Annotated in this window: 45 protein-coding genes and 2 pseudogenes; 11 read left to right on the forward strand and 36 right to left on the reverse strand. The window is 70.2% G+C overall.

Annotation, left to right across the window (positions count from 1 at the left end; genetic code table 11):
- A partial coding sequence (locus ACRX5W_RS10630) for a hypothetical protein (protein WP_436787774.1) occupies positions 1-787 on the reverse strand: 787 nt, incomplete at its 3' end.
- 203 nt (positions 788-990) lie between these two features.
- On the opposite strand from ACRX5W_RS10630, the gene ACRX5W_RS10635 reads away from it, so the two are divergent.
- The gene (locus tag ACRX5W_RS10635; protein ID WP_436787775.1) at positions 991-1,881 is read left to right on the forward strand and encodes an A/G-specific adenine glycosylase; all 891 of its coding nucleotides are present in this window, start codon (positions 991-993) and stop codon (positions 1,879-1,881) included.
- A gap of 55 nt (positions 1,882-1,936) precedes the next feature.
- Here ACRX5W_RS10635 and ACRX5W_RS10640 read toward each other — a convergent pair whose 3' ends face one another.
- Positions 1,937-2,317, reverse strand: coding sequence for a tetratricopeptide repeat protein (locus ACRX5W_RS10640; protein WP_436787776.1), 381 nt, complete (start codon positions 2,315-2,317; stop codon positions 1,937-1,939).
- Positions 2,318-2,403: 86 nt separating this feature from the next.
- A complete protein-coding gene (locus tag ACRX5W_RS10645; protein ID WP_436787777.1) occupies positions 2,404-3,120 on the reverse strand; it encodes a TetR/AcrR family transcriptional regulator in 717 nt (238 codons plus the stop codon).
- A 111-nt stretch (positions 3,121-3,231) separates the two neighbouring features.
- Here ACRX5W_RS10645 and ACRX5W_RS10650 point away from each other — a divergent pair, with 111 nt between their 5' ends.
- Positions 3,232-5,391 carry an MMPL family transporter gene (locus tag ACRX5W_RS10650; protein WP_436787778.1) on the forward strand — a complete coding sequence of 720 codons (2,160 nt, stop codon included), beginning with the start codon at positions 3,232-3,234 and terminating at the stop codon, positions 5,389-5,391.
- 78 nt (positions 5,392-5,469) lie between these two features.
- Here ACRX5W_RS10650 and ACRX5W_RS10655 read toward each other — a convergent pair whose 3' ends face one another.
- Positions 5,470-5,649, reverse strand: coding sequence for a DUF397 domain-containing protein (locus tag ACRX5W_RS10655; RefSeq protein WP_436787779.1), 180 nt, complete (start codon positions 5,647-5,649; stop codon positions 5,470-5,472).
- Between the two features lie 10 nt (positions 5,650-5,659).
- Positions 5,660-5,998, reverse strand: a pseudogene (locus tag ACRX5W_RS10660) (Scr1 family TA system antitoxin-like transcriptional regulator); the annotation flags it as partial.
- 769 nt (positions 5,999-6,767) lie between these two features.
- Here ACRX5W_RS10660 and ACRX5W_RS10665 point away from each other — a divergent pair.
- Complete coding sequence (locus ACRX5W_RS10665) at positions 6,768-7,178, forward strand: ATP-binding protein (RefSeq protein ID WP_436787780.1); 411 nt, start codon at positions 6,768-6,770, stop codon at positions 7,176-7,178.
- A 95-nt stretch (positions 7,179-7,273) separates the two neighbouring features.
- On the opposite strand, the gene ACRX5W_RS10670 is transcribed toward ACRX5W_RS10665, so the two are convergent.
- A complete protein-coding gene (locus ACRX5W_RS10670; RefSeq protein WP_436787781.1) occupies positions 7,274-9,802 on the reverse strand; it encodes an ATP-dependent Clp protease ATP-binding subunit in 2,529 nt (842 codons plus the stop codon).
- A 503-nt stretch (positions 9,803-10,305) separates the two neighbouring features.
- On the opposite strand from ACRX5W_RS10670, the gene ACRX5W_RS10675 reads away from it, so the two are divergent.
- A complete protein-coding gene (locus ACRX5W_RS10675) occupies positions 10,306-11,316 on the forward strand; it encodes a bifunctional DNA primase/polymerase (protein ID WP_436787782.1) in 1,011 nt (336 codons plus the stop codon).
- A gap of 69 nt (positions 11,317-11,385) precedes the next feature.
- Here ACRX5W_RS10675 and ACRX5W_RS10680 read toward each other — a convergent pair whose 3' ends face one another.
- From ACRX5W_RS10680 to ACRX5W_RS10690, 3 genes are all read right to left on the reverse strand, one after another.
- Positions 11,386-11,727, reverse strand: a complete 342-nt coding sequence (locus ACRX5W_RS10680; RefSeq protein ID WP_436787783.1) for a histone-like nucleoid-structuring protein Lsr2 — start codon at positions 11,725-11,727, stop codon at positions 11,386-11,388.
- Between the two features lie 213 nt (positions 11,728-11,940).
- Entirely contained in the window at positions 11,941-12,444 is a 504-nt protein-coding gene (locus ACRX5W_RS10685; RefSeq protein WP_436787784.1) for an amino-acid N-acetyltransferase, read from the reverse strand.
- Positions 12,445-12,816: 372 nt separating this feature from the next.
- On the reverse strand, positions 12,817-13,191 hold the full coding sequence (locus ACRX5W_RS10690; protein WP_436787785.1) for a BlaI/MecI/CopY family transcriptional regulator: 375 nt from the start codon (positions 13,189-13,191) through the stop codon (positions 12,817-12,819).
- A 536-nt stretch (positions 13,192-13,727) separates the two neighbouring features.
- Here ACRX5W_RS10690 and ACRX5W_RS10695 point away from each other — a divergent pair.
- Positions 13,728-14,711 (forward strand): M23 family metallopeptidase, encoded by a 984-nt coding sequence (locus tag ACRX5W_RS10695; protein WP_436787786.1) that lies wholly within the window; start codon positions 13,728-13,730, stop codon positions 14,709-14,711.
- A 118-nt stretch (positions 14,712-14,829) separates the two neighbouring features.
- On the opposite strand, the gene ACRX5W_RS10700 is transcribed toward ACRX5W_RS10695, so the two are convergent.
- From ACRX5W_RS10700 to ACRX5W_RS10710, 3 genes are all read right to left on the reverse strand, one after another.
- Positions 14,830-14,961 (reverse strand): hypothetical protein, encoded by a 132-nt coding sequence (locus ACRX5W_RS10700; RefSeq protein WP_436787787.1) that lies wholly within the window; start codon positions 14,959-14,961, stop codon positions 14,830-14,832.
- 5 nt (positions 14,962-14,966) lie between these two features.
- Complete coding sequence (lysX, locus tag ACRX5W_RS10705) at positions 14,967-16,484, reverse strand: bifunctional lysylphosphatidylglycerol synthetase/lysine--tRNA ligase LysX (RefSeq protein ID WP_436787788.1); 1,518 nt, start codon at positions 16,482-16,484, stop codon at positions 14,967-14,969.
- Positions 16,485-17,146: 662 nt separating this feature from the next.
- Complete coding sequence (locus ACRX5W_RS10710; protein ID WP_436787789.1) at positions 17,147-17,647, reverse strand: hypothetical protein; 501 nt, start codon at positions 17,645-17,647, stop codon at positions 17,147-17,149.
- A gap of 314 nt (positions 17,648-17,961) precedes the next feature.
- Between ACRX5W_RS10710 and ACRX5W_RS10715 the strand changes: the two genes are divergently transcribed.
- From ACRX5W_RS10715 to ACRX5W_RS10725, 3 genes are all read left to right on the forward strand, one after another.
- On the forward strand, positions 17,962-18,267 hold the full coding sequence (locus ACRX5W_RS10715) for a hypothetical protein (RefSeq protein WP_436787790.1): 306 nt from the start codon (positions 17,962-17,964) through the stop codon (positions 18,265-18,267).
- Between the two features lie 11 nt (positions 18,268-18,278).
- The gene (locus ACRX5W_RS10720) at positions 18,279-19,892 is read left to right on the forward strand and encodes an alpha/beta hydrolase (RefSeq protein WP_436787791.1); all 1,614 of its coding nucleotides are present in this window, start codon (positions 18,279-18,281) and stop codon (positions 19,890-19,892) included.
- Positions 19,893-19,969: 77 nt separating this feature from the next.
- Positions 19,970-20,461 carry a hypothetical protein gene (locus tag ACRX5W_RS10725; protein WP_436787792.1) on the forward strand — a complete coding sequence of 164 codons (492 nt, stop codon included), beginning with the start codon at positions 19,970-19,972 and terminating at the stop codon, positions 20,459-20,461.
- Here ACRX5W_RS10725 and ACRX5W_RS10730 read toward each other — a convergent pair.
- The 8 genes and pseudogenes from ACRX5W_RS10730 to ACRX5W_RS10765 form a co-directional block, all read right to left on the reverse strand.
- The gene (locus ACRX5W_RS10730) at positions 20,437-21,222 is read right to left on the reverse strand and encodes a type III pantothenate kinase (protein WP_436787793.1); all 786 of its coding nucleotides are present in this window, start codon (positions 21,220-21,222) and stop codon (positions 20,437-20,439) included. The two genes, ACRX5W_RS10725 and ACRX5W_RS10730, sit on opposite strands and share 25 nt — an antisense overlap.
- A 95-nt stretch (positions 21,223-21,317) precedes the next feature.
- A complete protein-coding gene (nadC, locus tag ACRX5W_RS10735; protein ID WP_436787794.1) occupies positions 21,318-22,196 on the reverse strand; it encodes a carboxylating nicotinate-nucleotide diphosphorylase in 879 nt (292 codons plus the stop codon).
- 2 nt (positions 22,197-22,198) lie between these two features.
- Positions 22,199-23,881, reverse strand: a complete 1,683-nt coding sequence (locus ACRX5W_RS10740; protein ID WP_436787795.1) for an L-aspartate oxidase — start codon at positions 23,879-23,881, stop codon at positions 22,199-22,201.
- A gap of 245 nt (positions 23,882-24,126) precedes the next feature.
- Positions 24,127-24,507: pseudogene (gene panD / locus ACRX5W_RS10745) on the reverse strand (aspartate 1-decarboxylase); the annotation flags it as partial.
- Positions 24,504-25,415, reverse strand: a complete 912-nt coding sequence (gene panC / locus ACRX5W_RS10750; protein ID WP_436787796.1) for a pantoate--beta-alanine ligase — start codon at positions 25,413-25,415, stop codon at positions 24,504-24,506. The gene panC and the pseudogene panD, both read right to left, overlap by 4 nt.
- Positions 25,415-26,353 (reverse strand): Rossmann-like and DUF2520 domain-containing protein, encoded by a 939-nt coding sequence (locus ACRX5W_RS10755; RefSeq protein WP_436787797.1) that lies wholly within the window; start codon positions 26,351-26,353, stop codon positions 25,415-25,417. Before ACRX5W_RS10755 ends, panC begins: the two co-directional genes overlap by 1 nt.
- Before the next feature lie 60 nt (positions 26,354-26,413).
- A complete protein-coding gene (locus tag ACRX5W_RS10760; protein ID WP_436787798.1) occupies positions 26,414-26,842 on the reverse strand; it encodes a hypothetical protein in 429 nt (142 codons plus the stop codon).
- 156 nt (positions 26,843-26,998) lie between these two features.
- Entirely contained in the window at positions 26,999-28,234 is a 1,236-nt protein-coding gene (locus tag ACRX5W_RS10765) for a cytochrome P450 (RefSeq protein WP_436787799.1), read from the reverse strand.
- 173 nt (positions 28,235-28,407) lie between these two features.
- Between ACRX5W_RS10765 and ACRX5W_RS10770 the strand changes: the two genes are divergently transcribed.
- Positions 28,408-29,253: an SDR family NAD(P)-dependent oxidoreductase gene (locus ACRX5W_RS10770; protein ID WP_436787800.1), complete on the forward strand. Its 846-nt coding sequence runs from the start codon at positions 28,408-28,410 to the stop codon at positions 29,251-29,253.
- 19 nt (positions 29,254-29,272) lie between these two features.
- Here ACRX5W_RS10770 and ACRX5W_RS10775 read toward each other — a convergent pair whose 3' ends face one another.
- The 3 genes from ACRX5W_RS10775 to ACRX5W_RS10785 all read right to left on the reverse strand — a co-directional run bounded on the left by ACRX5W_RS10775 (position 29,273) and on the right by ACRX5W_RS10785 (position 31,697).
- Complete coding sequence (locus tag ACRX5W_RS10775) at positions 29,273-29,968, reverse strand: response regulator (RefSeq protein WP_436787801.1); 696 nt, start codon at positions 29,966-29,968, stop codon at positions 29,273-29,275.
- Positions 29,965-31,284, reverse strand: a complete 1,320-nt coding sequence (locus tag ACRX5W_RS10780) for a sensor histidine kinase (RefSeq protein WP_436787802.1) — start codon at positions 31,282-31,284, stop codon at positions 29,965-29,967. Before ACRX5W_RS10780 ends, ACRX5W_RS10775 begins: the two co-directional genes overlap by 4 nt.
- 134 nt (positions 31,285-31,418) lie before the next feature.
- Positions 31,419-31,697 (reverse strand): acyl carrier protein, encoded by a 279-nt coding sequence (locus tag ACRX5W_RS10785; RefSeq protein ID WP_436787803.1) that lies wholly within the window; start codon positions 31,695-31,697, stop codon positions 31,419-31,421.
- 229 nt (positions 31,698-31,926) lie between these two features.
- Between ACRX5W_RS10785 and ACRX5W_RS10790 the strand changes: the two genes are divergently transcribed.
- Positions 31,927-32,937 carry an SAM-dependent methyltransferase gene (locus tag ACRX5W_RS10790; protein WP_436787804.1) on the forward strand — a complete coding sequence of 337 codons (1,011 nt, stop codon included), beginning with the start codon at positions 31,927-31,929 and terminating at the stop codon, positions 32,935-32,937.
- A gap of 57 nt (positions 32,938-32,994) precedes the next feature.
- Here the strand turns inward: ACRX5W_RS10790 and ACRX5W_RS10795 are convergent, their stop codons facing one another.
- The 3 genes from ACRX5W_RS10795 to ACRX5W_RS10805 are packed head-to-tail and all read right to left on the reverse strand — an operon-like array spanning position 32,995 to position 36,331.
- Positions 32,995-34,233, reverse strand: a complete 1,239-nt coding sequence (locus tag ACRX5W_RS10795) for a CaiB/BaiF CoA transferase family protein (RefSeq protein WP_436787805.1) — start codon at positions 34,231-34,233, stop codon at positions 32,995-32,997.
- 36 nt (positions 34,234-34,269) lie between these two features.
- Entirely contained in the window at positions 34,270-35,832 is a 1,563-nt protein-coding gene (locus ACRX5W_RS10800) for a PH domain-containing protein (RefSeq protein WP_436787806.1), read from the reverse strand.
- 10 nt (positions 35,833-35,842) lie between these two features.
- Positions 35,843-36,331 (reverse strand): PH domain-containing protein, encoded by a 489-nt coding sequence (locus ACRX5W_RS10805; RefSeq protein ID WP_436787807.1) that lies wholly within the window; start codon positions 36,329-36,331, stop codon positions 35,843-35,845.
- Positions 36,332-36,412: 81 nt separating this feature from the next.
- Between ACRX5W_RS10805 and ACRX5W_RS10810 the strand changes: the two genes are divergently transcribed.
- Positions 36,413-37,564 carry an NADH-quinone oxidoreductase subunit D gene (locus ACRX5W_RS10810; protein WP_436787808.1) on the forward strand — a complete coding sequence of 384 codons (1,152 nt, stop codon included), beginning with the start codon at positions 36,413-36,415 and terminating at the stop codon, positions 37,562-37,564.
- A gap of 65 nt (positions 37,565-37,629) precedes the next feature.
- Here ACRX5W_RS10810 and ACRX5W_RS10815 read toward each other — a convergent pair whose 3' ends face one another.
- From ACRX5W_RS10815 to tilS, 10 genes are all read right to left on the reverse strand, one after another.
- On the reverse strand, positions 37,630-39,132 hold the full coding sequence (locus ACRX5W_RS10815; RefSeq protein ID WP_436787809.1) for a hypothetical protein: 1,503 nt from the start codon (positions 39,130-39,132) through the stop codon (positions 37,630-37,632).
- Positions 39,133-39,386: 254 nt separating this feature from the next.
- Positions 39,387-39,884, reverse strand: coding sequence for a DUF3180 domain-containing protein (locus ACRX5W_RS10820; protein ID WP_436787810.1), 498 nt, complete (start codon positions 39,882-39,884; stop codon positions 39,387-39,389).
- The gene (gene folK, locus ACRX5W_RS10825; RefSeq protein WP_436787811.1) at positions 39,881-40,411 is read right to left on the reverse strand and encodes a 2-amino-4-hydroxy-6-hydroxymethyldihydropteridine diphosphokinase; all 531 of its coding nucleotides are present in this window, start codon (positions 40,409-40,411) and stop codon (positions 39,881-39,883) included. The genes ACRX5W_RS10820 and folK overlap by 4 nt, the downstream gene beginning before the upstream one ends.
- A gap of 23 nt (positions 40,412-40,434) precedes the next feature.
- A complete protein-coding gene (gene folB / locus ACRX5W_RS10830) occupies positions 40,435-40,794 on the reverse strand; it encodes a dihydroneopterin aldolase (RefSeq protein WP_436788036.1) in 360 nt (119 codons plus the stop codon).
- Between the two features lie 300 nt (positions 40,795-41,094).
- The gene (locus ACRX5W_RS10835; RefSeq protein ID WP_436787812.1) at positions 41,095-41,562 is read right to left on the reverse strand and encodes a nuclear transport factor 2 family protein; all 468 of its coding nucleotides are present in this window, start codon (positions 41,560-41,562) and stop codon (positions 41,095-41,097) included.
- An 8-nt stretch (positions 41,563-41,570) separates the two neighbouring features.
- Positions 41,571-42,365: a dihydropteroate synthase gene (gene folP, locus ACRX5W_RS10840; protein ID WP_436788037.1), complete on the reverse strand. Its 795-nt coding sequence runs from the start codon at positions 42,363-42,365 to the stop codon at positions 41,571-41,573.
- Positions 42,366-43,123: 758 nt separating this feature from the next.
- Positions 43,124-43,726 carry a GTP cyclohydrolase I FolE gene (folE, locus tag ACRX5W_RS10845; protein ID WP_436788038.1) on the reverse strand — a complete coding sequence of 201 codons (603 nt, stop codon included), beginning with the start codon at positions 43,724-43,726 and terminating at the stop codon, positions 43,124-43,126.
- An 8-nt stretch (positions 43,727-43,734) separates the two neighbouring features.
- The gene (gene ftsH / locus ACRX5W_RS10850; RefSeq protein WP_436787813.1) at positions 43,735-45,786 is read right to left on the reverse strand and encodes an ATP-dependent zinc metalloprotease FtsH; all 2,052 of its coding nucleotides are present in this window, start codon (positions 45,784-45,786) and stop codon (positions 43,735-43,737) included.
- Between the two features lie 294 nt (positions 45,787-46,080).
- The gene (gene hpt, locus ACRX5W_RS10855) at positions 46,081-46,647 is read right to left on the reverse strand and encodes a hypoxanthine phosphoribosyltransferase (RefSeq protein WP_436787814.1); all 567 of its coding nucleotides are present in this window, start codon (positions 46,645-46,647) and stop codon (positions 46,081-46,083) included.
- Between the two features lie 52 nt (positions 46,648-46,699).
- Positions 46,700-47,387 (reverse strand): tRNA lysidine(34) synthetase TilS (tilS, locus tag ACRX5W_RS10860; RefSeq protein ID WP_436787815.1); only part of this gene is annotated, 688 nt, incomplete at its 5' end.

Genomic DNA, 47,387 nt, shown 5'->3' on the forward strand with positions numbered 1-47,387 from the left:
CCGGGTCGCTGCGCGACCAGTTCCACGTCCAGGTGTGCGTCACGGACTTGCCGGGCTGGATCTGGGTCAGCACCTGGGCGCTCGACGCGCAGTGGGCGGGCGACCAGATGAGGTCGTTGCCCGACCTGATCTCCACGGTCGCGGACGTCTGCGCCATGTCGACGGCACACGTCTCGGTGCCCGTGTTGCGGATCTCCAGGGTCAGGTTGACCTGCTCGCCGACCCGGTACCTGGTGTTCTCCGGACGGTCGCCGGTGAGGACCAGGGTCGCGTTGCCCGGGTACAGGCACGGCAGCAGTTGCGGCGCCCCGCCTTCCTTGCCGGCCTGGCCGCCGACCGCGCCGCCGTTGGCCGCACCCGGCTGCTGCGGAGCCTGGCCCTGGCCGGTCGTGCCGGTCGCGCCGCCGTTGGCCGCGCCCGCAGTCGCTGCACCGGCCGCGTTGCCGGCTGTTCCGCTGCCCGCGGTTCCCCCGGCCGTGCCGGGCACAACGGGGGCACCGTTGCCGCCCGAGTTCGCTCCCGACGCGGCACCGGGCTGTGCCGGGTTGGTGCCGGCGTTCGCTCCGGTCGCGGCGCCGGGGCCGATGACGCCGGGGCTGGCCGGCGCGCTCGGCGGCGGCGAACTGCCTTCCGACGATGCGTTCTTCTTGTCATCACCACCACCGCCGGCGGTGCACGCCCACGCGACAAGCGCGATCAGCACGGCAAGGCCGACCAGCACGATTGCCCGGCGGCGCCAATACACGGACGGGGGCAGATGGCCGACAGGGCGCGTCACAGAGTCCACCGGGAAACTCTATGGCCGCCGACTACGCCGTCTGGGTCAGCCGCGCCGCATCCGACGTGGGATTTTGGATGTTGAGACGCCCTTGTGGAGGGTGGTTTCCGGCAAACCACCGCAAGCGTCGCGAGTGATCGTGGCGTACCTCATCCGGGTGACTTTCGGGGGATGCCCGGCGGCCCGTCCCGGCGTGGGAGGATCGGGGGGTCATGCCGCACGCACTCAACGACCTCGTGATCGACTGGTACGCGGAAAACGCCCGCGACCTTCCGTGGCGCACAGCCGACGCCACGCCGTGGGCCGTCATGGTCAGCGAATTCATGCTCCAGCAAACGCCGGTGAACCGCGTCCTGCCCATGTACCAGACGTGGCTTGCCCGTTGGCCCACGCCCACCGACCTCGCCGACGCGGAGCCAGGCGAGGCGGTCCGCGCGTGGGGCCGCCTCGGCTACCCGCGCCGCGCCCTGCGCCTGCACGCCGCCGCGACCGCGATCCGCGACCGGCACCGAGGCCAAGTCCCGCGCGACCACGACAAGTTGCTGGCACTCCCGGGAGTCGGCGAGTACACCGCGGCGGCCGTCGCGTCGTTCGCGTTCCGGCAGCGGCACGCGGTCCTCGACACCAATGTCCGGCGCGTGTTCGCCCGCACGATCAGCGGGGTCGAGTACCCACCGCAGTCCACGACGGCCGCCGAACGCCGCACCGCGACGGACGCCATGCCGCTCGACGCCGCCACCGCCGCCACATGGGCGGTAGCCGTGATGGAGCTCGGTGCGCTGGTCTGCACCGCACGCACGCCGCGCTGCGGCGACTGCCCGGTGTCCGCGTTGTGTGCGTGGCGACTGGCCGGGAAACCGGCGTACGACGGTCCGCCCCGGCGCGGCCAGACGTACGCCGGGACGGACCGCCAGTGCCGCGGGCGCCTGCTCGCCGTGCTGCGCGAGAGCGAAAACCCGGTCGGGCAGGCGGCGTTGGACAAGGTCTGGGAGGACCCGGTGCAGCGCGCCCGGGCGCTGGACGGCCTGGTCGCCGACGGACTCGTGGAACCGCTCGCCGACGGCGTCTACCGCCTGCCCTCCGGGTCGCCGGTCTCCGCGTGACCCACCGCGGTCGCGGACGCGGCGGCGTGCCGCCGCCGCACCCGCCCGCCTGCGGTCAGCCCTCCTCGGGCGCCGGCATGTAGCGCCACGCGGCCGTCACGTACTCCGGCTCCGGACACATCGCCGCCGCGAGCCGGAAGTACGGCGCCGCCTCCACCGCCCGCCCGGCCCGCTCCAGCGTGCGGCCGAGGGCGTGCAGAGCCCACGCGTCGCGGGGGTCGAGTTCGATCACCCGGCGCAGCGTGCCCTCCGCACGGCTGAGCTGCGCGGACCCGAAGTAGGCGCGCGCGGCGAGGAGTTGCACGGACAGGTTGTCGCGCTCGGCGTCCAGCGCGGGCTCGATGAGCTTGAGCGCGCCCAGCGGGTCGCGGGCGTCGATCAGTTCCTGGGCCCGGCGGTAGCTCTCCACGGTCATGCCGGACATCTGTGTCGTCACGTCGGCTCCCTTCGCGCGTCCGGGCGATCAGGACACCGGCGTCAACCGGCACGGGCCGCATTGTGTTCCCACCGCCCGGGCAGACGTCACGGACTGTCGCTTCGCGCTTCCGGTGCGTCGCGGAAGCCTTCGAGGCCCTTGAACGCGAGGGCGAAGGTCCGGTCGATCATTCCCGCGCGGGCTGGCTGCGGGAGAAATGCCAGGCTCGTGTCGAGCAGCAGCGTCGCGATGCCGTGGACCGCGGCCCAAAGTGCGACGTCGGTGAAGGGCCGCAGTTCCGGTGCCAGGGCTCCGGTCGCCACGAGCTCGTCGAGGGCGTCGGACATGACCGCGTAGGACTCGTCGTTCACCGCCGGGGGCATGTCGATCTCGCCGGTCGGCGCGTTCGGCGCGTCCGAGGGCTCGCCGCGGTGGCCGTTGCGGAAGATCAGCCGGAACAGCCCGGGCTCGGCAAGGGCGAAGTCGACGTAGCCCTGTCCGCTGGCACGGATGCGCCGCAGCGCCTCGTCGGTGCGGTCGGCGCAGGGCGTCCCGGCGTCGAGGTTGGCGCGCACGCGGGCGGTCATCATGCCGAGCGCGTGGTGCTTGACCTCCTCAAGGAGATCGCGGTGGTTCTCGAAGTGCCGGTACGCGGCCGTCGAGGACACGCCCGTGGCGCGGGCGACCTCGCGCAGCACGAGAGCCTCGGGCCCGCCGGCGCGCACCAGCTCGGTGGCGGCCTCGACCAGGGCGTTCCGCAGGTCGCCGTGGTGGTACGCGCGACGCGGCGCCGCCCCGCCTCCGGTCGTTTTCCGTGGACTCATCACGCGCCTCCCAGTTGATCTCGCTCCCCATGTTGACAGCGACAACATTGGATGCCAAGTTATCAGTGCAAACAATGTTGACGCCATAAACATCCAGGTTGGGCAGCCACCATGCTTGAACGCATCGGAAGAATCGCCGCATACCGCGCACGCACTGTCCTCATCACCTCCGTCGTCCTGCTCGTGGCCGCCGCCATCGCCGGCTTCGGAGCGTTCGGCGTCCTCAAAGGCGAGGGGTTCGACGACCCCGCCTCGGACTCCTACAAGGCGAGTGAGCGACTGGAGGACGTCTTCGGCCAGGTCCCCGAGTTGATCGTCGAAGTGCACGCCCGCGGCGGGTCCGTCGACGCGCCCGAAGCCGCCGACGCCGGGCGGCGCCTGACCTCCGCACTCGCCGGCGAGGAGGACATCGAGGGCGCGATCTCCTACTGGACCACCGGCGTCCCCGCGCTCAAGGCGGAGGACGGCACCAAAGCGCTCGTCATAGCGCACACCGACGAGGACTTCGACGCATTGCCGGACGGTGTGCGCTCCGCCCTCGCCGCGGACCTCGCGCCGGACGGCCCCATCACAGTCAAGATCGGCGGCGGCGCCGCCCTCGGCCCCGAGGTCAACGGCCAGGTCGGCAAGAGCCTCGCGATCGCCGAGGCCATCGCGGTGCCGATCACGCTCATCCTGCTCGTGCTGGCGTTCGGCAGCGTGGTCGCGGCACTCGTCCCGCTCGCCATCGGCTTCGTCGCCATCATGGGGACCTTCGGCGAGCTGTTCGTCCTCGGTTCGCTCACCGACGTGTCGGTCTTCTCCATCAACCTGACCACCGCGCTCGGCCTGGGGCTGGCAATCGACTACGGCCTGCTGATCGTCGCGCGGCACCGCGAACTCGTGCACGGCGGCGCGACCGTGCCGGAAGCGGTGGTCCGCACGGTGCAGACCGCGGGCCGGACGATCGTCTTCTCGGCCGCCACGGTCGCCGCCGCGCTCGCGGTACTGCTGGTGTTCCCGATGTACTTCCTGCGGTCGTTCGCCTACGCGGGCATCGGCGTGGTGGTGATCTCCGCTCTGGCGGCGCTGTTCATCGCACCCGCGCTGCTCTCGGTGCTCGGCCCGCGCGTCGAGTACGGGCGCATCAAGGGCGTCAAAGGCGTCCAGGGCGCCGAGACGCCCTTCTGGAGCAAACTCGCCGGCACCGTCGCCAAACGCCCGCTGCTGACCGCAGCACCTGTGCTGGTGATCCTGCTGGTCGCCGCGTCGCCGCTGCTCGGCGTCAAGTTCGGCACCCCCGACGAGCGCGTGCTGCCGGACAGCAGCGCGATCCACCAGGTCGGGGACTCACTGCGCGAGGACTACCCGAGCGACGAGACGCACACGATCGACGTGGTCGTGACCGGGTCCGGCGCCGAGAACGACCTCGGCGCGTACGCGACGCAGATCTCGGCACTGCCCGGCGTCGCACGCGTCGACACCGCGAACGGCGTCTTCGCCTCCGGCAACCCCGCCGGCGGTGCGCCGAACTCCGAACTGGCCCGCCCCGAGGCGCAACTCCTGTCCGTGGTCACGTCGTTCGCCCCGAAGTCGGACGAAGTGCAAGACCTGGTGCGCGACATCCGCGCGGTGCCCGAAGCCCCCGACACCGACACCCTCGTCGGCGGCGACGACGCGCAACTGGTCGACACCAAGCAGGCCATCGCGGACCGCATCCCGCTCGCCGCGGCCCTCATCGCCCTGACGACGTTCCTGGTGCTGTTCCTGTTCACCGGCAGCATCGTGCAGCCGCTCCGCGCCCTCGTCCTCAACGGCCTCAGCATCGCGGCGGCCATGGGCGTCACCGTGTGGGTGTTCCAGGACGGCCACTTCGCCGACTTCCTCGGCTTCACACCGCTGCCCATGGACACCTCCATGACGGTGCTGCTCTTCTGCATCGCCTTCGGACTGTCCATGGACTACGAGGTGTTCGTCATCAGCCGCATCAAGGAGCTGCACGACGCCGGCCACTCCGGCACCGACGCGGTCACGCAAGGTCTGGCCCGTACCGGACGCATCGTGAGCACGGCCGCCGTGCTGCTCGCGGTCACTTTCGTCGCCTTCCTCACCAGCTCCGTCAGCTTCCTGCAACTGTTCGGGCTGGGCGCCGCGCTGGCGATCCTGATCGACGCGACGCTGGTGCGCGGCATCCTCGTACCGGCCACGATGCGGCTGCTGGGGCCGGCCGCGTGGTACGCGCCGAAGGGGCTGCGGAAGGCGTACGAGAAGGTCGGCGTCAGCGAGGCCTGAAACGACCGGAACGACGTCACCCGACGGCGAGGGCCGCGCGATCCGTCGCGCGGCCCTCGCCTGCCCACAGCTCACAGCTCACAGGAACCGGTCGAACTCCCCCGCCTTGACACCGGCGACGAACGCGGCGAGCTCGTCACGGGTGTAGCAAAGGGCGGGACGCGACGTGTCCTTGGAGTCGCGCAGGGCCACCCCGCCGGCGATCGGGGCGAGTTCGACGCACGAGGTGTTCTGCTCGGGAACGACGACTTCGTCCATCCCGCGTGCGTCAGATCCGCCTGGTAGAGCTCGTTCTTGTCCATGAACCGCTTTCTGCTCGCTCAAGGAGCAGCGCCACCGAGTCTTCCGGCGACAAGGCCGCCGATTGGATCTGGCCAAACAAGCGGTCACAGCGCCGGATATCGCGCTGCGTATCACGGGGGATAATACCGCCGATACTGTCCATGAATGCCACGGGCGGATCAACGGGATCAGCGAACTTAAGTACGACAAATCCCGCGCCCTGCACGGCACTTCGCCCCGCGTTGAACGGCACGATCTGCACTGTCACATTCGGCAGCCGGGCCATCTCCGCCATGTGCAGAAACTGCTCCCGCATCACCTGCGGACCCCCAACTCGAAGTTGAGCGCGGCCTCGGTGGTGATCCCGTGGAAACGCAGCACAGGTTCCTCGACAAGCCTGCGCTGGCGGGCGATCTGCCTCCGGGCGGACTACCTGCCCGCAGCGTGTAGAACTGCTGCGCCGGTTCGGGCGACAACCAAGTCTCGACCGGCCTACCGCCGGGCTGGCGGAAAGTCAGGTCTGTGGAGCTGATATAAGACCGATGGGCGGTACACCGTCCCTTGCTGGTAACCCGGGTCGGCGATCGGCCGCGAAGCAGAAAAACCAACTCGTGAGGGAAGGGGTCTCCCTGCTTCGGCTGGGAGAAGAAGCCAAGCTTTCGATCTGGTCGAACGCGCGTGAAAGCTCCTTCGCATGATCGTCTCGGTGTAATGCCGGCGTCTGCGACAGACCCCGGCATTACACCATCGGGAACACGAGCGCGCGCCGCCTCGCGCTGCTGATCTTTGACGCGCCGCCGGCCCCCGTCCGCAGCGGCGTCGCGCGTGACCTTGCGTGTGCGCGGAGTCTGCACAGTTTCTGGCCGAGGCGCTTGTTTCCCGATCTGGTGAGTGTTGTTCCCAGTTTCCTGCCGTGACTCCGTGGACGTGCCGGCTCCCTCACCGCCTTTCATTCAGGATTCTTCCGGAGTTACTTGCACAGGCAGTTTCGTGGGTGCTTCACTCATCCTGAACACGCTGTGCTCTTTCCATGACACGCAGAGCAATCATCGCGATGCACACGACGTCGCACCGCGCGGCCCCCAGGGAGAGCTGTGCACGCAACCGCTGCGTCTTCCGAGCCCGTCCACATCGTCCGGTTGCCGTCCGACCCCGGCTCGGTCGCCGCCGCCCGGGAACACGTCGAAGTGCTGTGCCGCAAATTCGGCTTCGACGCGTTCGCTCCCGTGCAAGTGGTGTCCGAACTTGCCGGGAACGCCGTCGAACACGCCGGAATGCGCGGCGGCATCGAAGTATGGGTCTCGGTCGAACCCGGCTACCTGTGGATCGAAGTCGTCGATTTCGCCCCCGAATACGTTCCGGCCCTCGACCACATCGCCGAACCCGACGACGAGCAGGAGCGCGGTCGCGGCCTGTTGATCGCCCTGATGCTGGCGGAACGCGTCGAAGCCCAGGTCCTGGGCGACCGCAAAGCGCTGTGCGCATGCTTTCCGACAGCCGGCTGACGGCCGCCGCCGTCCCCGGGGCGCGGAAACGCGAAGGGCCGCCCCCGGTTTCCCGGGGGCGGCCCTTGCTCAGCCGTTTCCTGGCGCGCTCGGCGTCAGGACGCGTCGCCCTTCGACAGGTCCGGGCCGGAGCCCGCGGCCTCGACCGGCGGCACGTCCGGCAGCGCGGCCTTCTCCTCGCCGACGAACGTGAACTTCTCGTCCTCGCCGTCGCCTTCGGTGCCGACCACCACGATCGTGCCGGGGCGCAGCTCCGCGTACAGGATCTTCTCGGACAGCGAGTCCTCGATCTCCCGCTGGATCGTGCGCCGCAACGGACGCGCGCCCAGGAGCGGGTCGTAGCCCTTCTTCGCGAGCAGCTTCTTGGCGGCCGGGGTGAGCTCGATGCCCATGTCCCGGTCCTTCAGCCGCTCGTCCACCTTGGCGATCATGAGGTCGACGATCTGGATGATGTCGTCCTCGGAGAGCTGGTGGAACACGATCGTGTCGTCGACACGGTTGAGGAACTCGGGGCGGAAGTGCTGCTTCAGCTCCTCGTTGACCTTCGCCTTCATGCGGTCGTAGCCGGTCTTGACGTCCGACGAACCGCTGAAGCCGAGGCCGAAGCCCTTCGAGATGTCCCGCGTTCCCAGGTTGGTCGTCATGATGATGACGGTGTTCTTGAAGTCGACGACCCGGCCCTGCGAGTCGGTCAGGCGACCGTCCTCCAGGATCTGCAACAGCGAGTTGAAGATGTCCGGGTGCGCCTTCTCGACCTCGTCGAACAGCACCACCGAGAACGGCTTGCGGCGCACCTTCTCGGTGAGCTGGCCGCCCTCTTCGTAACCGACGTAGCCCGGAGGCGAACCGAACAGCCGCGACACGGTGTGCTTCTCGGAGAACTCCGACATGTCGAGCTGGATCAGCGCGTCCTCGTCGCCGAACAGGAACTCGGCGAGCGTCTTGGACAGCTCGGTCTTACCGACACCCGACGGGCCCGCGAAGATGAACGAGCCACCGGGGCGCTTCGGGTCCTTCAGGCCGGCGCGGGTACGCCGGATCGCCTGGGACAGCGCCTTGATGGCGTCCTTCTGGCCGATGACGCGCTTGTGCAGCTCGTCTTCCATGCGCAGCAGGCGCGCCGACTCCTCCTCGGTGAGCTTGAACACCGGGATGCCGGTCGCGGTCGAGAGAACCTCGGCGATGAGCTCCTCGTCGACCTCGGCGACGACGTCCATGTCGCCGGCCTTCCACTCCTTCTCGCGCTTCGCCTTGTCGGCAAGGAGGGTCTTCTCCTTGTCGCGCAGCGACGCCGCCTTCTCGAAGTCCTGCGCGTCGATCGCGGACTCCTTCTCGCGGCGGACGTTCGCGATCTTCTCGTCGAACTCGCGCAGGTCCGGCGGCGCGGTCATGCGGCGGATGCGCATGCGCGAGCCGGCCTCGTCGATCAGGTCGATCGCCTTGTCGGGCAGGAACCGGTCCGAGATGTACCGGTCCGCCAGCGTCGCGGCGGCGACCAGCGCGGCGTCGGTGATCGAGACGCGGTGGTGCGCCTCGTACCGGTCGCGCAGGCCCTTGAGGATCTCGATCGTGTGCGGCAGCGACGGCTCCGCGACCTGGATCGGCTGGAAGCGGCGCTCCAGCGCGGCGTCCTTCTCCAGGTGCTTGCGGTACTCGTCGAGCGTCGTCGCACCGATCGTCTGCAGCTCACCGCGGGCCAGCATCGGCTTGAGGATGCTGGCGGCGTCGATCGCGCCCTCGGCGGCACCCGCACCCACGAGGGTGTGGAGCTCGTCGATGAACAGGATGATGTCGCCGCGGGTGCGGATCTCCTTGAGCACCTTCTTCAGGCGCTCCTCGAAGTCACCGCGGTAGCGGGAGCCGGCGACCAGGGCACCGAGGTCAAGCGTGTAGAGCTGCTTGTCCTTCAGCGTCTCGGGGACCTCGCCCTTCACGATCGCCTGGGCCAGGCCCTCGACGACCGCGGTCTTGCCGACGCCGGGCTCGCCGATGAGCACCGGGTTGTTCTTGGTACGGCGGGACAGCACCTGCATGACCCGCTCGATTTCCTTCTCACGCCCGATGACCGGGTCGAGCTTGCCCTCCCGGGCGGCCTGCGTGAGGTTGCGCCCGAACTGGTCGAGCACGAGCGACGTCGACGGAGTGCCCTCCTGACCGGCGCCGCCCGGCGAGGCGGTCTTCTCGCCCGAGTAGCCGGAGAGCAGCTGGATGACCTGCTGCCGCACCCGGTTCAGATCCGCGCCGAGCTTGACCAGGACCTGGGCGGCGACGCCCTCGCCCTCACGGATCAGGCCCAGCAGGATGTGCTCGGTGCCGATGTAGTTGTGACCCAGCTGGAGCGCCTCGCGCAGCGAGAGCTCCAGAACCTTCTTGGCACGGGGCGTGAAGGGGATGTGCCCGGACGGGGCCTGCTGGCCCTGGCCGATGATCTCCTCCACCTGCTGACGGACCGCCTCAAGCGAAATCCCGAGGCTCTCGAGCGCCTTTGCGGCCACGCCCTCACCCTCGTGGATGAGGCCGAGGAGGATGTGCTCAGTCCCGATGTAGTTGTGGTTGAGCATCCTGGCCTCCTCCTGAGCCAGGACGACAACCCGCCGCGCGCGGTCGGTGAACCTCTCGAACATCGTTATCGCTCCTCAGAGCGGTCGTGCAGTTCGGGGACGGTCCCCTCCCTGTCCTTCCGCATGCTAGTCCCGCACGCGGGACCGCTCACTTCGTCCACATGGACGTGCGACCCACGTGTTGCAGGCCGCGCCGGACACCTAGTCAAACCTGATAGTGCGGGGCAGTGTTCCCCCGAACCAAGCAGAGTGACCGATTGCGAGTACGCCAGAAGCGAACGCGGCCGTCCGGTGCCGCCGACGACCGCCCGGCCCGCGGGCCTCCCACCGCCGTACCACCCCGCCCCGCGTCGCATCGGCGTCCCCTCCCACGCGCTCCTGACCGGCTCATACCCAGGGCCGCAGCGCCCATACGCCCGCCCGTCGCGGTCCGCGGCAAGGGGCGTCGCGAGACGTGCGGCACCTCGCCCGCGGTGTTCCGCCGGGGCCGGCGTCGACACGGAAACCCAACGCAATCGGTCAATCACCTTTCGTAACCGGAGCCGTTTTCCGGAGTTGAACACGCTATGGCAGCGACTCTCCTCTTCGCCCGCCGCTCGGCACCGGTGGTCCCCGGCCCGCTGGACGAAGCGCTTTGGTACGCCCGCGCCCTGGACTGGGCGGTGCTGCCGGACCAAGGCGGGCCGGCCGCCGTTGCCGCGCCCTCGCCCACCGGACCTGTCGTGCCGTCCGGCACCCGTCTCGGGGCTCACGCCGGGCCCGCCCCCGGATCGCACACACGCGCGGTGCGTCCGGTGCGGCCGGTCGGCGACGAGGCCGAAGGCGCCATGGTCCAGCCTACGGATTCAACGCGCCCGACGACGAATGACGCAGGACAGAGGGCTGCCGCGGGCGGGCAGGGGCGGTCGATCCACGCACTCGCGTCGGCGTATCTGACGTATCCGGCGTACCGGACGCCGGCCGGAGGCACACGCGTTCGCGGGTGCGGAGGGCGCCCCGGGCAGGGGATCGGCGGCGCCCCCGGTGCGACGGGCCGCGGCGCCTCGTCGGCGACCACGGATCCCGAGGTCATCCTGCGCTGGTGGCGTGCGCATCCGCGACGGGCGGTGCGGTTGGCCACCGGGGTGCGCTTCGACGTCCTGGACGTGCCGGGCGCGGCCGGGACACGCGTGCTGCGCCGGGCCGAACGCCTCGGGCTGCCGCTCGGGCCGGTGGCCGCGACCACGTCGGGGCGCGTGCAGTTCTTCGTCGCACCCGGCGTCGCGGAGGACCTGCCGGCGATGCTCGACTGGCTGGACTGGTCCGGCGTCGAGCTGGACCTGCGGGCCCACGGAGCGGCTGCATCCGTCCCGGCTCCGTCGCCGTGGCCCACGACGTGGCTGGCGCCGTGGCCGCGGGCGTGGGAGTCGTCCCGGTGGCTGCGGGCACCGGCGGGCTCTCGGCTGCGCTGTGCGGGCGACGCGGGACCGGAGAGTCTGCTGAGGTGCGACGTCCGGTTCGCGGACGTCACCCGCCTCCTGAGCGGCCTGGCGGACGCATGCCAGCACGTGCGGCTGCTGCCCGCACAGCGCGGCTGACGGTCGGCCCGGCGCCGGACAAGGCGAAGGGCGGTCCGCCCGGAGGGAGACCGCCCTTCGCGTCGTCCGTCAGGCGTGAGCCTTTTCGTACGCCTCTTTGATGTTCGCGGGCACGCGACCGCGCTCGCTCACCTCGTATCCGTTCGCCTTGGCCCACTTGCGCACGTCGGACGTGTCCGGGCCGGTGCCGGCAGACTTCGCCGTGCCTCGCGCGGCCCGACGGCCCGCGGCGCGGCCCCCGGTCTTGCGCGCCACCTGTACGTACGCGGCCAGCGCACTGCGGAGTTCACCCGCATTCGCTTCGCTGAGGTCGATCTCGTACGAGACACCGTCGAGGGCGAACGTCACCGTTTCGTCGGCCTTCCCGCCGTCGAGGTCGTCCACGAGAAGAATCTGGACCTTCTGTGCCACCGGTTTCCCTTTCATCGGGAGGGATCGCCACCAACCATGAAAAGGAAACCGCTTTTCCGGGAAAAATTCAAACCCGCGGAAGCGGAACCGAACGCACCGGCAATGCGTTTGACGAGATAGGAGAAGCCACCCGGAACCCGCCGACACTTCCGCTGCGTTGCCGACGCACGCGGCGATCCCTTGCGCGCAAACGCGAGTTCGCCGTCGTGGCGGCTACAGATGAAGCAGCATCCGCGTGTTGCCGAGTGTGTTGGGCTTCACGCGTTCCAGGTCGAGAAACTCCGCCACACCTTCGTCATACGAACGAAGCAGTTCCCGGTAGACCTCCGGATCCACCGGGGTCGCGTCGATCTCGACGAAGCCGTGGCGCGCGAAGAAGTCGACCTCGAAGGTCAGACAGAATATCCGGCGCACGCCGAGACGGCGGGCGGTCTCCAGCAACTTCGCGAGGACGAGGTGTCCGAGACCGTGGCCCCGGCATGTTGTGTCGACCGCAAGTGTGCGGACCTCGGCCAGGTCCTCCCACATGACGTGCAACGCACCACACGCGACCACCGCCTGGTCGGCGTCGCGTTCCGCGACCCAGAACTCCTGGACGTCCTCGAACAGTGTCACAGTCGGTTTGTCGAGGAGGATGCGCTTGCCCGCGTAGTCGTCCACCAAGCGCCGAATGGCCGCGACATCCGCGGTTCTGGCCCGTCGGATCGTGACTTCCATGCCGTGAAGGTATCGCGATCACGGGCATCGGCGACGCGGACCCCGGTGATCGCACACTGCATGCCCGGAATGCGGACACCCGCGGCTATCGGCGATTGGCCCGGGTTACCCGACAACCGACGAGCGACAGACTGTCGCGGATTTGCATACTCCTCGGAACCGGCTCCGGAATCGCCCCATTCGGGCCGTCGGAGGGGTCGACGGGGAGCCGACGACTCGGTGTGACTCCTTGCGCGCCCGCGCCGACAACGCGGCGCCGGGCAGCCGTCAGCAGCGGGATCATAACCATCAAAGCAGACATTTCACCCAAGGAAATTGAGGCCTGCTTTCCGGAACTCCTCGGCCCATGTGCGATTCGGCCCGATTCCCGGCTCACCGATCTTCGTCGTCTTCCGGCAGGGCCACCCGCAGGGCATCGCGCAGCGCGTCGACCTGATCCGGGGTCATGCCTTCCAGGAAATGGACCAACGCCCCCGCTCGACCGCCCCCGGAAAGCCAGTCCTCCCGCATCAACGCGGCGGTATGCGCCTCGCGGGAAAGCACCGGCTCGTAGTGATACGCGCGTCCGACCCGATGCCGGCGCAGCACGCCCTTCCGGTGGAGCTTGTCGAGGACGGTCATCACGGTCGTATACGCGAGTTCCCGCTCGGGCCGGAGAGCGTCGCGGACGTCGCGGACCGCAAGGGGCTCGGCCGCGGCCCACAGGCGCAGCATCACCTGCTCTTCGAGCTCCCCGAAGCGGGGCATGAAAGGTGCCTCCCGGCGGGAAAAATGCGTCGCGGTTGCCAGGTTTGGAGGTCGGCCAAACCTGGCTTTCCTGTGACGTGCCGCACAGCGATTTTTCGGTCTCCTATCGGCCATAGTAGCTCGATAACCCATCAAAACCGGCATATCGTCCAGACGTCGCCTGCTGCTACGACGGAGCGTCGTAGTGACGGCCCGCTCACCGGTTGGCTTCGGCGTCCTGCGGTCTGTTACCACTGATGAGCCGACACCGGACGCCGGGTCGCCCGCGCAGCGGACGACCGCGAGGCAACGTGCCGGGTCGGCGGATTCGTTCAAGGACGTTCGAGTCCGTCCCGCTCCGCCGCAAGGCCGCGCCGCGAAGACGCCGCGCTGCCGCGGCTGCCCGTGAGAGCCGTCCCAAGACGGCGACGGCACCGGCAGGAACCACCTGCCCGGTGGCGATGCCGTACGGCCGAAAACGGGCGCGCCCCGATATGACCCCGGCGGCTGTGCCGCAGGGGGGCGCGAGCATGCCGTCGAACCCCCTGAGGTATCCCGTGCAGAACCCTTTTGACCGCTCGCGTACACCCGACTCCCGCACCGACCGCCTCCCCGCCCTGCGCCGCCCCAGCCGACCCGTCGTCATGGTCGCGGGGATCGCCGCACTCGCCTCGGCGACCGGCGTCGGCATCGCGTCGGGCAGCCCATCGGGCGGCGACACCGCGAACTTGGCGGCGGCGTCGACCGTGGCGAGCGGCGACGTGAGCGGCAACGCGGCGGCGCGGCAGTCGCTCGCCGACCGCGTGCAGGAGGTCGCCGCCCGAGGTGCCGTCCGCGAGTCGCTGCCGGGCAGCTCGCTCGCCGCGCGCCAGGCCGCCGAGGCCGCCGAGATCCGGAGCGCCGCAGATGTCCGGCGGCAGGCCGCCGCCGAAGCAGCCGCGGCCGCGGAGGCCACCCGGGCCGCGGAGGCCGCCCGGGCCGCGGAAGCCGCTGCCGCTGCCGCCGCGCAGTCCGCGGCAGCCGCCGAGGCCGCCCGCATGCAGGCCGAGCAGAAGGCCGCAGCCGACCGTGCAGCGGCGGGTCAGGCCGCAGCCGCAGCCGCCGCGCGGAAGGCCGCAGCCGCCTCCACGGTGTCCGCCTCCGGTTACGTCCGTCCGGTTACCGGCACGCCGCACGGCAGCTACGGACGGTCCGGTTCGCACTGGTCGCACGGCCACACCGGCGAGGACTTCACCGCGTCGTCCGGCACGTCGGTCAAGGCCGTCGCCGCCGGAACGGTCGTCAAGGCCGGCTGGGGAGGGGCGTACGGCAACGAGATCGTCATCAAGCACGCCGACGGCAAGTACACGCAGTACGGCCACCTGTCGAAGTTCTCGGTCAAGGCGGGCGCGAAGGTGAACGCCGCGCAGCAGATCGGCCTGGCCGGCTCGACCGGCAACTCCACCGGTCCGCACCTGCACTTCGAGGTCCGCACCGGGCCCGCGTACGGTTCGGACGTCGACCCCATCGCGTATCTGCGCGCCAAGGGCGTCCGTATCTGAGCCGACCATATCTGATGCACCGTCAATTGGCAGGTGCGTCAAAGAAGCAGCCGCAGGGCGGGGTTTCGTGTGAAACCCCGCCCTGCGGCTTTATGCGTGGCCGAGACCGGGCCGACGACTACTCGCCGCGCCCCCGGGACGCGTCGTCGCGGGAACGCCGCGGGTCGGTGCCCCGGAAGATCGTCACCATGACCCCGATGAACATCGCGGCGACAACGGCCGACGGGATGAGTGCGGCAAGTGCGTCCATGTCGATTACTCCGGCTTCACGAGCGGGAAGAGAATGGTGTCGCGAATACCCCGGCCGGTAAACGCCATGAGCATCCTGTCGATGCCCATCCCCATACCGCCCGAAGGCGGCATCGCGTACTCCAGGGCACGCAGGAAGTCTTCGTCCAACTGCATCGCCTCCGCGTCACCGCCCGCCGCGAGCAATGACTGCTCGGTCAGGCGCTTGCGCTGCTCGACGGGGTCGACCAACTCCGAATACGCGGTGCCCAGCTCCATGCCGAAACCGATCAGGTCCCACTTCTCGGCGAGTCCGGGCGTCTCCCGGTGCTGCCGGGTGAGCGGAGACGTCTCGATCGGGTAGTCGCGCACGAACGTCGGTTGGACCAAGGTGTGTTCGACCAGGGCCTCGAAAATCTCCTGGACGAGCTTGCCCTGCCCCCACGTCGGCTCCCACGCAATGTCGCGGGCATCGGCGAACTTGCGGACCTGCTCGATAGCGGTGGCGGGAGTGATCTCCTCGCCCAGCGCTTCCGAGACCGATCCGTACACGGTGATCTGCGGCCACTCCCCCGCGATGTCGACCTCTTGGCCGTGCCACTCGAACACCGAAGAGCCGAAGACGCGTTCGGCGGTGTACTGGTACACCTCGCGCACCACGGTCGCCATGGTGTTGTAGTCGCCGTACGCCTCGTATGCCTCCAGCATCGTGAACTCGGGGTTGTGCGTCGAGTCGGCGCCCTCGTTGCGGAAGTTGCGGTTGATCTCGTAGACCTTCTCCGCGCCGCCGACCACGAGCCGCTTGAGATACAGCTCGGGGGCGATGCGAAGAAAGAGGTCCATGTCGTACGCGTTGATGTGCGTCACGAACGGCCTCGCCGTCGCCCCGCCGTGGACCGGCTGAAGCATCGGCGTCTCGACCTCCAGGAAGTCGCGGCCGTTGAACCAGTCGCGGATCGCGCGCACGACCTCGCTGCGGGTGCGGAGCATCCGGCGGGACTCGTCGTTGACGATGAGGTCGACGTACCGCATTCGGACCCGCGCCTCCGGGTCCGTCATGCCCTTGTGCTTGTCAGGCAGCGGCCGCAGGCACTTCGCGGTGATCGCCCAACTGTCGACCATGACCGACAGCTCACCGCGCCGCGACGTGATGACCTCGCCCTCGACGCCGACGTGGTCGCCCAGGTCGACGTCCGACTTCCACGCCGCGAGCGATTCGGCCCCGACGCTGTCGAGCGACACCATCACCTGGAGATCACCGCTGCCGTCACGCAGCGTCGCGAAGCAGAGCTTCCCGCCGATCCGCGACAACACCACCCGCCCGGTCAGCCCGACCCGCTTGCCCGTCTTGACGTCCGCCTCAAGCGCGGGGAACTCGGCACGCAGCTCGCCGACCGTCGTCGTGCGCGGAAACCCCACCGGATACGGATCGACACCCTCCCCCCGCAAACGCTCAAGCTTCTCGCGTCGCACGCGCATCTGCTCGGGAAGGTCGTCAACCTGCTCGGTGGTCGGCACAACGTCAGCCTGGGCGTTCTCGGTCACCAGGCAAGGCTACCTGCGGCACTCGACGGGCCAGTACCGGATTACCTTCACGGCGGTCAAGGGCGGCCACGGCAACGGGACCGACACACTCCGCACCGGCCCACATCCCAATCCACCACCCGTCAGACGGCCGCGGCGGCCTTGCTACGCCGCACGACATCCGACACCGCACACGCCCCGACGGGCAGCACCCACCGATCACCGCGCCCCCCGGTCGCCGAAAACCCACCCGTTTCCGCAAGCTCCGCCCCGCCGCCCGCAACCGTCTGCACCCCACCGACGGCTCGGGGCGCCCGAGATCCGGTCGCGAACCCACGGCTCACGTGGACCACGGTGTCGTTCGCCGGATTGCCGTTCAGGTCTCGTGGACGATGTCCGAGTCCATTGCAGTCACGTTGTCGGCGGTGCCGATATCGGCCGCAATCGCCGTACGCAGCCCGGGCTTCTCCTTCCACGTAAGCCGCTGGCGGGGAGGGGCCCTCAAACCGAGATACACGTCGTGAACCTGCCCCCGGAAAACTCAGACCGGTCCACCTCGGCGATGCCGGGCGAGCACGGAATCGGGTTCCGCTGCGTCGGCTGGAGCAACCTGTGGCAAAGACGGAAGCCGCCGTCGGCGCCATGGGCTATCCGACAACGGCTCGGTCGAACTTGGCGATTCGTCAGGAAAATGGCCCGGTAGATCGTTTTCGTGCCCGTGCCCGCTCTGCGAGACGGCATTCCATGGCGCGCTCGGCAAGGTAACTGCAACGCTCCAGGAGAACCCGGCGACGAGTGCGTTCGGCGCCGCCGCAAGGAAGTTCAACGAGGGATCGCAGCGCGGCGAGGTCTTCTGCGGTGGGGGTGTAGGCGTACGACGCGACGAGGCGTTCGAGGGCGGCGAGGTACGTCGCGGCGGTGCCGGGGAGTGCGGCGCGGTGGTGGGTCAACTCCGTGAGTTCGAAGTCGCGGAGGCGGTCGCGTTCGGCTTCGGCTTCGGCGATGGCCTGGTCGAGGAGCCAGAAATCGACGGGAGCGGGGGCGGAGCCGGGACCTGCGCCCACCGACTCCCCCTCCTCCCCGGGTCGTCCGCCTGCCTTCATCGCCAACATCAGTGCCCGGCGCAGCACCCTCACTTCATGCGTCGCGAAGGCCAGCCCGTGATCTCCGTGAGGTGTCGGCATGCCCCCGACGTTAAGGGGTTAACTCCGGCAAAAAGGAGTATTTGGACTGCGGCTTGCAGGAGAGCCGCACGGTGTGGCGTCGAACAGTGCCCGCCATCCAGCCCCCGAGGCCCGGCAGCCCCTTCGCCCCGGCAGGCGAGGGGAGCCGCACCGACACGCCAAACCCAAGGGCGGGGCGAGGGTGGGCATCGATCCGCCGAACAGCGAATAGGCGTACGAACCGCTATCACTCTTCGTGATTACTTTGTCGCCCTCCGTCTTCCTTGCGGTGTTACTGTGCCTCGGCCGGACGCCGACAGATCGGGGGGTCAGCCGTGCCGAATCGTTTCGAAGTCCAACCGTGGGAACTCCGCGCTTCCGCAAGCGCGTCGCGGGACGTGGCCGAGAGCCTGATCCAGCGCGGCGATATCGCCGCCGACGAAAGCATCGCCTGTCTATCCACGTTGGGCGGCTTCACATCCGTGAGCGCGCTCGCGACCATTGCGCGGTCGTGGCAGGGCCAAGTCAGGTATATCGGCGAGGGCTACTTTCAGGCAGGGAACGCACTGCGGATGAACGCGGACGCGTACGAAAGCGCGGAGGCCACAGCGGTCAACGCACTGCAACTCCCGCACGGCTGACGGTGGTACGCATGCCCACCGCCACTCAACTGTGTACCGCGAACCTCAACGCGCTCTATAACGCCCGCGTCTCCTGGGCAGCTCTGCTCGCCGCGCTGGAGGGCGCCCAGCGGGACGCCGGGGCCAAAGTGGGAGGCCCATTGCGTGCCTCGAACTGGGTCGGGCTGAGCGCTGATGCCGCGTACCGCAATCTCGACCGCTTGTCCGACGACTTACTGCATGCGACGGTCCAGGCTCGCTTGGTCTACACGCTGCTGGACGACATACACGAGTTCTTCCATACGAGCCGGCAGCAGCTCAGGCGGTTGCTGGACACAACCTCCGACGAACACGCCGACAGGGCGATCGCGGCACTTTTGCGCACGGTCAACGAAACCGACGAACGCTACGCGGCAGCGCTCCGCCAACTCGACGTCATTCCACGAACCGACACCAATTCGACGAGCTGGCAGGGCCACGCCCAGGACAGGAAAGCCGTCGCGGCCCTCAGCCACCTCGACCTGTCGGCGATTCCACGCAACGACCCGGCGGCCGCCGCCGCATGGTGGGCTTCGCTGACCGAAGACCAGCGACACGAGTACATCGCCTTCGCGCCCCGGCTGATCGGAATGACGGACGGACTGCCGGCCGCCGTCCGGGACCAGGCCAATCGACTGGCGCTGAAGGAAGAACGCACCGCGCTGCAACGGCAGTTGGAGCAACTCAATCACCTGCCGAACGCCCCGGCCCGCAGCAACTTGCCTCCGCAGTACCGGGATCCACGCAACGTGGAGCTGGCGAGAGAGGAATTGCACCGGCGACTGGACGGAATCACTGCGCTGGAGAAGGTACTCGATTACCAGTTGGGCGACCAGGAGAACCCCTACGGGCAGGCGGTTCCACCGGCCTTTCTGCTCAGTTACAGCACCGAGGGGAACGGGCGGGCGGTGGTGGCGCTGGGAAATCCGGACACGGCTGACAATGTGGTGATCAACGTCCCGGGCACGGGAGCGAAGCTTGCCGATGTAGCGGGTGCGATCGACCGGACTTCATATGTACTGGCGTCAGCCACCATCGCCGCCCCGAGGCAACCGACGTCCTCGATTTTGTGGATGGGCTATGACGCACCGCAAAGCCTCGTCAAAGATTCGACTCGTGAAGCGTTTGCGGAGAACGGGGCGCCCAGACTGGCACGCTTCGACGCAGGCCTCGACGCCGTCCGAGAGGGAGATCCGGCGCACACCACCGTCATTGCACACAGTTATGGGAGCTTGGTGGCCGGGCGGGCTTTGGAGCATGAGGGGATGCAGGTCAACAGGTTTATCATCATCGGGAGCCCGGGGGTCGGTGCGGAGCACGTGAGCGAGTTGAACATGCCCGCAGAAGATGTCTACGCAGGAACAATCGCTAACGATCCCGTCGACGAGTATGCGCTCCCTTTGAGCCCCAGAAAATGGGACGAGATCGAGCAAGTTCGGTTTGGCATCAACCCGACATCGGACCAATTCGGCGCTCAAGACCTTCCGGTCGGCCGTGCGCCAGGGGGAGACGATGTCTTCAATTTCAGCGCCCACTCATACTACTGGCAGCAAAGGTCCCCATCGCTCGTGGCGATGGGCGAGATCGCCGCAGGACAACGGCCGTGAGCAAGCGACTTTGGGCCACCAAATTGCTACTCACAGCGATGGCGACGACAGGCTGCGGGGCTGGGACGCAGAGTGCTGTGAAAGCCGATGAAATTCGACCCATCGTCGCGCAGGCTTTCGACAAATCATTGGCGACGCTGAATAACCCGAATTTGGGAATCAAAAATACATATAGCAGCGACTGCACCGACGTGGGTGGGGCTCCAACAGGGGCAATCGACCTCGGCTGGGCATACAACGCTAAAGGTGTGCCGCGAGAAAACGGCGTAGAGGATCTACTCGCACTCGAAGCAGCATGGGCTAAAGCTGGATATCATCAAGTATACCCGGCCAAATGGAACAGCGACTACATCGTGTTGCTCTTTCAAGACGCTTCCACGGGAATTGGTCTCCGTGCGCACCTTACGCCAATCGGTGAATTCCACATCGGCATCCACTCTCCCTGCGTGGAACCCAGCGAATCTGCCCTCCCCGCTTCGTCCTCGCCCCGTCCCCCTTCTCCCTCTGCCAAGGACATCCCCGCGTCCGCGGCTGCGGTCCCGGGCTACGCGCCCGCGTTGCGCTCGTAGACCATTCTCAGGCCGATCAATGTCAGCCACGGCTCGTGGATGTCGATGACGCTTGCTTCGCCCAGGACCAGCGTGGCGAGGCCTCCTGTGGCGACGACCGTTACGGACTCGGGGTCGTCCGACAGTTCCGCGGCCATGCGCCTTACCACGCCGTCTACTTGGCCGGCGAAGCCGTAGAGGATTCCTGCCTGCATGGCCTCGACCGTGCTCTTGCCGATGACGCTGCGGGGGCGCATCAGTTCGATTTTGCGGAGTTGGGCGCCTCGGGCGCCCAGCGCGTCCACGGAGATTTCGATGCCGGGGGCGATGGCGCCGCCGATGTATTCGCCTTTGGCGCTGACGGCGTCGAAGGTGGTCGCGGTGCCGAAGTCGACGACGATGCAGGGGCCGCCGTACAGCTTGATGGCGGCCAGGGCGTTGATGATGCGGTCGGTGCCGACTTCCTTGGGGTTGTCCATGAGGACCGGGACGCCGGTCTTGACGCCGGGTTCGACGACCACGGCGGGGATGTCGCCGTAGTAGCGGCGGAACATGTCGCGCATCTCGTGCAGGACCGACGGGACGGTGGAGCAGACGGCGATGCCGTCGACGCCGCCGGGGTCGATGAGGGGGTGTTGGCCGAGCAGGCCTTGGAGCACCACCGCGAGTTCGTCGGCGGTGCGGCGCGCGTCGGTGGAGATGCGCCAATGCTCGACGATGTCGTCACCGTCGAACAGGCCGAGCACGGTGTGCGTGTTGCCTACGTCGATCGTCAGGAGCATCGTCGCGTGTCCTTGGCTGGGGCGGTGAGTCGAAACTGGGGTGGGCGGTGAAGGAGTGCACAGTACCCGGCGCGGGTTTGGGGTGTTCGGCCGCGTCAGCGGAGGTCCACGCCGATGTCGAGGATCGGCGCGGAGTGGGTGAGTGCACCGACCGCCAGGTAGTCCACGCCGGTCGCGGCAACGTCGCGGGCGGTGTCGAGGGTCAGGCCGCCGCTGGATTCGAGGCGCGCCCGGCCGGCCACCAGGGCGACGGCCTCGCGGAGCTGATGCGGCGTCATGTTGTCGAGCAGGATGAGGTCGGCGCCCGCTTCGAGTACGGGTGCGATCTGGTCCAGGCGGTCGACCTCGACTTCGACCGGCACGTCGGGAAACGCTGTCCGCACTGCCCGGAACGCCTCGGCGACGCCGCCCGCGGCCACAACGTGGTTGTCCTTGACCATCGCGGCGTCGGACAGTGACATGCGGTGGTTGACGCCACCGCCGCAGCGCACGGCGTACTTCTCCAGCGCACGCAGCCCGGGGGTTGTCTTGCGGGTGTCGCGGATCGCGGCGCCGGTGCCCGCGATGGCGTCGACCCACTCGCGGGTGAGCGTGGCGATGCCGGAGAGCCGGCACAGCAGGTTGAGGGCGGAGCGCTCGGCCGTCAGCAGTTCGCGGGTCGGGCCGGAGGCGGTGAAGAGCACCTGGCCCCGGGCGACGCGGTCGCCGTCGGCGACGAAGGTGCTGATGTCGGCGGCACCGCCGCAGACCACGTCGACGACGGCTTCGGCGACGGGGATGCCTGCCGCGACGCCGATGGCACGGGCGGTGAAGTCGGCGTGGCCGCGCGCGTCCGCGGGCACGGTGGCGACGGATGTGACGTCGACGCCGCCGTCCAGGTCCTCGGCGACCGTCGCGCGGACGAGCGCCTCGACCGCGGCGGGGTCCAGTCCGGCTTTGGCCAGGCGGGAGGCGAGGTCCGGGCTGAGCGTCACGGCTACTCCTTGGGCTGGGGCGTTGTCGCCGGGGTCGACGGTGTCGGCTCGTGGAGCTTGGGCTCGTACGGCTCGTACGTCAGATCAAGGCGCCCGGCGGCCATCGTGGTCACCACGTGCCCGCGCCAGTCCTTGTCGTCGCGGTCGGGGAAGTCCTCGCGCCAGTGGCAGCCGCGCGTCTCCTCGCGGTCGTACGCCGCGGCGGCCAGGGCGCTCGCGACGGTGTGCAGATTGGTCGCCTCCCACGCCTCGGTGCACGGGTCGGTGCCGGTCCGCAGCGCGAGCTCCGCGAGTACGCGCGTGGTCTCGCGCAGGCTGTCCCGGCTGCGCAGCACACCCGCCCCGGCGGTCATGGCGCGTTGCAGCGGCAGGCGTACGCCGGCGTCCAACAGCCCTGCCTCGCCCGGCGGTTCGACTGGTTCGCGGCGCGGGGGGAGGTCGCGGGCGAGGTCGGCGGCGATGCGTTCGGCGAAGACCAGGCCTTCGAGGAGCGAGTTGGACGCGAGGCGGTTGGCGCCGTGGACGCCGGTGCACGCGACCTCGCCGCACGCGTACAGGCCGGGGACGGTTGTACGCCCGTGCAGGTCGGTGCGCACTCCCCCGCTCGCATAGTGCGCGGCCGGGGCGACCGGGATCAGATCGGACACCGGGTCGATGCCGTGTGAGCGGCACGCGGCCAATATGGTCGGGAACCGTGCGGCCCACATGTCGGCGCCGAAGTGCCGCCCGTCGAGGTACATGTGCTCGGTGCCGGTCTCGGCCATCCGCCGCGTGATGCCCTTGGCGACGATGTCGCGCGGTGCGAGCTCCCCCAGCGGGTGACGGCCCGTCATGAACCGTATGCCGTCGGCGTCGACGAGGTACGCGCCCTCGCCTCGCACGGCCTCGGAAACCAGCGGCTGCTGCCCTTCGGCGCCCGGCCCGAGCCACAGCACGGTGGGGTGGAACTGCACGAACTCCAGATCGGTCACCGACGCCCCGGCCCGCAGCGCGAGTGCGACGCCGTCGCCGGTCGACACGTGGGGGTTGGTGGTCGAGGAGAAGATCTGGCCCATGCCGCCGGCCGCCAGGATCACCGCGCGGCCGTGCACCGCACCGACGCCGTCGCGCGCACCCTCGCCCATGACGTGCAGGGTCACGCCGCACACGCGGTCTTCCGCGTCCCGCAACAGGTCCAGGACGAGGGCGTGTTCGATGACCTCGATGCCGGCGTCGTGGACCGCGTGCACGAGTGCCCGCGATATCTCCGCGCCGGTGGCGTCACCGCCCGCGTGCGCGATGCGGTTGCGCAAATGCCCGCCCTCGCGCGTGAGCAGAATGTTGCCGTCGGCGTCGCGGTCGAATTCGGCACCGACCGACATGAGGCGGCCGACCGCGCCGGGGCCCTCGGTGACCAGGACGCGCACGGCTTCCTCGTCGCACAGCCCGGCACCCGCGACGAGCGTGTCGTGCATGTGCTGTGCGGGAGTGTCGCCTTCGCCGAGTGCCGCAGCGATGCCGCCTTGCGCCCACCGGGTGGAGCCTTCGTCGAGGACCGCCTTGGTGACCACGAGGACGCGGTCGACCACGTCGGCGGCCCGCAGCGCCGCGGTGAGGCCGGCGACGCCCGAGCCGACGACGATGACGTCCGCGTAGGTGGACCAGCCGGGCGCGGGGGCGGCCAGCCGGGTCGGGTGTGTGGTCACCGGCCTGTCTTCCCGGCCCCGGAGGCGGACCGTGCCGCCGCTTTCCCGGCGGCCTTCTTCGCGGCGTTCCGCGCGGTCTTGGCGGCGGTCTTGCGGGACGCCTTCTCGGCCGACTTCCTCGCCGACTTCTTCGCGGTCTTCTGGACGGCTTTCGCCGGGTTCTGCTCCTCGCCCGGCGAAGGCTCGGTGGACGCGGCGTCGCGCGGGGTGGGGATGTCGCCGCGCAGCAGCCCGTTCCCGGCGGGCCCGGCCGGGACCTCGGCCGCGTCGTGGCCGGTCCCGGTGATGCGGTTCTCGCCGTCGACGAACACCACGCGCGGCTTCATGGCACGGGCCTCGTCATCGGTGACCTGGGCGTACGCGATGATGATCACCAGGTCGCCGGTGTGCACGAGGCGCGCGGCGGCGCCGTTGATGCCGATGACCCCGGTGCCGCGCGGGCCGGCGATCGTGTACGTCTCCAGGCGGGCGCCGTTGTCGATGTCGACGATGTGCACGAGCTCGCCCGGCAGCAGGTCCGCGGCGTCGAGGAGGTCCTCGTCGATGGTGACCGAGCCGACGTAGTGCAGGTCGGCCTGGGTCACCGTGGCGCGGTGGATCTTGGACTTGAACATCGTGCGCATCATGACCGTGCTCCTGCGATCACCAGGGGGACATTGTCGATCAGACGGGTCGTGCCGACCCGGGCGGCGACGGCCAGGACAGCCGGGCCGAAGTGGTTCGCGGGCACCTCGGCGAACGTGGTGGGGTCCACGAGGGCGAGGTAGTCGAGGACGAGCGGCGGAGTGGCGTGCGCGGCCTCGGCGAGCACCGCGGACGCCGCGTCGCAGACCGCCGCGGCCCCGTGTGCGGCCTCGGCTTCGCCGGCGCGCAGCGCGCGGCTGAGCGCGAGGGCCGTGGCACGGTCCGCGAGTCCGAGGTAGCGGTTGCGGCTGGACAGCGCGAGGCCGTCGACCTCCCGCACGGTGGGTACGGCCACGACCTCGGTGCGGAAGTTGAGATCGGCGACCATGCGCCGGATGAGCGCGAGTTGCTGCGCGTCCTTCTGCCCGTAGAACGCGATGTGCTCGGTGCCGGTGTCGAACGGCTCGGTCAGGTGCAGGAGCTTCGCGACCACGGTGAGCATGCCGTCGAAGTGGCCGGGGCGGGACGCGCCTTCGAGTACGGCCCCGACCGGCCCCGCCGAGATGCGCACCAGCGGCGCGCCGTCCGGGTAGACGTCCTCGACCGACGGGGCGAAGACCAGGTCCGCACCCGCTTCCTGGCACACGACCAGGTCCGCGTCGAGGGTGCGCGGGTAGCGGTCGAGGTCTTCGTTCACTCCGAATTGCAGCGGGTTGACGAAGACGGTGACCAGCACGGCCCCGTCGTGTCCGACGCGCTCGCGGGCGGTGCGGATCAGCGTGGCGTGGCCTTCGTGCAGCGCGCCCATGGTCATGACGACGGCGACCGCGGGCGCGGAGGCGTACGCGGCGTACACCTCTTCGAATTCCTCACGCCCTTGGGCAAGGACGGTGTTGCGGGTGTCGGCCATCAGGCACCTCCTTCGGCCAGCACGTCCAGCAGTGCCGTGGCCAGCTCGGGCTTCAGCAGCCCGGCCGTGAGCGCGCGGTCGGCGGTGAGCCGGGCCATCGCCACATAGGCGGCCAGCCCTTCGGGCGCGGTCCGGCGAAGCTCGGCGAGGTGGGCGGCGACGGTGCCGGCGTCTCCTCGCGCGACCGGGCCGGTCAGGGCGAGGTCCCCGGAGCGCAGGGCGTTGTCGAGGGCCGCACCGAGGAGCGGGCCGAGCATGCGGTCGGGGGCGCGGACGCCGGCCGCGGTGAGCAGGTCGAGGGATTGCGCCACCAGGGTGACCAGGTGGTTGGCTCCGTTGGCGAGCGCCACGTGGTAGAGCGGGCGCGCGCTCTCGTCGATCCATTCGGGCTCGCCGCCCATCTCGACCACCAGCGCCTCGGCGACCGGCCGCAGCACCTCGGGGGCGGTGACCCCGAAGGAGCAGCCGACCAGCCGCTGGACGTCCACCGAGGTGCCGGTGAACGTCATGACGGGGTGCAGCGCGAGCGGCAGCGCACCGGCGCGCGCGGCGTCTTCGAGGACGGAGACGCCGAAACGGCCGGAGGTGTGCACGAGCATTTGGCCGGGTTTGAGGGCCCCGGTCGTGGCGAGGCCCGTCACGAGGTCGGACAGCGCGTCGTCGGGGACGGTGAGCAGGACGAGGTCCGCGCGGGCGATGACGTCCTGCGGGCTGGCGAGGGGGACACCGGGGAGCAAGTCCTCGGCGCGGCGTCGGGACGCGTCCGAAACACCGGAGGCGGCGACGACGGTGTGGCCGGCGAGGGCCAGGGCTGCGGCGAGCGGCGCGCCGACGCGGCCCGCGCCGACGACGCCGACCGCGAGGCGGGCGGGTCGGTCGGCGGGATCCGCAGGCCGGGGCCGCCGTCGGGGTACGGCGGGGGAGTCGTTCTCGGTCACGATGGCCTTCCGTTCCAGTCCGCGGTGGGTACCGGACGAGTACTGGCCCATTCAGCGTACTCAGGTGGGGGGCGGACCGAATCGCGGGTGGCCTCCCGGACCGCGCAGAAATGCCGGGGTGTATCCCATATCGAGGATGTCGTCCACAACGGTCGAGCGCCGGAAGAGGACCGGGCCGCGCATCCCGATGGCCCCGAGGGCCGTGAGGATGAGCCCGGTGAGCAGCAGCGTCGCGGTGACGACGCGAGCCGCCATGGCGGCTCGGGGCCCGTTTTCGGTGCGGAGTGTGTACGACGACGCGGCGGGTGCGCCGGGCTCCGTCACGGGTCGGCCTGCGGGGTCGCCGACGGCCACCTGGGTGGAGAACTTCGGGGAACTCTTGTTCGGACCGTTCGGGGTCGCGTCGAACACGCCTGCGGCGGCGACGATGCCCACTGCGGATATCGCGAGCGCGGACCTGAGGACCACGCGAGCCATGAGCTTGCGCATGAGAACCTCCGAACCTCAGGGGATCACATGGCGTGATAAGCCGCATATCGAGCGTTCCCAAGAGTGTTGGGGAAGCCGAAGCGGGCCGCCCCGCCCGTGGGTGCGGCCCGCTGGTGTCCTTCGGTCGGCCTCCGCTCGTCGAGGGGTGGTCGCGGCTCACGCCCTCCCGAGGCGTACCGGAAGCCTGGTCAGCGCGTTGTTGAGGTTGGAGCGGAGCCTGACCGGTTCGCCCGTGGCCTCGATGTCGGGGAATGCCGCGAGAAGTTCCTCGAAGAACACCCGGCCTTCCAAACGCGCGATGTGCACGCCCAGGCAGAAGTGCTCGCCGAAGCCGAACGAGAGGTGCGGATTCGGTCGACGCGCGATGTCGAACGCCTGCGGGTCCGCGAAGACGTCCTCGTCGCGGTTGGCGGACGTGTAGTACATGGCCACCTTGTCGCCCGCCTTGATCCGGGCGCCGCGCAGCTCGACGTCCCGCCTGGCGGTGCGCCGGAAGTAGTGCAGCGGGTTCGCCCAGCGCAGGATCTCCTCGACCGCCCCCGGCGCCAGCGACGGGTCCGCACGCAGGGCCGCGAATTGCTCCGGATGGGTGAGCAGTGCGTGCAGTCCCGCCGACAGCATCGTCTTCGTCGTGTCGTTGCCGGCCGTCACCAACTGCACGAAGAACATGCCGAATTGCAGGTCGGTCATCGGTTTGCCGTCGAACTCCGACTCCAAGATCAGTGTCGTCAGGTCCGCGCGCGGTGCATCGGCGCGTCGGCGTGCGGCGAAGCCGATCGCGTACGCCGCCATCTCCGCCGACGAGGCGCCGGGCCCGTCGTCCGGGCCGGTGCCGCGGACCTCGGGGTCCTGGCCGCCGGTGTTGCGTTCCGCGAGGCGGTGGACGTACGCCCAGTCCTCGGGCGGCAGGCCCATCAGCTCGCCGATCACCCGGGTCGGCAGCCCGGAGGTCACGTCGTGCACGAACTCGACGTGCCCGTCCGCCGGAACGCGCGCGAGGATCTCTCGGGTGATCCGCCGTATCCGGTCCTCCATGCCGCCGACGACGCGCGCGGTGAACGACGTGACCAGCGGCTTGCGGTACGCGCGGTGCCGCGGCGGGTCCATCGCCAGCAGCGTGCCGCGCAGAGCGTTCAGGCGTGTCTCGTCGAGGTCTTCCAGTACGACGCCCCCGCGTTCGGCGGAGAACAGCTCCGGGTGCTGCGCGACGTACTCGACGTCGGCGTGTTTGAGCACCGCCCAATAGCCGGGCTCGCCGGGCATGTCCTGCCAGAAGACAGGTTGCGTGCGCCGGAGTTCGGTGAACAGGGCGTGCGGGGGCGCGGCAGCGTACACGTCAGGTGAGTAGATGTCGGGCGCGGGCGAGGGCTGTGTCGACGCGGCGGTGGTCATGGCATCGGCTCCTGACGGGGCGTCAATTGTCACGGCGTTACAGCGTGCCCGAGCACGTCGCCGGTTGCGAGGCCGGTTTCGAGTTCAGACACGGCGGGGCAGGATGGGGCGATACGCGCGCGCCGGCGGGCGCACCGATGCGCCGGGCGTGCGGCTCGGGAGGGGTACGGCTCATGGTGTTGGGGCAAGGCGACGGTCTTCTGGCGGGGAAGGTCGCGGTTGTCACGGGCGGCGCGAACGGCATCGGCCGGGCATGCTGCGAGCGTTTCGCGGCGGAGGGCGCCGACGTCGTCGTCGCGGACATCCTCGACGAACGCGGCATCGACACGATCGCCGCCGTCGAGAAGAAGGGCCGGCGGGCGGCCTACGTGCATGCGGACGCGAGCAGTCCGACCGACAACGAGACCGTGATGCAGCACGCGGTCGACTTGTTCGGCGGCATCGACGTGCTGGTCACCGCGGCCGGCATAGCCACCGCGGACTACCGCGGCGACCGGCCGGAGGGCGTCGCGCGCAGGTCGGCCAGACACGCGCGCGAGCACGACCCGATGCGCCGCTTCAGCGAAATGCTGTTGTCGGACTGGCAGAAGGTCCTCGACGTCAACCTCACCGGCACGATGCTCGCGGTGCAGGCCGCGGCCCGCGTGATGCTCGACCTCAAGCGGCGCGGCTCGATCATCACGATCGCGTCGATAGCGGCGAAGCACCCCGCGGCGGGCGCACCGGCGTACTCGGTCTCGAAGGCCGGGGTGTGGATGCTCACGAAGTACGCCGCGCGCGTGCTCGGCCCGGCCGGGATCCGCGTCAACGCGATCGGCCCCGGCTTCATCGAGACCAACATCGGCGACGTGGTCCGGGGCCTGCCGGACCTTGAGGAACGCCTGCTCGCGGACGTGCCGCTGGGCCGTCTGGGCACCGCGCGCGAAGTAGCGGACGCGGCGTTGTTTCTGGCCGGCCAGCAGTCGTCGTACTTCACCGGCGAGATGCTGCACCCGGACGGCGGCTTCTACACGGACTGACCCGCGTACCGGCGGCGGCTCAGGCTCCGCGGGCGCGCACGAGTCCGGTCTCGTACGCCATGACCACCGCCTGGACGCGGTCGCGCAGCCCGAGTTTCATCAGGATGCGCCCGACGTGGGTCTTGACCGTGGTCTCGGACAGGAACAGCTGCGCGGCGATCTCCGCGTTGGACAACCCCTGCGCGACCAGCAGCAGCACCTCGCGCTCGCGCTCGGTGAGCGTCCCGACGGCGTCCGGCCGGGTGTCCGACTCGCTCGGCAGGATCGGCGCGAAGCGGTCCAGGAGGCGGCGGGTGGTGCTGGGGGCGACCACCGCGTCGCCGGAGGCCACCGCGCGGATGCCGGACAGCAGTTCGGTCGGCGGGACGTCCTTCAGGAGGAATCCGCTCGCACCCGCCTTTATCGCGGCGAAGGCGTACTCGTCGAGGTCGAACGTCGTCAGCATCAGCACCTTCGGGCGTTCGTGCCCGGGCGGCGGCAGGACCGCGTCGGGGCCGTCGCCGGCGATCCGGCGGCAGGCCTCGACGCCGTCCATGCGCGGCATGCGCACGTCCATGAGGACGATGTCCACCGCGGTCGTGCGGACCTTGTCCACCGCCTCGGCACCGTCGCCCGCCTCGGCGACCACCTCCATGTCGGGCTGGGCCTGGAGCACCATGCCGAATCCGGTACGCAGCAGTTCCTGGTCGTCGACCAGCATCACCCGGATGGTCATGCGGCTCCTCGTGCGGTGAAGGCGGTGGTTGCGGTGGGGGCCGCGGGCGCGGCCGGGGAGGTCAGTCGGGCGCCACGCTTCCCGGCGGGCCGGTCGGGTCCGGGTTCGCGGGCCGGTCGCGGCGGTCTGGGGCGCCGCGACGTGTCGGCGTCCGCGACGTACGGCAGCACGGCGTGCACCCGCCAGCCGCCTTCGTCGGCCGGGCCGGTCTCCAGGCGCCCGCCCAGCATCGCGACGCGCTCGCGCATGCCGACGAGGCCGTGCCCCATGCCGTCGCCGGGAGCGTCGGCACCCCGACCGTCGTCGGTGACCACCATGTCGAGGGCGTCCTCGCCGTAGCCGATCACGACCGACGCCGTCGCGGTCGGCCCGGCGTGCTTGCGGGTGTTCGTCAGCGCCTCCTGCACGATGCGGTACGACGCGAGCGCGACGCCCTTGGGCAGCTCGACCGGGACACCGGTGACGCGCAGGTCGACCGAAAGGCCCGCGTCGCGGACCCGGTCGACCAGGTCGCCGAGCTGGTCGACGCCGGGCTGCGGGGCGTACGGCCCCCGGTCGGCGTCCGAGCGCAGCACGCCCAGGAGGCGGCGCATCTCGGCGAGCGCCTCACGACCGGTCGTGGAGATGGTGGTGAGCGCTTCCCGGGCGCGGTCGGGGGACGTGCCGATGGCGTACGCGGCACCATCGGCCTGCACGACCATCACCGACACGTTGTGCGCGACCACGTCGTGGAGTTCGCGGGCGATCCGGGCCCGCTCCGCCGCCGCGGCCACCTCGGCGTGCGCGTCGCGCTCGCGTTCCAGGCGGGCCGCCCGGTCCTCCAACTCGGCGTAGTATGCGCGCCGCGTCCGCATCGAGTCCCCGAGCACCCACGCGATCAGCAGCATGAAGATGACGAACGCGCAGCCGAACAACGTCTCCTTGATCCCGGCCGGTTTGTCGGGCGGGAAGCGCAGGACCAGCAGGACAGGCGCCACGAAGGCCAGCACCAGGCCGATGCGTGACAGCCACCGGGGACCGGACTTGGCCGCACAGTGCAGGACGACGATGATCGCGAGGTCGACAGGCCCCGTCATCACGCCCGTCACGAGCTGCGCGAGCCCCCCGACGACGACACCCGCCGCGGCAACGCGCAGATGTACGCGGCGCACGGCCATCGAGGCGCACAGCACCAGCGCGATGAGTCCGGACGCGACGTCATCTCCTCCCCCGGCCTCGGCGGCGACGATGACGAGGGAGACCATGAGCAGAAGAGAGGCACCCGTCGCGTCCACGACGAACGGGTGCCTGCGCAGCCACTCGTAGATCCCTTGCATGCCATCGAGGTTATGGAGCGACTCGGGTGGCGGCGTCCGCCTCGGTGGGGAGACGGCCGTACGACGCAGGTATCAGTCGTGGTGCCTTCGGTACGACGGCCCGGCCCGTAACCCGCCGGCCCGGACCGACGAGATCAGACCGACTCGGTGATCGCCTGCCGGGCCGCGCGGTCGGCGACGACCGTCACGAGATCGCCGATGGTCGCGGCGTCGTCGCACAGGTGCGTCCCGTCGACGGGCAGGCCGTAGCGGTCGGCGACCAGCCGCGCGATCTGCGCGTACGTGTGCGCGTCGGCGCCCAGGTGGTCCACGAGCCGGGTTTCGGGTGTGAGTTCTTCGGGCCGACGGGACGTCGCGCGCGCGACGATTCCGGTGACGCCCTCGGACAGGGCGGTGTCGGCGTGGATGCGCATGGCGTGAACCCTTCCCTCGGATGAATCGGGACCATCTGTTCCAACGGGCATGTGGACGCGCACCTAGCGTAACTCTCCATCATCACCTGATTACTTGACGCGATTGTGGGTTTGTCCGAGCCGTCACCCCGGGCCGGCCCGGACAACGCCGTCGCGAGCGGGATGAGCGGGCGGCGGCGGCCCCCCGAACGTCCCCGCACCGGGCGCGGGCCCGGTAGCGTCGTCACCGATGAACACCTGGTCGACCTGGCGGGACGCCACCCACCGGGCCCTGTACGGGACCGGCGGTTTCTATCTGCGGCCCGAAGGCCCCGCCGGTCATTTCCGCACGTCGGTCCATGCCTCGCCGCTCTTCGCCGGCGCCTTGGCGAAGCTCGCCCGCGAGGCCGGCCTCGACACCGTCGTCGACGTCGGGGCGGGGCGCGGCGAACTCCTCGTCGCCCTGCTGCGCATCGATCCCGCGCTCCGGCTGCACGGCGTGGACGTCGCCGCCCGGCCCGAGGCTCTGCCGCCGTCGATCGGCTGGACGGCGTCGGTACCGCCGGGCGTGTCGGCGCTGCTGGTGGCCAACGAATGGCTCGACAACGTCCCGGTCGACGTGGCCGAGGTCGACGCCGAGGGCGTCGCCCGCATCGTCGAGGTCGAATCGGGGTCGGGGCACGAACGCCTCGGTGCGGCGGTCTCCGGCGCCGACGCGGCCTGGCTGGAGCGGTGGTGGCCGCTGCGCGGGGCCGCGCCCGGCACGCGCGCCGAGATCGGGGCGCCGCGCGACGCGGCGTGGACGGCCGCCGTCGCGTCGCTGGCCCACGGCGTCGCGGTCGCGATCGACTACGGCCACGACCGCGCGTCGCGTCCCCCGCGCGGCACGCTCACCGGCTACCGGCAGGGCCGGGCCGTCGCCCCGGTGCCGGACGGGACATGCGATGTGACGTCGCACGTCGCCGTGGACGCGCTCGCCGCCGCGGCCGGCGAGGCGACCGGCGTCGGGGCGGCCGTCCACCTCTCCCAGCGCGAGGCCCTGCACGCGCTGGGCGTACGCGCCGCCCGGCCTCGGTACGACCTCGCCCGCACGGACCCGCGCGGCTACCTGGCCGCGCTGCGCGACGCGGGCGAGGCGGGTGAACTGACCGCGCGCGGCGGCCTCGGCGACTTCCGCTGGGTGGTGCACGGCGTGGGCATGCCGCCGCCGGAGATCCTGACACCCGCCGCCCCCCGCGCGGCGGGCAGCGGACTGGGGTGACGGGCCGGGCCGACACGCCCCGGGCGATGGTCCGGCCCCCGGCCGCACCACGGGCGCTCAGCTTGCCCCGAGGACCCCGGCAGCCCGCAGTTCGGTGATCTTGGCGTCGTCGTAGCCGAGGACGTCGCTGAGCACCTCGGCGCTGTGCTGGCCGACCGTGGGGGCCTTCGTCGGGCGCGGCAGTTCCTCGCCGACGAAGTGGATCGGGCTGGAGAGCTGGTCCGCCCCCAGTTCCTCCTTGGGGAACCAGGTGAAGCGGTGCCGGAACTGCGGGTCGTCCGCGATGCTCTTCGGGTCGTTCACCGGCGCGATGGGGGTGTTCGCCTCGTTCCCGAAGGCGAGCCATTCGAGCGATGTGCGCGTCGCGAATATCTTCCGCAGCTCCTCGCGGAGCTCCAGGTTGCCGAGGGCGTGGTCGGCGTACGTCGAGCCGGGCCACTTCTCGAACAGATCGGGGCGGCCGACCGCTTCGCAGAAGTTCTTCCACAGCGACCGCTCGGACGCCATGAAGAGGATGTAGCCGTCGGACGACTTGTACATCTGGTAGCGCACGCCCTCGGTCATCCCCGCGGTGCCCGGCGCACGACGCACGTAGTTGTCGGTCTTGTTGCCGGTGACCTCCGACTCGGGGCGCTCGTACGCGCGGTACGTCTCGCTGCGGAGCCAGTCCATCGCGGCGGCGGCGTCGGACTGGGCGATGTCGATCTGCCCGCCGACGCCGGTCTCGCGGGCACGGATGATCGCGGCGAGCATGCCGAGCGCGCCGAAGAGCGGCCCGGCGTGGATGCCGATGGACGCATGTTCGGGCGTGTACGGGTGCCCCTCGTCGGTGAAGGCCGGCTTCACGACGCCGGCCCAGGTGTCGTACGCGACGCCGTGCGAGGGCATGTCTCGGTACGGACCGGTCGCGCCGTACCCGGAGATCGTGCAGAAGACGATCTTCGGGTTGACCGCCTTCAGGTCCTCGAACCCGAGTCCGCGCCGGGCCAGGCCGCCGGGCCGCATCGCCTCGACGACCGCGTCCGCGCCCTTGACGAGCTCCTTGAAGGTGGCCGCGGCCTCGGGCTTGCGCAGGTCCAGGACCAGCGACTTCTTGCCCCGGTTGATGTGGAGGTGCATGAGGGAGACGCCGTCGATCATCGGCCACGTCATGTCGCGGATGTAGTCGCCGTTGGGCGGTTCGATCTTGATCACTTCGGCCCCGAGATCGACGAGCGCCGAAGTGATCGCACCAGGGCCCAGCATCGAACACTCGATGATCCGGACTCCGGCCAGCGGTGCCGGCACCTGACCCATCGCGACCTCCCGAGAAATATGACGATGCGTCAGATCTTACGGACGATCGCCTCCGAGGGAACCCCCGGAACGCGCCGACCACCGGTGCGGCCCCTCCCCACGGCGGCCGATTCGCGACCGCTCGGCCTGCTCGTCGACGATGCGGAGGGCCTCGTCGACATCGCGCAGGGACGCCGTGACGCGCACCGGCCCCGGCGTCGAGTCCAAGTGGACCGTGGCCAGCCGCAACATGCGCTCGACAGGACCCTGCGTCCAGCGCACGCTCTGCACCTTGGCGTGCGGGATGACGTCGGTCTCGCGGCGGAGGATCCCGCGCCGGGCCACGAACACCCGGTCGTCGGCACCGCAGGCCATCCCCAGGCGGCGGACCGGGCTGTGCCAGCGCGCCCGCTTCGGGACCCGCGCAAGCGGCACGGCCCCGACGTCCACACCGGGAAGGATGCGGCTCAGGACACCGAGCGCCACCTCGCGCGTCGCCACGGGCAGCAGCGTCGACTCGCGGTTCTCGCTGTTGTTCTCGTCCTGGCCGTAGCCCGCGACGTTGACCTCGACCCGCACCCATCCCTTGGGGCGCCACAGGAACGGCTGCACGATGCGCACCGCCTGCACACGGCCCGGCGGCACCGTCTGGTGGCGGTGCTCGATCAGGCCGTGCGCAAGGCGGAGCCCGTCGGGCGACTCGGACAGGGTGAAGTCGAAGTAGCGCAGTACGCGGCCGACCGTGAACTGCCAGGCCGCGACGAACAGCGGAATGCAGCCGAGCAGCAGCGCGGTGTTGCCGGTCGCGGTGCCCACGAAGATCAGGCCGATCGACGGGAACAAAAACGTCCAAGTGGCGAACGACAGCAGCACCGATCCGATCAGAACCGGCATCGGAACGGCGACGAACGGACGTTCCGGGGCCTCCCCCGCATCCGGCCGCACACCCGCCGCGCGGGCCAGCAGCTCGGCCCGCAGCGCTTGGGCGTCCCGCTCGTGCACATACGACAGCGACCCCTCCGCCGAATCACCCCCGGCGACCTGGAGCTTCAGCTCCGCGAGGCCGAGCAGCCGGGCGATGAACGGGCGCACGACGTCGACGGCCTGGAGGCGACCGAGATGCACGTGCCGGGTCCGCCGGAACACCACGCCCGAATCGATCCGCAGGTCGTCGTCCTCGATCCGGTAGACCGTGAACGACCAGCTCAGCAGCCCCCACAGCAATGCGCCGAGGAACACCGCGCCGGCCACCGCGATGCCAAGTTGGGTCTCCTGCGTCCGCGCGGCATGCTGCCCGAAGATCGCGATGGCCGCGGCCATCGCCGTCCAGCCTTTCGCCACCGGCGTCAGCGGATGCAGTCGGCGCGGCTCGGCGTTGTCGGGCGGCGGCTGGGGCGGGACCAGACTCGCAGGCGGCTTCTCGGAGGCGCCGCCGGTGACGCGGGAGACCTCCGCGGACGTACGGGGGTCGGCGGGGTGCCGCCTCCCCCGGACTCCGTCAGCCGCGTCGACCTCGTGGGCGGCGGCCGAAGTCCCTTCGGCATCAAGGGACTTGACACCATCCGCCCCCTCGGGAACCGGCGCGGCCCCCGACCCTCCCGACTCTCGGTCCACGGTCACGGTCCTCGCCTCACACGCCCGCGGAACGGGCTTCGCCCCGTTCCGCGAGGCGGTCGCGCAGCCGGGCCGCCTCCTCGGGAGGTAGTCCGCGGATCACCGCGTCGGTGCCCGCGGAGGCGGTGTGCAGCTTGATCGTCGCGATGCCGAAGCGCCGCTCGACCGGGCCGGCCGTCACATCCACGAACTGCATGCGGCCGTACGGCACGACCGTCAGCCGCCGGAACTGCACCCCGTGGGCGATCAACAGGTCGTCCGCGCGCTCCGCATACCGCCACGACCGCTGGTTGCGCCGCAACGCGACGATGCCCCACGCCAGCGCCACCGCGGCCGCAGCCACCGGCAGCACCGCCAGCCACGGGGTCGCGAGGACGGCCAGGAGCACGCCGCCCGCGACCGCCGTCGGCGCCAAAACGACGACCAGCAAAAAGCGCCGGACGCGGAAAAGCTGCTCGGAGACCGGATGCCAGGCCTGCTCGGGCGGCGCCAAGGCGTGATCCATACGTTCAGCGTATGTGCCGGGCCCGTGCGCCGACGCCCCGCAAAGCGGGCAGGTCCGCGGCGCACTGGCAAAATTCGAGGTATGACCAAGGCCACTCTCGGCGTCGGCATCGGCGCGGACCAGCTCGACACCACCGACATGGTGCTCAACATCGGTCCGCAGCACCCGTCGACGCACGGGGTGCTGCGGCTGCGCCTGGTGCTCGACGGCGAGCGGATCGTCAGCGCCGAACCGATCGTCGGCTACATGCACCGGGGCGCGGAAAAGCTCTTCGAGGTGCGCGACTACCGCCAGATCCTGGTGCTGGCGAACCGGCACGACTGGCTTTCCGCCTTCTCGAACGAACTCGGCGTCGTCCTCGCGGTCGAACGCATGCTCGGCATGGAGGTCCCCGAACGCGCGGTGTGGGCGCGGACGCTGCTCGCCGAGCTCAACAGGGTGCTCAACCACCTGATGTTCCTCGGCTCGTATCCGCTGGAACTCGGCGCGATCACCCCGATTTTCCACGCGTTCCGCGACCGCGAGGAGATCCAGGCCGTGATGGAGGAGATCTCCGGCGGGCGCATGCACTTCATGTTCAACCGCGTCGGCGGCCTCAAGGAGGACCTGCCGGCCGGCTGGCTCGGGCGCGCCCGGCACGCGGTCGCGGACGTGCGGTCACGCCTGCCGGTGCTGCACGACCTCGTGCACGGAAACGAGATCTTCCGCGCCCGCACCTCCGGGGTCGGCGTGCTGAGGCCCGAGACAGTGCGCGCGTACGGCGTCAGCGGTCCGATCGCACGGGCCTCCGGCGTCGACTTCGACCTGCGCCGCGACGAACCGTATCTGGCGTACGGCGAACTCACCGACGTGCTGCGGGTCGTCACGCGTGACGAGGGCGACTGCCTGGCCCGGTTCTCGTGCCTGCTGGAGCAGGTGGACGTCTCCCTCGACCTCGCCGAAGCGTGCCTGGACCGGCTGGCCGACCTGCCTCCCGGGCCCGTCAACCTACGGCTGCCCAAGGTGCTCAAGGCACCCGAGGGGCACACGTACGCCTGGACGGAGAACCCGCTCGGGCTCAACGGCTACTACCTCGTCTCGCGCGGTGAGAAGACGCCGTGGCGCCTGAAGCTGCGCTCGGCGTCGTTCAACAACGTGCAGGTGCTGTCGGAGATGCTGCGCGGATGCCTGGTGGCGGACATGGTCGCGATACTGGGCTCGTTGTTCTTCGTGGTCGGCGACATCGACAAATAGCGCGCCACCCCGACGCATCCGGCCCGGCGTGACGGGCTGTCACGCCGGGCCGGGTTGCTGCGGGGTCAGGCGCGCTTGCGGGTGTCCACTATCTGCGGCAGTTGCTCGGTGTCGTCGTGCGCGGTCAGATCGACCGGGATGGCTCGGCCGGTACGCGGCTCATGGGTGACCAGCGGACGCGCGGTCGCGATCTCGAACCGGGCCGAGGCGTCACGCACGACGCGGTGGGCGCGCGACTCGACGAACGCGTCCTCGCCCGCGGAAACCGGCGCCTCGACAGCCTGCGCCCCGGATCCGACCGTCGCCGCCGCTCGGTCCTCCGGCTCGGCTTCCTCCAACTCCGGCCGCTCGGGGCCGGCAGCGACGCCGGCATCCGATTCGGTCTCGGCCACCGGCTCCATGCCGTCGCCCGCCTCCTCGCCGCCGATCTCGCCCCGCCCGAAGAAGTCGAACGAACTCCCGTCCGCAGCACGGGCCATGCGTTCGCGGACGGCACGTACTGTCTCCACCACATCGCGCATGATGAGGGCGACCGCCTCATCGGGCGGCAGCGCGGCGACGGCTGGTTCCAACGCATCGACGCCGAAGTCGAGCTCGGCAGCGGCCTCTTCGGCCGCCGGCTCTCCAGGCGCCACGACCTCGGCGCGCGTGCGCGGCACCGGCAGATTGCCGACGGACGCGGCGACGGGCTCGGCGACGGGCTCGGCCGTCTGCTCACCAACCGGCTCTCGGACCTCGGACCCGTGGGACTCGGGGCCCATCTCGGGCACGGATTCGGGACGCGGCCGCAGGAACCTCGCCGCCGGAACGACGGGACGTGGTACGAGCGGAACCGGCTCCGCCGAAGCGGCCTCCGTCACCGCCTCCGCCATCGCGTGCGCCCTCGCCTCTGCCTCCGCCTTGGCCTTCGCGGCGGCCGACTTCTCCAGACTGCGCAGCACGGCCGCGCCACCTGCGAAGAGCTCGGCCGTCAGGCGCACCGGGCGCGGTGCGGTCGTCCCCGCGCCGGCCTGGAGTTCGGCCACCCGGGCGGTGAGTTCCTCCGCACGAGCCTCCAACTCGCGTACGCGGACCGCCGCTTCGCCGAGGCGGTCCTCGGCCTGACGCGCACGCGCCTGTGCGACGGCGATACGCCGGTCCGCCTCCTCGGCGTGCTTGCGGGCCTCGCCGGCCCGCGCCTCCGCCCCGGCCACGCGTGCCTCGGCTTCCGTCAGCCGCGCGCGTATGGCGGCCACCCGCTCGCGGGCGGCGGCCATCTGCCGTTCCTGAGCGGCCGTCCGGGCAAGCGTCTTCTCGTGTGCCGCGCGTATCTCCGCCTCCGCAACGGCCAACTGCTCGCGGTCGCGGCGGTGCCGGGCGAGGTCCTCGCCGTAGTTCCGTCGGCTCTGCCGCAGCAGCACGACGAGCGCGACGGCCGAGGCAGCCGCGCACAGCGCGGCGACCCGAAGAACTCCCGTGCCGCTGCCGACCGCCGCGAGCACGACCGCGACGAATGCCGGCGCGAGTACCGCGATGAGCACTGATATGCGCAGGAGTGCGGAGGACTGGCGGTGACGTCCACGTGACATGAGCGTGACCCTAACGCGGACCCGCACGCGAACGCATCGCGCCACACAGTGTTCTGACGACGTATCGATAATTCAAAGAACGAATCACCGCAAACCGGACGGGCGTTCGCAGTCTCGCGCCTCCCGCGGAACAGATGAGGCGATCGGTCCCGGCAGCCCTGGGCGAAACGTGGCCTGATCGCGACCACGGTCGGCGGCGGAGCACACACGGGAAGCCGCGTGGCGCGGCAGGGAATCGCGGAATGCGCGCGCGGTCAGCGCGGAGTCGAGGAACCGCGCGGGTGCCCCGGCGGCTCGTCCGGGTCGTCCGGAATGCGGCAGATCCGCTCCAGGAACAACCCGGCCAGGATCAGCAGAATCGCGGCGCCGACCGAAAACCCACACCGCGCCGCTTGTTCGCGGCGCGCATCGTTGTCCAGGTGCAGCCACAGCCACAGGCCGTAGCCGCCGTACAAACCCGCGACAAGCGACCCGACAAGGGAGCTCGCCTTCGCGAAAACGACCGCCCGCGCCGCCGTCAGCGGGTCGACCGGCCTGGCGTCGACGCGCCGCTCGCGCTGCGCCCGGAACCGCGCACGCAGCGAGAGTCCGGTCGACAGCGCGACAACGGCGAGCAGCAAAAGTACGAAAGGCGCGAGCACCGGCACACCGGGCGGGGTGCCGCGCGTCTGCCAGAGATCGACGGCGCCATACGCCAGCGCCCCGGGGGCAAGCGCCAGTCCGAGCAGCAAGGCGGGACGCGTCGGCTTCACTCCGGCAGCCTCAGCTCCAGATCGTCGCGGCGCTCGACACCGGTGGTGCCGAGTTTCGCCAGCAGGTCGGCCGCGCGTCCGTGGCCGGGGATCTCGGCGTCCGGATCGGCGTCGACCCACGGCGCCAGCACAAACGCCCGCTCGTGCGCCCGGGGGTGGGGGATCGTCAACCGCGGGTCGTTCGAGACCTCGTCGCCGTAGACGATGATGTCCACGTCCAGCGTGCGCGGGCCCCAGTGCTCCTTGCGGACGCGCTGGAAAGCCTCCTCCACGGCGTGGACGCGGTCCAAAAGCATGTCGGGCGGCAGAAAGGTGTCGACCAGCACGACCGCGTTGAAATACTCGGGCTGTTCCTCGGGCCCGCCGACCGGCTCGGTGATGTAGAGCGGCGAGACGACGTTGACCCGGATCCCCGGGGTGTCGGCAAGCGCGTCGATGGCCCCTTGCAGGTTCTCCTGGCGGTTGCCCAGGTTGCTGCCCAGCGCCAATACCGCGCGGTGCGGGCCGCTGAGGGCCTGCAACCGCATGAGCGTATCCGTCCCCAAATCCGTCACACACGACTCCGAACAATCGTCACGGTCACATCGTCGAACGGCACGGTGATCGGAGCGTCGGGCTTGTGCACGACGACCTCGACCTCCTCGACCGGCTTGTGTGCCAAACAGGCGTCGGCGATCCGCCCGGCCAGCGTCTCGATGAGGTTCACCGGCTCGCCCTGCACGACGGCGACGACCTCCTCGGCGATGACACCGTAATGCGCGGTCAGCTCAAGGTCGTCGCCGGCCGCCGCCGGGCGCGTGTCGACGCCCAGCACCAAGTCGACGATGAAGGTCTGGCCCTCACGGCGTTCGTGGTCGAACACCCCGTGGTGGCCCCGGGCCTTGAGCCCACGCAGCGCAACGCGGTCCAGCATCAGGTCCAGCCTCCTTGAGCGCACTACTCTTTCCGGCGCGCTTCAAGGGCTGCACGGCGGTCCCCGACGGGCCCTCGTTTGCCTCGGCGCCCTACCGAATGTACCCAGACGCACCCTCACGCCCCCCGGGGTGGGGTGCTGTCGGGCATTCCCCTTCGGCGTGCTACGCAAGACCAACCGCCGGACGGGCGCCGGTGTTCCCGCCGGCGCGCCCGAATCCCGGATCACACCGGACCTCGGGGGTGACCCGCGAGATCCCGCAGGTCACCGCCGATCCGGGCAGGTCGCGTCAGGACGTCAGATCTCGTCCTCGGTGTCCGCCTCCGCCAGCACCGGGGACGCGTGGTGCAGCCACAGACGCCACTCGCCGTGCATGCGCCGGAAGACGTTCGTCACGACCGCCTGCCCGCCGGCGAAGCCGGTGTCGTCGTCGCCGTCCTCCTCGCCCATGCCGGTGAGCAGGCTGGCCGTGCACGACAGAATCGCCACGTCGCCGTCGAGGGTCACCTGCACATCGGTGAGGAAGAACTGCACGTAGCTGGTGTTCGCCATGATCAGCGCGTACGACCGCAGCACCTCGGCGCGGCCCCGCAGGACCGGCCAGCCCGGGTGCACGCAGGTGACCGTCGCCGCCTCCGGGCCGTCGGCCCATATGGCGCCCAGCCGGTCGAGGTCGCCTTCTTCCACCGCGGTCCACAGCGCGAGGTTGAGGTCGCGCACCTCGGCCGCCTCGGGGGACAGCAGCTCGTCCTCGGGGCCGTTCATCGGACTGTTCACCGGGCGGCCTGCCACGCTGCCGCCACCCGCACCGCGTCGCGCGAGGCCGGGACTTCGTGCACTCTTACCCCCCAAGCCCCGGCGAGCGCCGCGAGGGCGGTCACCGCGGCGGTCGCGTCGTCTCGGCCGCGCGGCGGGCGCAGCCCCTGGTCGTCGGCGAGCAGTCGGCCGAGAAACGCCTTGCGGGACGCGGCCACCAAAAGCGGTCGGTCGAGCTCCACAAGCGCCTCCAGGTGCGCCAGCAGCGCCCAATTGTGGTCGGCGTTCTTCGCGAAACCGAGACCCGGGTCGAGGATGATCGCCTCGGGATCGACGCCGGCCGCGACCACGCGGTCCATGCGCTCGGTGAGTTCGGCGCGCACTTCACCGACGACGTCGTCGTAGTGCGCCTTGTCCTGCATGCCGCGACTGTGCCCACGCCAGTGCATGACCACGACGGGCACCCCGGCCTCCGCGACGAACGCGGCCATCGCGGGGTCCGCGAGCCCGCCGCTGACGTCGTTGACCAGCACGGCCCCGGCCTCGACTGCGGCGCGCGCGACTTCGACGCGCATGGTGTCGACGCTGACGATCGCACCTGCCGCGGCGAGCCCGCGCACCACCGGGACCACCCGGCGGAGCTCTTCGTCCAGCGGCACGCGCTCGGCCCCCGGCCGGGTCGACTCACCGCCCACGTCGATCAGGTCGGCGCCCTCCGCGCGCAGCGCGTGGCCGCGCGCGATGGCCTCGTCGGGGTCGAACCACAGGCCCCCGTCCGAGAAGGAGTCGGGGGTCACATTGACCACGCCCATGACCGCGCAGCGGCCGAAGTCCGGGAGTCCCCGCACGCTGGGTGGTTTCGCGTCCCGCTCCAGCCCTCGGCCGGCGGCACCCCCCTCGGGCTTGGTCGTCGCTGTCATGGCCCCAAGCGTAGGGGCAAAGACGGGCCGGTCAGGCGAGGCGGGACGGTGCGGCGCAGGACGGGCCGAGGGCGGATTCGGCCATCCACCTCGACAAATCAGAAAAGACCGGTCAGACGGTGCACGGTGGCCGGCCCGGGCGGGCGCGACTCGCAGGTTCCCGGCACGTGCCGCGTCCAGGCCAGGGAGACGGGAGTTGCATCTCGCACACGCAGCACGTCCCGGGCGGCACGCCCACCGTGTTCTCGGGCCATCGCAAAACCGCCGCTTGCTCTCGGTCTCCTGCGCGTCCAACGCGCGCCTGGCCAACCCCCGGCGGCAGGCGGTCGCCGGCTCCGCGGCGATACCGGCCCCGACACCGTCCGGCGCGGGCGCCCCGGCGGTTTTGCGGACGGAGGCGGACACAGCGCGAGATCCGGGCCGGAAGGGGCACGCGCCCGGGCCGCTTCGACCGCCAGATCGCGGTCGAGCGCCCCGGACGCGTGCCTCCGGGCCGGTGCTCGAAAGCGGGTATCGCCTGGGTGCACGGAGCCGGGCTCGACCGACGTCGGCCCCGGCGGCAACGCGAACGCCCCTCGCGGGCGGGCCGTGGGCCCGGTACCCGTGAGGGGCGTCATCGCGTGCGTGCCGAAGCGAAACCGGCGCGGCCGTCAGCGCTCCAGGATCAGACTCATCGCCTCCGCGCGCGTTGCCGCGTCGAGGAGTTGGCCGCGGACCGCGGACGTCACCGTCTTCGCTCCCGGCTTGCGGATGCCGCGCATGGTCATGCACATGTGTTCGCACTCGAAGACCACGATCACCCCGCGCGGGCGCAGAATGCGCACGAGCGCGTCCGCGACCTGCGTGGTGAGGCGCTCCTGCACCTGAGGGCGCTTGGCATAGACATCGACCAGGCGGGCCAGCTTGGACAGACCGGTGATCTGGCCGTCCTCCGAGGGGATGTAGCCGACGTGCGCGACGCCGTGGAAGGGCACGAGGTGGTGCTCACACGAGCTGTACACCTCGATGTCCTTGACCAGCACCATCTCGTCGTGGCCCAGGTCGAACGTCGTGGTCAGGACGTCCTCGGGGTTCTGGTTCAGCCCTGCGAATATCTCGCGGTACGAGCGTGCCACCCGCGCGGGGGTGTCCTTGAGCCCCTCGCGGTCGGGGTTCTCCCCGACCGCGATCAGCAGCTCGCGTATCGCCCGCTCGGCGCGGTCCTGGTCGAACTCACCCACGGCGCCGCCGTCGTCGAGGGTGACCGGGTCGATCGTCACGTTCACTTCTCCGCTGGGTCGGACGGGCCCTCGGGAACAGCCGCGGGCCCGCCGGTGGCTCCGGTGGTCGCCCCGCCCCCGTTGAGCACCGCGCCGCTGCCGTTGACGGTCAGTTCCCTGGGGGTCATGACCGGCGGACGACTGGACGGCTGGCGGCGGCTGGACCCGGTCCACGCGGGACGAGCCGGACGCTTGGCGACCGGGGCGAAGATCTCCGCGACCTCGTGACGGTCGAGGGTTTCGCGTTCCAGAAGGGCGAGGACCAGGTTGTCGAGCACGTCGCGGTTCTCGACCAGGATTTCCCAGGCCTCGTTGTGCGCCGCCTCGATGAACCTCTTGACCTCTTCATCGACGATAGCGGCGACTTCCTCCGAGTAGTCGCGCTGGTGTCCCATCTCACGGCCGAGGAACGGCTCGGAGCCGTCCTGGCCGAACTTGATCGCGCCCAGACGCTCGGTCATGCCGTACTGCGTGACCATCGCACGGGCGAGTGCGGACGCCTTCTCGATGTCGTTGGAGGCACCGGTGGTCGGGTCGTGGAAGACCAGCTCCTCGGCCGCACGGCCGCCCAGCATGTACGCGAGCTGGTCGAGCATCTCGTTGCGGGTCGTGGAGTACTTGTCCTCTTCCGGCAGCACCATCGTGTAGCCGAGGGCCCGGCCCCGGGACAAGATCGTGATCTTGTGCACCGGGTCGGTGTTGGGCAGCGCGTGCGCCACCAGGGCGTGGCCGCCCTCGTGGTACGCGGTGATCTTCTTCTCCTTGTCGCTCATCAGACGCGTCCGCTTCTGCGGACCGGCGACCACGCGGTCGATCGCCTCGTCGAGCGACTTGTTGTCGATCAGCTTGCTGTTGGACCGTGCGGTGAGCAGCGCGGCCTCGTTCAGCACGTTGGACAGATCGGCACCGGTGAAGCCGGGCGTGCGCTTCGCGACCGCCTTGAGGTCGACGTCCTCGGTGACCGGCTTGCCCTTGGCGTGCACCTTGAGGATCGACAGGCGGCCTTCGAGGTCGGGGCGCTCGACCGCGATCTGGCGGTCGAAGCGGCCCGGACGCAGCAGCGCCGGGTCGAGGATGTCGGGCCGGTTGGTGGCCGCGATGAGGATCACGCCGCCCTTGACGTCGAAGCCGTCCATCTCGACGAGCAGCTGGTTGAGCGTCTGCTCGCGCTCGTCGTGGCCGCCGCCGAGGCCCGCGCCGCGGTGTCGGCCCACGGCGTCGATCTCGTCGACGAAGACGATCGCGGGGGCATTGGCTTTGGCCTGCTCGAACAGGTCGCGGACCCGGGACGCACCGACACCGACGAACATCTCGACGAAGTCGGAACCCGAGATCGAGTAGAACGGCACCCCCGCCTCGCCGGCGACCGCGCGGGCGAGCAGGGTCTTGCCGGTGCCGGGCGGGCCGTAGAGCAGCACACCCTTGGGGATCTTGGCGCCGACGGCCTGGAACTTGGCGGGCTCCTGGAGGAACTCCTTGATCTCCTGGAGCTCCTCGACGGCCTCGTCGGCCCCCGCGACGTCGGAGAACGTCGTCTTCGGGGTGTCCTTGGAGATCAGCTTCGCCTTCGACTTCCCGAAGTTCATCACCCGGGAGCCGCCGCCCTGCATCTGGTTCATCAGGAACAGGAAGACGATGACGATGAGCGCGAACGGCAGCAGGGAGAACAGGATGCTGACCAGAGCGCTCTGCTTGCCGATCTTGACGGTGTAGCCGTCGGGGATCTGGTTCGCGGCGGCCTTCTGGGTCAGCAGATCGGCGATCCTGTCGCCTTGCTGGTCGTTCAGGTACGACGACTTGATCTTGCTGCTGCCGTCGATCTTGATCGGCTTGCCGTCGGGACCGTCCTTCAGGGACAGCTCCACGGCCTGGTCGTTGCCACCGATGATCTTGGCGCTCTTGACCTGGTTGTTCTCGATGGCCTGGATGACCGTGCTTGTGTCGACACCCTTGTAGCCGCTCGACCCGCCGACGAGCTGCATCAGGACGAAGACAGCAAGTACGGCCAGCACGACCCACATGATCGGCCCGCGGAAAATGCGCTTGACGTCCATTCATGCGGGGCTATAGCCGCCCCGTCCCTCCTGCCAGCTCCCTACCCGAGGACCTGATGGCCCCGGGCTCACTGCCCTGTCCGGTGTCGACCAAGTGTCGCCTACGAAGTGTCGCCTTACGAACTGTCACTGCGTACGAAGGTACACCGGAGGTAGCCGCCACACCGCGCCCGCGCGTCGCCCGTAGGCGGCACGGCACGGAGACGACTCCCGTCGACCTCTCCAACGAGGGAAAACGGTTCGCTTGTTCCCCAAGCCGGGACAGTGGTGTCGCGGGTCACCCCGCGGCAAGGGTCAGTGCGGCTTCACGCTGCCGTAGACGTGCTCGGCGAGGGTTCCGACGAAGGGCAGGTTGCGGTAGCGCTCGGCGTAGTCGAGACCGTAGCCGACGACGAATTCGTTCGGGATGTCGAAGCCGAGGTATTTGACGGGGATGTCGACCTTGGCCGCCTCGGGCTTACGGAAGAAGGCGCAGACCTCAAGCGACGCGGGGCCGCGCGACGCGAGGTTCGCGAGCATCCAGGAGAGTGTGAGCCCCGAGTCGATGATGTCCTCGACGACGAGGATGTGACGGTCGGCGATGTCGGTGTCGAGGTCCTTGAGGATGCGTACGACACCCGAGGACTTGGTGCCTGAGCCGTAGGAGGAGACGGCCATCCAGTCCATCTTGACCGGTGAGTGCAGGGCGCGGGCGAGGTCGGCCATCACCATGACGGCGCCCTTGAGAACGCCTACGAGGAGGAGGTCCCGCCCCTCGTAGTCCCGGTCGATCTGCTCGGCCAGCTCACGCAGTTTGGCGTTGATCTCGTCCTCGCTCACCAAAACGCGCGCGAGGTCGGTGCCCATGTCTTTCTCGTCCACCTGTGCTCTTCCTGTCGGAGTCCCCGTGATCCCTGTCAACGCCGTAACGCCGTCAAAGCTGCGAGGGCCGGTGGAAGAGAAGCTTTCCACATCGCCTGCGTATCTCGACGCCGCCCGGCAGGTTGATGGGTCCTTGGCCGCGCCACGAGGTCACCAGGCGCTCGACCATGTCGACGTGCCGCGCGAACAGGTCGCCGGGAGGGGAGCCCGCCCTGACCGCGCTGCGGCGGAGCACACGACGGCGTACGGCGGCCGGCAGTTCGGCGAGCGCACAGACGTCCAAACCGCCGTCTTCGAGCGTGAGTTCGCGTTGGACGCGGTCGGCCCAGGCGTCGAGTGCGTCGGCGTCGTCGCGGAACAGCCGCGCGGTGCGCGCGAGCGATTCGCTGATGCCGGGGCCGAGCGCCTTCTCCATGACCGGGAGCACGTCGTGCCGCACGCGGGCCCTGGTGTACGCCGGATCGGCGTTGTGCGGGTCGTCCCATGTCGGCAGGTTCTGGGCGACGCAGGCGGCGCGGGTGGTGTCGCGGTCGATGCCGAGCAGCGGGCGGTGGAAATGCCCTATCACCGCGGGCATGCCGGCCAGTGACCGGGCGCCCGACCCCCGGGCGAGGCCCAGCAGCACGGTCTCCGCCTGGTCGTCGAGCGTGTGCCCGAGGAAGACCGCGCGGGCCTGGTGACGGGCGGCGGCGAGGTCGAGTGCTTCGTAGCGCGCGGAACGCGCGGCGGCCTCGGGGCCC

This window comes from Yinghuangia sp. YIM S10712, from assembly GCF_051388935.1.
Taxonomy (GTDB): domain Bacteria; phylum Actinomycetota; class Actinomycetes; order Streptomycetales; family Streptomycetaceae; genus Yinghuangia.

What these genes read in the sequence shown, in the direction of transcription:
- folK (WP_436787811.1), bottom strand. Translation starts at nt 40,411, where the DNA reads ATGCGGTTGCAGGCCCTCAGCGGCCCGCACCGCGCGGTATTGGCGCTG.
- folP (WP_436788037.1), bottom strand. Translation starts at nt 42,365, where the DNA reads ATGGGCGTGGTCAATGTGACCCCCGACTCCTTCTCGGACGGGGGCCTG.
- ACRX5W_RS10650 (WP_436787778.1), top strand. Translation starts at nt 3,232, where the DNA reads ATGCTTGAACGCATCGGAAGAATCGCCGCATACCGCGCACGCACTGTC.
- ACRX5W_RS10780 (WP_436787802.1), bottom strand. Translation starts at nt 31,284, where the DNA reads ATGCAAGGGATCTACGAGTGGCTGCGCAGGCACCCGTTCGTCGTGGAC.
- ACRX5W_RS10690 (WP_436787785.1), bottom strand. Translation starts at nt 13,191, where the DNA reads ATGCCCCGCTTCGGGGAGCTCGAAGAGCAGGTGATGCTGCGCCTGTGG.
- ACRX5W_RS10835 (WP_436787812.1), bottom strand. Translation starts at nt 41,562, where the DNA reads ATGAACGGCCCCGAGGACGAGCTGCTGTCCCCCGAGGCGGCCGAGGTG.
- ACRX5W_RS10720 (WP_436787791.1), top strand. Translation starts at nt 18,279, where the DNA reads ATGCCCACCGCCACTCAACTGTGTACCGCGAACCTCAACGCGCTCTAT.
- ACRX5W_RS10710 (WP_436787789.1), bottom strand. Translation starts at nt 17,647, where the DNA reads ATGCCGACACCTCACGGAGATCACGGGCTGGCCTTCGCGACGCATGAA.
- ACRX5W_RS10790 (WP_436787804.1), top strand. Translation starts at nt 31,927, where the DNA reads ATGAACACCTGGTCGACCTGGCGGGACGCCACCCACCGGGCCCTGTAC.
- ACRX5W_RS10685 (WP_436787784.1), bottom strand. Translation starts at nt 12,444, where the DNA reads ATGGAAGTCACGATCCGACGGGCCAGAACCGCGGATGTCGCGGCCATT.
- ACRX5W_RS10775 (WP_436787801.1), bottom strand. Translation starts at nt 29,968, where the DNA reads ATGACCATCCGGGTGATGCTGGTCGACGACCAGGAACTGCTGCGTACC.
- ACRX5W_RS10655 (WP_436787779.1), bottom strand. Translation starts at nt 5,649, where the DNA reads ATGGACGAAGTCGTCGTTCCCGAGCAGAACACCTCGTGCGTCGAACTC.
- ACRX5W_RS10675 (WP_436787782.1), top strand. Translation starts at nt 10,306, where the DNA reads ATGGCAGCGACTCTCCTCTTCGCCCGCCGCTCGGCACCGGTGGTCCCC.
- ACRX5W_RS10635 (WP_436787775.1), top strand. Translation starts at nt 991, where the DNA reads ATGCCGCACGCACTCAACGACCTCGTGATCGACTGGTACGCGGAAAAC.
- ACRX5W_RS10805 (WP_436787807.1), bottom strand. Translation starts at nt 36,331, where the DNA reads ATGGATCACGCCTTGGCGCCGCCCGAGCAGGCCTGGCATCCGGTCTCC.
- panC (WP_436787796.1), bottom strand. Translation starts at nt 25,415, where the DNA reads ATGGCCGACACCCGCAACACCGTCCTTGCCCAAGGGCGTGAGGAATTC.
- ACRX5W_RS10730 (WP_436787793.1), bottom strand. Translation starts at nt 21,222, where the DNA reads ATGCTCCTGACGATCGACGTAGGCAACACGCACACCGTGCTCGGCCTG.
- ACRX5W_RS10815 (WP_436787809.1), bottom strand. Translation starts at nt 39,132, where the DNA reads ATGTCACGTGGACGTCACCGCCAGTCCTCCGCACTCCTGCGCATATCA.
- ACRX5W_RS10785 (WP_436787803.1), bottom strand. Translation starts at nt 31,697, where the DNA reads ATGCGCATCCACGCCGACACCGCCCTGTCCGAGGGCGTCACCGGAATC.
- ACRX5W_RS10810 (WP_436787808.1), top strand. Translation starts at nt 36,413, where the DNA reads ATGACCAAGGCCACTCTCGGCGTCGGCATCGGCGCGGACCAGCTCGAC.
- ACRX5W_RS10645 (WP_436787777.1), bottom strand. Translation starts at nt 3,120, where the DNA reads ATGAGTCCACGGAAAACGACCGGAGGCGGGGCGGCGCCGCGTCGCGCG.
- ACRX5W_RS10760 (WP_436787798.1), bottom strand. Translation starts at nt 26,842, where the DNA reads ATGCGCAAGCTCATGGCTCGCGTGGTCCTCAGGTCCGCGCTCGCGATA.
- ACRX5W_RS10795 (WP_436787805.1), bottom strand. Translation starts at nt 34,233, where the DNA reads ATGGGTCAGGTGCCGGCACCGCTGGCCGGAGTCCGGATCATCGAGTGT.
- ACRX5W_RS10670 (WP_436787781.1), bottom strand. Translation starts at nt 9,802, where the DNA reads ATGTTCGAGAGGTTCACCGACCGCGCGCGGCGGGTTGTCGTCCTGGCT.
- ACRX5W_RS10700 (WP_436787787.1), bottom strand. Translation starts at nt 14,961, where the DNA reads ATGGACGCACTTGCCGCACTCATCCCGTCGGCCGTTGTCGCCGCGATG.
- ACRX5W_RS10765 (WP_436787799.1), bottom strand. Translation starts at nt 28,234, where the DNA reads ATGACCACCGCCGCGTCGACACAGCCCTCGCCCGCGCCCGACATCTAC.
- ftsH (WP_436787813.1), bottom strand. Translation starts at nt 45,786, where the DNA reads ATGGACGTCAAGCGCATTTTCCGCGGGCCGATCATGTGGGTCGTGCTG.
- ACRX5W_RS10770 (WP_436787800.1), top strand. Translation starts at nt 28,408, where the DNA reads ATGGTGTTGGGGCAAGGCGACGGTCTTCTGGCGGGGAAGGTCGCGGTT.